This is a genomic window from Mycetocola manganoxydans, from assembly GCF_003667545.1.
GTDB lineage: Bacteria > Actinomycetota > Actinomycetes > Actinomycetales > Microbacteriaceae > Mycetocola_A > Mycetocola_A manganoxydans.
In genome coordinates this window covers 1-56,797 of record NZ_RCUV01000018.1, presented here as the reverse complement: position 1 = coordinate 56,797, position 56,797 = coordinate 1, and the positions used below count along the sequence as shown (strand labels likewise).

Genomic DNA, 56,797 nt, shown 5'->3' with positions numbered 1-56,797 from the left:
TCAACCCCGGCCGTTTCTACAACCCAGACGACCTCGCTCCGTACGCGCTCACCCTCGACAAGTTCGATGTGACGTACGAGAAGGAGAACCTCGACGCGTACGGCCAGCCGATCGACTTCACGGCGAACGTCACCACCCGGCTGCCGAACGGCGACACCGAGGAACGCGCCGTCAAGGTCAACGATCCGCTCCGCTTCGAGGGGACGGACGTCTACCTGCTCGGCAACGGGTACGCCCCCAAAATCACCGTGCGGGACCCGGATGGCACCATCGTGTGGACGGACTCGGTGCCCTTCCTTCCCCAGGACGGCAACCTCACCTCGCTCGGAGTGATCAAGGTTCCAGACGGCCTCGAGGAACAGCTCGGCATGATCGGGTTCCTGTACCCGACCGCTTACGAACTCGAGACCGGTGCGTACACCTCCACGTATCCCGACCTCGTCTTCCCCGTCCTCACCCTCAACGTGTACTCCGGCGACCTCGGTATCAACGACGGTGCGCCAAAGTCGGTGTACTCGCTCGACATCGACGACATGACACAGCTCACCGGAGGCAAGACCGGCGTCGACTCGATCGAGCTCATGCCGGGACAGAGCCAGGATCTTCCCGGTGGCCGCGGCACGATCACCTTCGAGAACGCGAATCCGGATGCCGCGGCGCCCGCTGAGGATGCCGTCACGACCGCCGACTTCGCGGGTTCCGTCGCGCGCTTTGCTTCGTTCGACGTACACCGCGACCCGACCCAGGGCTGGGTGCTCACCTTCGCCATCCTCATCCTCGGTGGACTGCTGACCTCACTGTTCGTTCCCCGCCGCCGGGTGTGGATCAAGGCGACAGACAATGCCGACGGCACGGTCCGGGTCGAATACGCCGGGCTCGCCCGTGGTGAAGACCCCGGACTCGGTGAAGCCGTGGATGCCCTCGCCTACCGGCACGGGACAGCTCTCGGCCTGCCCCGATGAGTACCTCGTTGGGCTACAGCGCACGCGCGTTCGGCTTCGACCTTGCGGCCACCCTGCTGTTCGTGATCGTCGGCAGGGCAACCCACCAGGAGACCCCCGGCATCCTCGGGCTGCTCATCGCCTGGTGGCCGTTCGCTGCAGCGCTCACCGCCGCCTGGCTCGTCGTCGCGGTGCTTCGCCGTCCGGTGAGCGTCGGCCAGGGGGTCTGGATCTGGGTCGTGACCGTAACCGGCGGGATGCTGCTTCGCGCGGCATCCGGTCAGGGCACCGCCGTGCCGTTCATCATCGTCGCAACGCTGGTACTCGGCCTGCTGTTCGTGGGCTGGCGCGCGATCGACGCGCTCATCCGCCGCCGCCGTCGTTCGCTGGCGGCATCCGCAGAATCTCGCCGCACAACCGAGAGGTACCCTTAGATCGTGGATCTCAACCAACTGTCAGTGCTCTCCCTCTGGTCGGCAATGGCGATGTACGCGCTCGCCTTCATCGCGTTCTCGCTCGACCTCGCCCGTCGCTCAGCCGACGTCACGGCCGTGGCGGACGGGATGGCATCCGGGAACGCTGCGTCAGCTGCTGCCGGGGCCGTCGCCGCGCGAACCGGCGATTCATCCGTCGCCACGCTCACCAGGCCAGACGTCGACGCCCCGCAGGTCGAAGCCCGGCGCTCGCCCGTTCTGCGGGTCGCGCTCGCGCTGACGGTGCTTGCTTTCCTGTTGCACCTGACCTCCGTGATCACCCGCGGCGTCGCCGCCGAGCGGGTGCCGTGGGCGAACATGTACGAGTTCGGCCTGACCGGAACAGTCCTCATCACAGCCGTGTACCTCGTGGTGCTCCTGCGGATCGACCTGCGCTTTCTCGGTACGTTCATCACCGGGCTCGTTCTTGTTCTGCTCGGGATCGCCGCCGTCAACTTCTACGTCGAGGTCGTGCCGCTTCCGCCGGCGTTGCAGTCTGCCTGGCTGATCATCCACGTGTTCGTCGCGTCTGCAGCGACCGCGTTCTTCGCCCTCGGTTTCGCGCTGTCCGTTCTCCAGCTCGTTCAGCACCGTCGCCAGAGTGGCGGGGCCGACCTGAAGACGCTCAAACTCAAGTTCCTCGCCACGCTGCCGACGGCGCAGCGGCTCGAGAACCTTGCCTACCGCACCAACATCGTCGGCTTCATCCTGTGGACGTTCACCCTCATCGCCGGTGCGATCTGGGCCGAGCGCGCGTGGGGCCGGTATTGGGGCTGGGACACCAAAGAGGTGTGGACCTTCATCATCTGGGTGATCTACGCCGGGTACATCCACGCGCGGGCCACTCGCGGCTGGCGTGGCTCACGGTCCGCCTGGCTCGCGATCATCGGATTCGCCGCGGTGATGTTCAACTTCTCGGTCGTGAACCTCTTCTTCAAGGGCCTGCACGCGTACTCGGGCCTCTAGCCCTCCCAGGTCCGCGATTTGCCCGGTTTCGCGGGTGCACGGCGCTCCGCACCCACGAAAGTGGGCAACTCGCGATCAGAGGAGCGCGTAGCAGCGCTTCAGGCGGTCCAGCCACCAGTCGCGACGCTCAGCGGATGCCGCGTAGCCGTCCAGCAGGCGCGGCGACGGGATGACCCGCCGCACATCGATCGACCCGTTCACCGCGTGCAGCGGATCGTCCGTGACATCCGCCGACAGGAGTGACGCGGTGCCCAGCCCGCAGTCGTAGTCGAGCTCGGGGACGGCGGCAGCGAGCCACGCCCCCATCGACAGGCCGACGGAGGTGTCGAGCGCACTCGACACGACGGCGGGAAGCCCGGCCTCGGCGATCACGTCGAGCGCTCGACGGATGCCCCCGAGCGGCTGAGCCTTGAGCACGAGGATGTCTGCCGCCCCGCTCCGCGCGACCGCGATCGGGTCGTCCTCCTTGCGGACGCTCTCGTCCGCGGCGATGGGAACGCCCATGTACTTGGTCCTGCGCCGGATCTCCACGAGCTCGGGCACGGTCTCGCACGGCTGCTCGACGTACTCGAGGTCGAACTCGGCGAGGGCGTGGATGGCGTGCTCGGCCTCGTCCACGTTCCAGCCGCCGTTGGCGTCGACGCGGATCCGGCCTTCAGGGCCCATCAGATCTCGAACACGCCGGACCCGTGAGATGTCCTCGACGAGGGTCTGCCCGCGTTCCGCGACCTTGATCTTGGCCGTACGGCATCCGTCGAATCTCTTGAGGATGCCGGCGACCCGGTCCACGTGCACGGCAGGAACCGTCGCATTGACCGGGATGCTCCTGCGGAGCACCGCAGGAACCTCACCCCACGCGAACTCGACAGCAGCCCGCAACCAGGTCGCACTTTCGGCGTCGTCGTACTCGAGGAACGGGGAGAACTCGGCCCAGCCGTTCTCGCCCTCGAGGAGGAGCGCCTCGCGTTCGTCGATACCGCGGAACCGCGTCGCGAGCGGCAACGTCACGACTCGTGCCGACGCGATCAGCTCAGCGAGGTCCGGCAGGGGCCGGGCGAACGACGGTGTCTCAGGCATGATCCCATTCTGCCGTGTCGTGCTCGCTCAACAGGTGACGACCGGCGAAACGCCGCGTTTACGCCTGTCGGCCGCTCCATCCGTGCGCATTCGCCTGTTGAGCGGACAACAACAACCAGGAGCGGACGGGTGCGCACGGCGCTCTAGGCTGGATTCATGACGGTGTCTGAGATTTTCGACGAAAGCCAGTGGGCAGAGGTCGCCGGTTTCGGCGCGCTGACCGACATCACGTACCACCACGACCTCACGGGGAGGATCGCGCGGGTTGCCTTCAACCGGCCCGAGGTCCGCAACGCGTTCCGCCCGCACACCGTCGACGAGCTTTACCGCGCCCTCGAGGACGCCCGTACGAACCAGCGGATCGGTGTCGTGCTGCTCACCGGCAACGGCCCAAGCCCGAAGGACGGCGGCTGGGCGTTCTGCTCCGGCGGCGACCAGCGCATCCGCGGACGCGACGGGTACCAGTACTCCGAAAGCGACTCGGCTTCGGGCGTCGACACCGCTCGGAGCGGACGTCTCCACATCCTCGAGGTACAGCGACTCATTCGCTTCATGCCCAAGGTCGTCATCGCGGTCGTCCCTGGCTGGGCGGCTGGCGGCGGCCACTCCCTGCACGTGGTCTGCGACCTCACGATCGCGAGCGAGGAACACGGCAGATTCAAACAGACGGATGCCGACGTCGGCTCCTTCGACGCCGGTTACGGCAGCGCGTACTTTGCCCGCCAGATCGGGCAGAAATTCGCCCGTGAGGTCTTCTTCCTTGCCGAGGAATACTCCGCCAGGCGCGCATACGAGATGGGCGCCGTCAACGCCGTCGTCCCGCATGCCGAACTCGAGTCGACGGCACTGGACTGGGCCCGCACCATCCTCACCAAGTCCCCGACGGCCATCCGGATGCTGAAGTACGCCTTCAATGCCGTCGACGACGGGCTCATGGGCCAGCAGGTCTTCGCCGGCGAGGCCACCCGACTGGCATACGGAACCGATGAGGCCGTCGAAGGTCGGGACTCGTTCCTGGAGAAACGGGAGCCCGACTGGTCGCCGTACCCGTGGCAGTTCTGAGCCGAACGCCTTCGCGGGACGCACACTGCCCTCACGCGTCGGTTTGAGAGCAGTTTGCGTCTCTCGAACGCGCGATCTCGGCGGTTGGGGGGCACGGCAGGAAAGCCGGCCGTGCCTACACTGAGTTCATGACGCGGATGCTCGTTCGGGTGCCGGCGACCAGGCCCCTCGATCTCATGGTGGAGCTGCGCCGGGCGCTCGACCGTTCGGGGCCGGCGATCACTCCCGTCGACAGCGAGTCGGACAGCATCCCAGAGGTCGCCGGTGCTGGGGAAACCGTCGCGCAGCCCGTCTGTGTCGTTCTCGAGACCTCCGGTTCCACCGGCATCCCGAAGCGGGTCGCTCTCAGTTGTGACGCGCTTCTCGCGAGCGCGTCCGCGAGTGCGACGGCCCTCGAGGGGCAGGGTCAGTGGCTGCTCGCCCTACCCGCCCACTACGTTGCCGGGCTTCAAGTACTCACCCGGTCGATCGCTGCAGGCACGGTTCCCGTCGTCCTTCCGCCCGGCCGGTTCGATCCTGCCGTCTTCGCCGAGGCATCCCGCTCCCTCAGCGGTGAGCAGCACTACACGTCGCTCGTGCCGCTCCAACTGGCCCGGCTGCTCGAGTCGAGGGCCGGCGTGATGGCGCTGCGCCGCTTCGACGGCATCCTCGTCGGTGGCCAGGCCACACCGCCGCAACTGCTGCAGCGAACCGAGCAGCTCGGACTCCCCGTCTTCCGCACGTACGGGTCGAGCGAAACGTCGGGCGGATGCGTCTACAACGGAATTCCGCTGCCCGGCGTCCACGTGCGAATCGTCGAGGGGCAGATCGAACTCGCCGGCCCGATGCTCGCCGAGGGGTACCTCGGTGACGATGAACTCACCGCTCGCACGTTCACCGTCGCCGACGGGCTGCGCTGGTATCGCACGGGCGATCTCGGCGAGTTCGACAACGGCGTACTGCGCGTGCACGGCCGCGCCGACAACGTCATCATTTCCGGAGGCGTCAACGTCTCGCTGGACCGGGTCGAGCGTGTGGTCCGCGGCCTGCCCGACCTGACGGAGTCCGTTGTCGTCGGCACTCAGCACCCGGAGTGGGGGCAGGTGCCCGTCGTCGTGACGAGCGCGCGGTATGCGTCTCTGACCGAGATAGCGGATGCTGTCGCCGCGTCCCTCGGGAAACCGGCACGTCCGGCGCACATCATCCGGCTCGATGAGCTCCCGCTCCTGCCGTCTGGCAAGCCGGATCGCCTCGCGATCGTGGCGATCGTCGCGGTTCAGCTGACGGGCGACGGCGAAGATTCCGCGCTGGACTCCGTGTGAAATTTAAGCCGAGGGCATACGAAGACGGCCGGGGCAAGCGCCCCGGCCGTCTTCCGTATACGCGAATCAGGCGTCGACGGACTTTTGCCCTTCCTTCACGGTGAGGCTCTCCTGCTCGTTGCCTGACGCGACCTCGATCTTGCGCGGTTTCGCTCGCTCGCTGACCGGGATCGTGACGCTGAGAACGCCGTTCGTGTAGTTCGCGGCAATCTTCTCGACGTCGATTCCCTGGCCGAGGTTCAGCTGACGGAGGAAGGAACCGGCCTGGCGCTCACGGGCGATCCACTTGGCTCCCTCAGCTGCCCCGAGGGTGCGCTCCGCGCGGATCGTCAGGAGCTGCCCATCCACGTCGATGTCGACGGACCCCGGGTCGATGCCGGGAAGATCTGCCGCGAGAACGTAGTGGTCGCCTTCGCGGTACAGGTCCATCGGCATCACGCGCGGACCCTGACGTGCTCCGAGCAGAGTGTCTGTCATACGGTCGAGTTCGCGGAACGGGTCGAAGTTCAGTGCCATGTGATGTGTCCTCTCTGTTCGTGGCTTCTGTGTTGGGGTTTATGGAGTTGAGCCGATGTGACTCAACTTCTGAAAAAATGGTAAGAAATCACGACGAAATTGTCCAGTCCAGTTCTGTTTGCTCTGAGAGAACAGCCGCTCCCGCCAGCGAAGGTAAGCTTCTCGCGGAACAGAGGGAGGTTGCCCGGTGGCAGCTAAGCAGCAAAGACTCACGCCCCCACAGTCGCCGAGCGGCGCACGACCGAAGGGCCGCGGGAGAAGCGGAAACCCCGCGGCGAAGCGTTACGAACAGGTGCGTCCAGCGACGTTCGGTGACTGGATCGCAGGGGCCCGCGTCTTCACGCTCTCGATGTCGATCTCGCCGGTTCTCGTGGGAACCGGCGCGGCGGCTGTCGCCAACGACCCGGGCGAGTTCCACTGGGTGCGCGCGCTGCTCTGCCTCGTCATCGCGGTCAGCCTGCAGATCGGCGTGAACTACGCGAACGACTATTCCGATGGCATCCGTGGCACAGACGAGCACCGCGTCGGCCCGTTCCGGCTCGTCGGCAGCGGCAAGGCCCGCCCGAAAACGGTGCTCATCGTCGCCCTGTCCTTCTTCGGCATTGCCGCCGTTGCGGGCCTGATCCTCACGATCATCACCGCCCAGTGGTGGCTCCTCGCCGTCGGCGCCGTCGCGATCCTCGCGGCGTGGTTCTACACCGGTGGCCGGCGACCGTACGGCTACAACGCCCTCGGTGAAGTGTTCGTGTTCGTGTTTTTCGGGCTCGTCGCCACTCTCGGCACGGCGTTCGTCCAGTCCTTCACGCTCAACCAGGAAGCCTGGCTCGGTGCGATCGGTGTCGGCCTCATCTCGGTTGCGACGCTCGTGGTCAACAACATCCGCGACATCGCGCAGGACAAGGCCGCCGGCAAGAGGACCCTCACGGTTCTGCTCGGCCCGACGCCGAGCAAGGTGTTCTACATCGTGTGCCTGCTCGCACCGTTCGGCATCGCGGTCTGGCTCGCGGTCTTCTATCCGATCGCGTGGTTCGCCCTCTTCGGCCTGCTCGCAGCGCTTCCCGCCGCGCTCATCGTCGCGACCGCCCGCACCGCGAGAGAGTTCGTCCTCGCGCTCAAGCTGTCTGGCCTCGTCCAGCTCCTCTTCGGAGTCGCGCTGCTCTGGGCCTTCTGGAAGTAGGTCAGCGCCCGCCGGCGGTGTTTCCGGATGCGGCGGCATCCGTCGCGCCATCCGTCACGGAATCCTCTGCGGCCGCGTCCGTGTGCGTCTCCTTCGACCCGTGGCGGGCGTTGTAGAGGTCGCGCGCGACCGCCTCGCGCGGGCCGCGCAGGAAGATGTACGAAACGCTGAGGCCGATGAGGGCCGCGATCACCGTTGCGATCCACGGCTCGATTCCGACCAGGAGAAGCAGGGTCAGCGGAACCGCAAACGTGAGCAGGCGGAGCACGGTGTAGTACACGACGGGAGGGATGCGTTTCACGTCTCCAGTGTAGGCATGCGCGCTGGGAGAGAGCCCGGTACTCCTTGGTCAACGAGGGGCAAGTTCCCAGAACTCCGAGCTACGATGGGCACATGCGTTGGTGGATCATTCTGATAGTCGGTCTCGTTGTTGCGACGATCTATTCGGTGATCGATTGCGCCCTGATTCCCGCGAACCGGGTTCGCGGATTGAAGAAGCCGGCATGGATCCTCATCATCCTTCTCCTCCCGGTTCTCGGCGTCATCCTGTGGTTCGCAATCGGTCGCGCACGAGCGGACCAGGTTGCCAAGCCACGCCTCGCTCCAGACGACGATCCCGCCTTCATCGGAACTCTCGGTCGTGACCACGACCAGGACGAACGCATTCGCCGTCTTGAAGAAGAACTCGCGGCGCTCGATTCAGACGCACCGGATCCTGACGTGACCGGCAAGGCGACTCCCACCCCAGACGACAACCCTGACGGCTCGGCCGGGCACTCGCCCGACGACACGGGCAGAACGGATGCCTGACGCCGGTCCGGCAACCACCTTTTCGGTAGCGCTCCTCGAGGAGTTCGTGCGCCTCGGGGTCCAGGACGTCGTCGTCTGCCCCGGGTCGCGATCGCAAGCGCTCGCCCTCGGAGCAGCTGCACTCGAACGCGCAGGGTCCCTCCGGTTGCACGTGCGGATCGATGAGCGCGTCGCCGGTTTCCTGGCGCTCGGACTCGCCGTCGAAAGCGGCGTTCCCGCAGCGGTCATCGTGACGAGCGGAACCGCGGTCGCGAACCTGCACCCGGCAGCGCTCGAAGCCCACCATTCCGGCGTGCCACTGCTTCTGCTCACCGCTGATCGCCCGGATGAGCTTCGCGGCATCCGTTCCAACCAGACCACTCATCAGTCCGGGATCTTCGGGGTGGCGACGAGACTCACGCGCGACGTTCCCGCGCCGATGGGAACCGGCGACGATGCGGCATCCGCTCGTGAGCTCGCGCACGCGGCGATCGACGCCGCAATCGGGATCGGTCCAGCAGGACCGGGTCCGGTCCACCTCAACCTCTCGATGCGCGAACCGCTCTCCACGCCGCTCGCCGCGCTGGACCCGGTCGAACCCGGCGCGCGGCCGGAAGCGGGTCGTGCCCGCATCACCCGGCCTGGCATGCTGCTCGAGCGAGGCAAACGGACCGTCGTGATCGCCGGGCACGGAGCAGGACCGGCCGCCGAATCGCTCGCACACGCGGGTGGCTGGCCGCTGCTCGCCGAAGTCTCGAGCGGTGCCCGTTTCGGACGGAACCTCGTGGTCGCGTACCGCGAATTGCTCACCGACCCGGAGTTCGGCGGCCGGGTAGAGCGTGCCGTCGTGTTCGGTCACCCGACGCTCAGTCGCCAGGTTCCAGCGCTGCTCGCCCGCGACGGCGTCGAAGTCATCGTCGTCGCGCCCGCCGGCGACGAGGTCTACAACCCCGGACGGCGTGCACGCCACATCGTCGGCGCGGTGAACGTCGTCGACGGCAGCGTGGATCGGTCCTGGATCAGCTCGTGGGTGCAGGAGTCTCGGCGGATCTCCGACGAGAAATCGCAGGATGTCGCCCCCGATCTCGAAGCGGCGTCCTCACACGACCCCGCGACCCGGCTGGGCTACGTCAAGGGGGAGTTCCAGGCGATCCGCGCCCGCGTCGACCGCCGGATGCTCGCCCTCGCGGTGTGGGGTGCCACCTGGCCGCACGACCGGCTAGTGCTCGGTGCGTCCCGGCTCATCCGTGACGTCGACGAGGCTGTGCCGGGCAAGAAAATCCGGGTGCACTCGAACCGCGGCCTCGCCGGCATCGACGGCACGGTGTCGACAGCGCTCGGCATCGCCCTGGCGAGCCAGGTCGACGGGGCAGGGATCACGCGCGTGCTGCTCGGCGACCTCACCCTCCTCCACGACATCGGAGCGCTGCTCGGCGGAATGGGGGAGGCGGTCCCGCGGATCCAGGTCATCGTCGGCAACGACGGTGGAGGCACGATCTTCGACGGCCTCGAGGTTGCCGAGTCCACCGAGGGCGCCGATTTCGACCGGGTGCTCTACACCCCGCAGCGGGTGGATCTCGCCGCCCTTGCCGCAGCGTACGGCTGGACGTACGTGAAGGCGACAACCCGTGGAGAGCTGGATCAGGCGCTCACCGCGCCCGTGGCATCCGGGGTGCTCATCGAGGTTCCACTCGCCCGCTGACCGCCCGTCGCCGATGCGCAAGCTCTTGAGGAGCGGTCGTATCGCGACCACACTGTGCAGATGAGCTCATCGTCGAAGCCCCCATCCGCCTGGACCACCGAACCGCTGACCACCCTCCGAGCCGATCCCGGCTTCGTGCTCGCCGCCCTCGACCCGGATTCGACCCCGGGATTCGAGGGAGGCAAAGCGGAGGGCAAGGCAGAACTGGTGCGCGCTGCTGAGGCCCTCGGCGAGGTGCAGGAACGTCTCTTCGCGGCGTCGAAGGGCGGGGCGACGGATGCCGTCCTCCTCGTCCTGCAGGCGATGGACACCGCCGGGAAGGGCGGCATCGTCCGCCATGTCGTCGGCTCGGTGGACCCGCAGGGCGTTGCGCTCGCCGCGTTCAAGTCGCCGACCGAGGAGGAGCTGTCGCACGACTTCCTCTGGCGGATCGCGAAGAAGGTCCCTGGGCCGGGCCTGATCGGGGTGTTCGACCGGTCGCACTACGAGGACGTCCTGATCGCACGGGTGCGGTCTCTTGCCGATGACACGGAGATCGAACGCCGATTCGACGCGATCGTCGAGTTCGAGGCGGAGCTCGCGGCCCGTGGCATCCGCGTGGTCAAGGTAATGCTGCACATCAGCTCCGACGAGCAGAAGGCCAGACTGGCTGAGCGGCTCGATCGCCCCGACAAGTACTGGAAGTTCAACCCGGGCGACATCGACGAACGTCAGCACTGGCCCGCGTACCAGGAGGCGTATCAGAAGGTCTTCGAGCGCACGTCGAGTGAGGCGGCTCCGTGGCACGTGGTTCCCGCGAACAAGAAGTGGTACGCGCGAATCGCCGTCCAGCGGCTCCTGCTCGACGCGCTCACCGCGATCGATCCGCAGTGGCCGGCCGCCGACTTCGATGTCGAGGAACAGAAGAAGCGGCTCGCCGCGACCTGAGGGGTGCCGGGCGGCGGCGGCGCGGTTCGGTGGTCGCTAACGCACGCTGACGGGCCGAAAACGGTGCGTTGGTGACAACGGAACGCGCCGGTGCGGATGCCACGGGTTCATCGGTCCGGAATGTCAGGTTTCCGGCGCGAAAGTGAGCATTCGGGACGGATGAACCCGCCGTGCCCCACCGGCGGCGCGGTTCGGCGGCTCAGCCGAAAGCGTCGACGATCGGGCGGAACTTCATCCGTGTTTCGGCGAGTTCCTTCTCCGGAACGGACTCGGCGACGATCCCACCACCGGCATACGCGGTGACCGTGCCATCCTGATCGACCTGGGCGCAGCGGAGCGCGATCGCCCATTCGCCGTCGCCGTCGGCGCCCACCCAGCCGACCGGTCCGGCGTATCGGCCCCGGTCGAACGGTTCGAGTTCCGCGATCAGGGCGACGGCTGCGGGAGTCGGCGACCCGGCAACGGCAGCCGTCGGATGCAACGCGTCGATGAGGTCGAGCGAGGTGGCGTTGTCGGTGAGCGTGCCCTCCACGTCGGTGGCGAGGTGCCACAGGTTGGGCAGCTTGAGCGTGAACGGGATTTCGCTCGTGAGCACATGGGAGGTGTGCGGCCGCAGCGACGCGAGCACGCTCTGCACGGCGAACTGATGCTCGTCCTGATCCTTTGCGCTCGTCGCGAGGTTGACAGCCGCGTCCTGATCGGAGGCGGCATCCGCACCCCGCGAGGCCGTTCCGGCGAGCACCCGGGCGGTCACCGAGCCGTCCTGAACGCTGACGAGGGTTTCCGGGCTGGAGCCGAGAAGCCCGTCGACGGCGAAGGTCCAGCAGTCCGGATAGCCGACGGCGAGATCCGACACGATGCGGCGGAGGTCAGCGTCCGCGGGGAGATGACCGATGAGATCACGAGACAACACCACCTTGCTGAGATCGCCGGCCAGGATGCGATCGACAGCATCGGCGACGTGCGCCTGGAATCCTGCGGGGGACTCCGCGCCGGGCGTGAGGGTGAGCCGATACGTGGGCCCGAAGGCGGTCGCGAGCGGGTCGGGTGCATCCGATGCCGTGGCATCCAGCCGGATGCGGGTGATCCACGAGGTCCCGTCGCGGCGGCCCAGGATGATCTGCGGCACGAGGAGCACACTGGTCTGGGCGGAGGAATCGTCGAACGCGAACGTGCCGAACGCGACAAGGCCGGTCCCCGGCATCCGGAGAGGGTCTTCGACCGTCGCCGCTGCGGCGATGTCACGCCAGACGACGGCGGCTTCGCGCATGCGGTCAGGTCCCGAGAATTCGAGACGGAGGGCCTCGCCAATCCCGGCCAGGCCGCAGCCTTTCCGCAGCCACAACAGCGGGCGCTGCGGGTCGACGAGTGTGAGGAGTGAGCGGGTGTCGTCGACCTGTTGGGTTTCGACGACGAGTCGCTCGGTAGCGGTGGGAAGTGTGCCGGGTGAAGTCACCCGTCCAGCGTACGCCCGCTCTCTGCGGTTCAGCCGAGGGGCACAGCCCGGACGTACACTGGGGGAATGAACAAGGCAGATCTCTCCAAACAGCCGTCGCAGGTCTCCGCCATGTTCGACCAGGTCTCGACCCACTACGACCGCACCAACACCGTCATGAGCGTCGGCAACGACATGCTCTGGCGGGTCGCGACGACCAAGGCGATCGACCCTCACCCCGGCGACCGCATCCTCGACCTCGCCGCAGGCACCGGCACGTCGAGCGCATCGATCGCAAAGTCCGGCGCCACCGTCATCGCTGCCGATTTCTCGCCCGGCATGATCGAGGTCGGCCGCGAAAAGTACGGTCGCGTGCGCAACATGCAATTCGTCGAAGCGGATGCCACGGATCTCCCGTTCTCCGACAACGAATTCGACGCGACCACGATCTCGTTCGGGCTTCGCAACGTCGTCGAACCGAAGAAGGCGATCGCTGAGATGTTCCGGGTGACGAAGCCGGGCGGGCGCATCGTGATCTGCGAGTTCTCCACCCCGCCGAACCCGGTGATGAAGGGGCTCTACGACTTCTACCTGCAGCGCATCACCCCGCTCCTGGTGAAGGTGTCGAGCTCGAACCCCGACGCTTACGACTACCTCAACGAGTCGATTCAGGCATGGCCGGCACAGGCTGAGTTGGCCTCATGGCTGCGCGGCGCCGGCTGGACCGAAGTGAAGTACAAGAACCTCACCGGCGGCATCGTCGCGCTTCACCGGGGTACGAAGCCCCGCGTCTGAAGCGCTGTCGCGGCTGGACGTCTCTGTCAGGCTCGGTCAGTCTCTGTCGAGCTCGGTCAGTCCCGGTCGGAATCCTCGTGTGAGGCGTACCGATCGAGCAGTTCTCTGGCGTGTTCGCCTGACTCACCCTCTTCGTCGAGTGCTGCCCGCATCTGCTCCAGTTTCTCCCTGCCCGCGGGGAATGGTGGCAGAAGGGGGATCGACGCATCCGTCATGACCTCGAGAACATGTGGCCGGTCCGACTCGAAGGCACGCGACCACGCGTTCTCGAGTTCGTCTGGGTCATCGACGCGCTCACCGTTCAGGCCGAGAAGTTCGGCATACTCTGCGGCAGGGAACCTCGGCAGGTCCTGACTCTCGTCGAATCGGGGTCCGCCCTCCATCTCCCGCTGCTCCCAGCTGACCTCGGCGAGGTCACCGTTGTTCAGCACGCAGACGATGAAGCGGGGATCCTCCCACTCGGTCCACAGCCGGCTGACAGTGATCAACTCGGTCACCCCGCTCATCTGGAACCCACCGTCGCCGGAGAGCACAACCATCGGCCGGTCAGGTGCGGCCAGCTTGCCGGCGATCCCGTACGGGACCCCGCACCCCATGGAGGCGAGGGTTCCCGAAACCTGGGCGACGACTCCCCTCGGCAGGCGGAGTTGCCTGCCGTACCAGTAGACGACGCTGCCGACATCGAGCGCGAGCAATGCGTCGTTCGGGAGTATCGGGCCGAGCTCGGCGAGAACGCGTTCCGGGTTGACGGGAGTCGCCGGTACGCTCGCCCGCTGGCGAGCGATTCTCTGCCAGCGGCCCACCGATTTCTCGACGGCATCCCGCCACTCGCCCGACCTCGGATGCTTCTCCCGGAGTTCTGCGATGCGGGGGAGCAGCGCGCCGAGCGTCATCGCGGCATCCCCGACGAGACCCACCTCGACCGGGTACCGGTTGCCGACGACTTCCCCGTCGATATCGATCTGAACCGCCCGCGCCTGTCCTGGAGCCGGGTAGAACTCCGTCCACGGGTCGTTCGACCCCACGATGAGCAGCGTGTCGCAGTGATCGAAAAGGTAGGCACTCGACGTCGTGCCCAGATGCCCCATGGTTCCGACAGCGTTGGTAAGGGACTCGTCGACGAACGGTTTGCCGAGCAGGCTCGTCGCGATTCCCGCACCCAGAGCATCCGCGATGGCGACGACTTCGTCCTGTGCGCTCATCGCGCCCTGTCCGACGAGAAGCGCCACCCGCTCGCCGGCTGCGAGCACCTCGGCGGCCGCTGTGAGGTCGTCGACGTGCGGCAGAACGCGGGGAGCCCGATACTCCGAGGCGGTGCGCAGGATCCCGTGCTCGTGCTCCAACTCCGGAGCGGTCTCTTTCTGGATGTCATGGGGCACGATGACGACGGCGGGCGCCCGGTTGGCGAGCGCGGACCGGAAGGCGCGGTCGATCACCATGGGTATCTGCTCGGCGCTCGCGACGCTCTGAACGAAACTCGCGACGTCGGAGAACAGGACGGGGAGGTTGATCTCCTGCATGTAACCGGAGCCGAGCACACTCGTTGCCTGCTGCCCGACGATCGCGACCACCGGAACGTTGTCGAGCTTTGCGTCGTAGAGCCCGTTCAGGAGGTGCACCGCCCCCGGGCCTTGCGTCGACGTGACGACACCGACCTCACCGGTGTACTTCGCGTGGCCCACGGCCATGAACGCGGCCCACTCCTCGTGCCTGGCCTGGATGAACCTCGGCTGATTGCCCGCTCGCTGCAGTGCCTCCATGAGTCCGTTGATGCCGTCGCCGCTGTAACCGAAGATGCGGTCGACGCCCCACGCGCCGAGCCGCTCAACGAGGACATCTGAAACGTTGCGTTCCGCCATGAGTTCGTCCCTTTCGCCGGATGCTGCCCCGATTACAGGCTCGACGGTGAGAGATCGATCCGCCAGCCGTTGTTCCTGCGCCGCATCCGTGCCACTATCCGCTGTGACTCAGCCACCGGCATCCGCGCATTCCTGCTCCCGCAGCAGGGCACGAGGGCATTCCGGTGGCAGACTGAAGTGCGGCAAAGGAGGTGCGCGATGGAACTGATCCCGATGACCCCGGTGAATCGCCGGGATGATCTGCGCGCCGACTGCTCCCGCTGCGTCGGGCTGTGCTGTGTGGCGCTGGCTTTCGCGCGCTCCGCTGACTTCGCCTTTACGAAGGACGCGGGTGATCCCTGCGTCAACCTCGACGACGACTATCGGTGCGTCATCCACCCCGAGCTGCGCCAGCGCGGGTTCAAGGGGTGCACCGTCTTCGACTGCTTCGGCGCCGGCCAGAAGGTGACACAACACACTTTCGGCGGGGCGAGCTGGCGCGACGACCCGGAGGTGCGGGCGAGGATGTTCGCCACCTTTCCCCTCGTCCGCCAGCTCCAGGAACTCCTGGTGTACCTCGACGACGCGTCATCCAGGGCGGAGGCGGCCCCGGTTCGCAAGGAACTGGAGCAGGCGTACGCCGACATCGACGCGCTGACCGAAGCATCCCCCGAGGACATCGCTGCAGCAGACATCGACGGACTCCGGCGGGCACTGGGGCCACTGCTCTCTCACGTCAGTGAACTCGTGCGTGACGGCGTCCAGCTGTCGGCGGATGCACGTGCCCGGCGACCGGGAGCGGAACTGTTCGGGGCACACCTGGCCGGGCAGGACCTGCGCGGCGCGAATCTCCGCGGCGCGTGGCTCATCGGCGCGGACCTTCGCTCGGTGGACCTGTCGCACGCGGACGTGCTCGGGGCCGACTTCCGTGATGCCGAACTCGGCGGGGCGAACCTCTCCGAGACCATGTTCCTGACGCAGTTTCAGGTCAATGCTGCGCAGGGGGATGCCATGACGCTGCTCCCCGAATCGGTGTCGCGACCGTCGCACTGGCGTCGCTGACGGATGATGCCGCGCGGCATCCGTCCACGTTTTCACCCGTCGCGGTCGGCTTCACCCGCTACGCCGGATGAATCCGACCGGAGTGGGTGAAAACGCGACGCCGCCACGAACCGGTTCACTCGCCCAGCATCGAGCCGCTGCGGAGTTCGAGGATCTCCTGGTAGTGGGGATTCTGCATCACGCCGAGGATGTTCCCGAACGGGTCGACGACCGATGCCGTGACGAAGCCGGCCTCCCGCGGGGTGATCGGCTCGTGTTCCCGTGCGCCGAGTGCGAGCAGCTTCGCAACAGTTTCCTCGACGTCGTCGACGTGCCAGAACAGGACAGCACCGGCCGGATCGGTCACGGCCGCATGCGGTGAGTAGCGGCGGTCGATGATGCCGAGCTCGTGCTCGTAGTCGCCGATGCGGTACTCGATGTACGCCGCAGGCCCGGTCTCGGGACGGACGAAATAGGGCTGAATGCCGAGGAGCTTCGAGTACCACTCCCGCGCTGCATCGATGTCGTCCGTGAAGAAACTCACGGTGGCCATGCCTCTCAAGATCATCTTCGCTCCCGGGTTCTTGTTTTCGGCCCAACGAAGATCCATGATCCGCCGCTTGACGGCATCCGTCAACGAGTACCGGGCCACCCCGACTGAGGGCATTGACAGTCAAAAGAGCGCGGCAATAGCTTTCAGGCATGACATTCCAGTCGACGGACGCTCCGCGTCCTGCCGCGCCAGGCGGCGCAGGCAAAGGTCTCGCGGCGGGCACTCTCGGCCTCTGGGGCTCGGTGGTCATCGGGCTCGCGTCGACCGCTCCGGTCTACTCGCTCGTTGCGACGCTCGGTTTCGTCGTGCTCGCGGTCGGAGCGCAGGCGCCGATCGCGTTCATCGTCGCGTTCATCCCGATGCTCTTCATCGCCTTCGCCTACCGTGAGCTCAACCGTGCCGTGCCGGACTGCGGCACCACATTCACCTGGGGAACCAAGGCATTCGGTCCCTTCGTCGGGTGGATGGGCGGCTGGGGTGTCGCCGTCGCCGGCATGGTCGTCCTCGCCAATCTCGCCCAGATCGGCGGCCAGTACCTGTGGCTTCTCGTCGGTGACGGATCGCTCGCATCGAACGTCCCCCTCGTCACCGTCACCGGAGTGCTTTTCATCGCCCTCATGACCTGGGTCAGCTACCGCGGAGTCGAGTTCGGTGAGCGGATGCAGAACATCCTCCTCGCCGTTCAGTACATCGCCCTCGCCCTGTTCGTCGTCGTCGCGTTCGTCCACGTCGCAAACGGCACGGCGCCGAACGCCACCCCGGTCTCGCTCGACTGGTTCAACCCGCTCGCCTTCACCGACTACTCGGGCTTCATCGAAGCGGTGCTCCTCGCCCTGTTCATCTACTGGGGCTGGGACACCTGCCTCGCTCTCAACGAGGAAACGAGGGACCCGAAACGCATCCCGGGACTCGCCGCCCTCGTCACCACGGTGATCCTTCTCGTCACCTACGTGGGCGTTGCGGTCGCCGCGATGTCGTACGCGGGACTCGGAACGGATGGTGCGGGGCTCGGCAACGAGGACAATGCGAACGACGTCTTCCTCGCCCTGAAAGACCTCATCCTCGGCCCGTGGGCCTGGATCCTCGTGGTCGCGGTCCTCGTCTCAGCGGTGTCGTCGACCCAGACGACGATTCTTCCCACCGCACGAGGAACCCTCTCGATGGCGGCGTACAAGGCCCTTCCCCGCCGGTTCGCCACCGTGCACCCGAGGTATCACACCCCGTCGTTCTCGACACTCGTCATGGGAATCGTCGCCATCGTCTACTACGTCGGAATGACGTTCATCTCGGAGAACATCCTCGCCGACTCGATTCTTTCCCTCGGTCTCGCGATCGCTTTCTACTACGGCATCACGGGCTTCGCGTGCGTCTGGTACTTCCGGAAAGACCTCTTCAACTCGGCGCGGGACTTCTTCTTCAAAGGGCTCTTTCCGCTCCTCGGCGGGCTGATGCTCGGATACGCGTTCATCCAGTCCTGCATCGACATGTACGACGTCGACTACGGCTACACGGTGCTCTTCGGCATCGGCGGAACCTTCGTCGTCGGTGTCGGAGCTCTCGCGTTCGGCGTCGTCCTCATGCTGATCTGGTGGACACGCCCAGGCTCGAAGCCGTTCTTCCGAGGCGAGAGCCTCAACCGCGATACCGACGTGCTCGTACCGGAGACCCCCGAAACCTTCGGCCGCTCGGTCGACGGCGGACTGACCTAAGGAACCCATGCGCATTCTGATTCTCGGCAGCGGGGGAGTCGGCTCAGCCGCCGTCCGTATCGCCGTCCGACGCGACTTCTTCGATGCCCTCGTCCTCGCCGACTATGACGCGGCCAGGCCCCAGGCGCTCGTCGACGACATCGCAGACGATCGCCTGGTCGCCGCCCAGGTCGACGCCTCTGACAGCGACGCCGTTGCGGATCTCATCCGCGAGCACGAGATCACCCACGTGCTCAACGCCGTCGACCCGCGTTTCGTTCTGCCGATCTTCGACGGCTGCTTCGCCGCGGGGGCCGTCTATCTCGACATGGCAATGAGCCTGTCGCGCCCCCACCCCGAAAAACCCCATGAACTCCCGGGTGTGAAGCTCGGCGATGAACAGTTCGCCCAGGCCGAGAAATGGGCGGATGCCGGTCGGCTCGCCCTCGTCGGGATCGGCGTCGAGCCCGGGCTCTCCGACGTGTTCGCGCGGTACGCCGAAGACGAACTGTTCTCGGAGATCGACGAGCTCGGCGTCCGCGACGGCGCCAACCTCACCGTGGACGGGTACGACTTCGCCCCGTCGTTCTCGATCTGGACGACGATCGAGGAGTGCCTCAACCCGCCGGTGATCTTTGAGAAGGACCGCGGCTGGTACACGACGCCCCCATTCAGCGAACCGGAGGTCTTCGACTTTCCCGAAGGCATCGGACCGGTTGAATGCGTCAACGTCGAACACGAAGAGGTCCTGCTCATGCCGCGGTGGACCAAAGCGAAGCGGGTCACCTTCAAGTACGGGCTCGGTGACGAGTTCATCAACGTCCTCAAGGTGCTCCACACCCTCGGGCTCGACAAGACCGAGCCGCTCACAGTGAAGGGCGTCCAGGTCGCCCCTCGCGACGTCGTCGCTGCAGGCCTCCCGGACCCGGCGACCCTCGGCTCCCGCATGCACGGAAAGACCTGCGCCGGGGTGTGGGTCCGAGGCACCGGCAAAGACGGCAAGGCCCGCTCCACCTACCTCTATCACGTGGCAGACAACGAACAGACGATGGCGGAGTACGGCTCGCAGGCAGTGGTCTGGCAGACCGCGCTCAACCCGGTGATCGCGCTCGAACTGCTCGCGACCGGCGTGTGGACAGGCTCAGGTGTGCTCGGACCCGAGGCGTTCGACGCCCGCCCGTTCCTCGATCTGCTGGCGGCGGATGCTCCGCGCGGCTACGGTTCCCCCTGGGGCATCGAGGAGAAATAATCTCTCAGCCGGGCACGGGTAGGCTAGACACGTGAATCCGAGTGCCACGCGGCGTGCCACGAGTTTGTCCAGCCACCTGGGCTCAACCGACCGCATCTTCGCCTCACCCAAAACCAGGCAATTGCTCGCCGCCGTCGATGACGGCCTCGAGCAGATCGAGCGCGGCCTCGACTCGGAGCTGATGTTCGCGGACACCATCGCCGATGCCTCCACCCGGTACCTCCTCGAGGCCGGCGGCAAGCGCGTGCGGCCGATGCTCATCCTGCTCACCGCCCAGCTCGGCGGCGGGAACACCGTCGACGTGATCACAGCAGCCGAAGCGATCGAGATCACCCACCTCGCCTCCCTGTACCACGACGACGTCATGGACGACGCTGACCGCAGGCGCGGTGTGCCGAGCGCGCACGCCGTCTTCGGCAACTCCGTCGCCATCCTCACCGGTGACCTCCTGTTCGCCCGCGCCAGCCAGCTCATGGCCGGTCTCGGCGAGCGCGCGATCCGCCTGCAGGCGAACACGTTCGAGCGTCTCGTCCTCGGCCAGCTCCACGAGACCGTTGGCCCCAAGGACGGCGAGAACGAAGAGGCGCACTACCTCCAGGTGCTCGCAGACAAGACCGGTTCGCTCATCGCCGCTGCCGCGCAGGCCGGAGTCATCTTCTCCGGCGCGGACGAATCGTACGAAGCCGCCGTCGTCGAGTACGGCGAGAAGATCGGTGTCGCGTTCCAGCTCATCGACGACGTCATCGACCTGTCGCCGCAGCCGGAAGAAACCGGAAAGGTGCCTGGCACCGACCTCCGCGCCGGTGTCGCGACCCTCCCGCTCATCCACCTCCGTGTTCTCGCCGAGACCGATGACGAGGCCGCCGCGCTCCTGGCCCGCATCGAGGCCGAAGCGGCCGGCGGAACCGATGGTGAGGCATCCGTCGATTTCACCGCGGCGATCACAGAACTTCGACAGCACCCAGTGACCACCCGTACCCTCGCCGAAGCTCACCGGTGGGCAGAAGACGCCGTCACGGCTCTCGAGCCGCTGCCGGATGGCCCCGTGAAGCAGGCATTGACACGATTCGCGGAGACGATCGTCGACCGCAGCAAGTAAGGAACCAGACGCAGATGACCAAACTGAGAGTCGCGATTGTCGGCGCCGGACCCGCAGGAATCTACGCAGCGGACATTCTCCTCAAAGCGGAGCGCAAGTTCGAGGTGTCGATCGACCTGTTCGACCGCCTTCCAGCGCCGTACGGACTCGTGCGGTACGGGGTCGCTCCTGACCACCCGCGGATCAAGGGCATCATCAACGCGCTCCGCGAGGTGCTCGACCGCGGCGACATCCGGGTCTTCGGCAACGTGAACTTCGGGACGGACCTCACCCTCGACGACCTCAAGCGGCACTACCACGCCGTCATCTTTGCGACCGGTGCCGTCCGCGACGCTCCCCTCAACATCCCCGGTGTCGAACTCGATGGCTCCTACGGTGCCGCTGATTTCGTGAGCTGGTTCGACGGCCACCCCGATGTTCCGCGCGAGTGGCCGCTCGAGGCCCAGTCCGTCGCCGTCATCGGCAACGGCAACGTCGCGCTGGACGTGTCCCGCATGCTCGCCAAGCACGCGGACGACCTGCTCTCGACCGAGATTCCCGAGAACGTCTACGAGGGCCTCAAGGCATCCCCGGTCACCGACGTCCACGTGTTCGGGCGCCGGGGCCCCGCCCAGGTCAAGTTCACCCCACTCGAATTGCGTGAGCTCGGCGAACTCAACGACGTCGACATGGTGCTCTACGACGAGGACTTCGACTACGACGACGCGTCGAAAACCGCGATCGCGAGCAACAAGCAGGTGATGGTGATCGACAAGATCCTGCAGAAATGGCGCGAACGCCCCGCAGGCACTGCCTCCCGCCGTCTCCACCTGCACTTCTACGCGAAGCCACTCGAGGTCGTCGGCGACGAGAACGGCCGCGTCGCCGCCTTCCGTTACGAGCGCACCAGACCGGATGCCGAGGGTGGCGTCGTCGGGACCGGCGAGATCCGCGAGGTCCCGGTTCAGGCGCTTTACCGGGCCGTCGGATATTTCGGGTCGCCGCTCGAGGGCATCCCGTTCGACAAGAAGCACGGTGTCATCCCGAACCGCGAGGGTGTCGCCCTGAAAAAGGGCAGCAACGATGTTGTCCCCGGTGTCTACGCCACCGGCTGGATCAAGCGCGGCCCCGTTGGTCTGATCGGTCACACCAAGTCGGATGCCATGGAGACGATCCGTCACGTCATCAACGGTGAGGGCAGCTGGTGGGCCCCTGAATCACCGTCCGAGGAATCGGTCGTGGAACTCCTCGACTCGCGCGGTGTGAGGTACACGGATGTCGACGGGTGGCACAATCTCGACCAGCACGAGATCGCGCTCGGCGCACCACACGGGCGGGCTCGCGTGAAGGTCGTCCCACGGGAAGACATGGTTGCCATCTCGCGCAACGAGACAGCGACGGTCTAGGGGAGCTCTCCCCATGGGTCGAGGCAGTCCCCGCCCGATAGGGTGGGGACCATGTCGAACCCAGCGAATTCCCAGACCCCGTATGGCCAGCCGGCGGGAGCCCCTGCGGGCTACCCGCAGCAGTCGCACCGACTTCCGCTCGACAAGTCCGTGCTCCGGCAGGTGATGTTCGGCGGCGCCGTTGTCGTCGGCTACGCCGTGATCTCGAGCGTTCTCGCGATCATCAGCAGGTCCGTCTACGGATTCCGCGCCGAGGTTCTGCTCGGTACGTTCTGGAGCGTCTTCATCGCCCTCGTCTTCGTCGCCGGTGCAGCCGTGAGTGCTCTCTACATCGCCTCGCTCGCGAAGGCAGTGTCCGCCGTCGACCTGCTCAGGAAACTCGCCATCGCCGCAGCCGTCGGTGCTGCCGCGCTTCTCGTGATCAACTTCATCTGGTCGGTCGTCACCGGAGGCGAATACCTCGTCCAGTCGATCGTGAGCTCCGGTATCGTCGGGTCGATCTCGACCGGTTTGATCTACGGCAGCCTCTTCGCCCTCGGTATCCTCATCGCCCGGTTGCTCCCACCCCGGCAGCCCGCACCGCAGGGCGCCGGCCAGCAGCCCTACGGTCAGCCGGCTCCACACAGCGCCCAGCCCCAGGGATATCCGCAGCAGCAGCAGCAGCCGCATGCGCAGCAGCCGCAGGCACCCCATGCTCCCCAGGGCTACGCACCGCAGAACCCCGGGCAGCAGCAACCTCCCTTCCCGCCCCAGGCGTAACCTCCGGTGGCCACCGTCCCGGAGGAGCTACGCGGGCGGTGGGTCCCCGACATCCTGGGATCCCCGTTCGAGTCGCTGACCCTGCCGTTGACAGCGGACTGGCAGGGCGACGTCGTCGCAACGCTCGTGCGGCGGCGTCCCACGCGATTCGCCGGCCTGCGAACGGCCTTCGGCGACGCCGCCGGGTGGGATGTGCTGTACGTCCACGGCTGGTCGGACTACTTCTTCCAGACCGAGTTGGCCGAGTTCTGGGAGGGGCGAGGAGCCCGCTTCTTCGCTCTCGACCTGCGAAAATACGGGCGCAGCCTGCGCGCGGATCAGACACCCGGCTACGCGGCGAGCCTCGACGTGTACGACGAAGATCTCGAGGCAGCGCTCACCGTGATGGGCCACGGAGCGGACAGTGAGAACCGGTCACGACGGCTGCTCCTCATGGGGCACTCGACCGGCGCACTCACCCTCAGCCTGTGGGCGGATCGGCACCCGGGCCGCGCAGACGCCCTCGTGCTCAACAGCCCGTGGCTCGAGTTCCAGGCGGGTGCCATCGCGCGACGTGCGATCGCGCCGCTTGCCAACATCGGTGCCAGGATCGACCCCGGCGGTCAGCTTCCGAACGTCGACCTCGGCTTCTACAGTCGTGCGGTGTCGAAGGCGATGGACGGTGAGTGGGAGTACAACACCGACTGGCGACCTGCCCGCGGGTTCCCGGCGCACCCGGCCTGGCTCGCCGCCGTTCTCGCGGGGCATGCGCGCGTCGACGAGGGGCTCTCAATCACCGCCCCGGTGCTGAGCCTGGTGTCGGCGCGCTCGACCCTGTCGGCGACGTGGTCACCCGCGATGCTGTCGAGCGACATCGTCCTCGTCGTCGACGACATCGCCGAGCACTCGCTCAAACTCGCACCGACGGTCACGGTCGCGCGCATCGACGGGGCACTGCACGACGTGCTCCTCTCCCGGCCCGCCGTGCGGGCGACCGCGTACGCCGAGATCGCGCGCTGGGCGTCCGCGTACCTCGACTGACGGCATCCATCGGGCGGTGCCCCGCTTCGATCGGGCCACGAGGGTCGTCCGTCGTCGGTATTGGTCGCCCTTTCGGCCCGATCGGATGCCTGAACCGCCTCTCGGGACCGATCGACGTGATGGTCAGCCGAGGCCAAGCGCCAGCCACAGGTTGGTCCGCGCCTCGACCGTCGTGAGCGGGGTCGCCGTCAACTTCTCGACGACCGAGATGCGGTTGCGGAGCGTGTGCCGATGGATGCCGAGGGCTCGAGCGGCCGGGTCCCACTGGCCATGGTGCTCGAGCCACACGCCGGTGTCACCGATGAGGTCAGTGCCGTTGGCGGCGTCATACTCACGCACCGGTCTGAGCAGCGTCCGCGCGATCTCCGCGGCGTCGGCGTGGGGCAGAAGAGCGGCGATGCCGCGCTCGGCGACCTCCGAGAAGATGACGACGGATGCCGCGTCACCAGTCCCCGTTGCGGCTCGGGTCGCCCGCGCGAGCGCCTGTGCGGCCTGGTTCGCTCCCGTCGCGGTTTCGCTCCACCTCAGCGGCTCGGAGATGCCAACGGGGAGGGACGAGACGTGACCGAGTTCGCCGGCGAGTTGCACGGCATCCGCTGCCGAAACGGCGACGATCACGCGGCCGTCACTCGCTGCGAAGAACAGGGTTCCCGAAAACTCTGCGTCGCGCGCCTCGAGCTCGCTGACGAGTGCGTCGCGCACTCCCGCCGCAGGAGTGAGCGCGAGAAAACTCACCGGTTCGGCGGGGAGCGCACCGCCCATCTGGCGGACGATCCGGCCGACGAGCGCGACGTTGCCCTCGAGCAGGGTCTGGAACAACCCGCTGCGCAGGCGCGCCCGCGCCCGCGTGAGCTCCCGGTTCTGCTCGAGAGCAAGACCGGTCAGCGCGACGACACTCGTGACGACGGTCTGATCGGCGGAGTCCAGCACTCCGTCACCGGCTACCACGAGAACACCGCGCAAGGCGCCGCGGCGTCCGAGCGTCTGCAGGGCGACGCGACCGGTTCCCACCGCCATGGTCGAACTCGAGCGCTGGCCGCGGCCGATCAGCCGTTCCGCCTCCTGGAGTACCCGGGATCTTGCGGTCTCGTCCGCCAGATCTGGAACCGCGGATGCTTCGTCGAAGCTCAGCGCAAACGTCCCGCGGGTATCGACGAGGGCCACGAAGCGACGCATCTGTCGCGAGAGTTCCTTGAGGATCGCGGCGAGAGCATCCGGCCGGAGCGCCGCGAACGAAATAGCCCGCTGGGCGTTGAGCGCCCAGGTGTCGCGCGCGTGCGCCGCCGCTGCCAGCAGGTCCGCGCTTTCGCGGATGACGGCGATGAACGGCACGCGGTACGGCACTTCGAAGAGCGGAAGCCCCGCACGCTCGCACGCGGCGGCGAGCTCGGGCGGTGTTCCTTCACGGATGACTTCGGTACCGAAGCCCACGCCGACGATGCCGTGTCCGACGAGGCGGTCGACGTAGGCGTCGACGTCGACCCCGGCCGCCGAATCCGCACCGAATTGCGTTCCCGTCGTGAGCACGACCTGCCCGGCGTCGAGGAACGGTGTCGGGTCAGGCAGATCGGAGCTGTGAATCCACGAGATCGGTGCTGTCAGTCGTGCGGAGCCGCCGCCGGCCAGGAGCCGGAGGTCGAGCGCGCGGGTGTCGAGCAGCCGGGAGACGGTTGGGTGCATGCGCCCACCGTACGCGCTTTGACAGACTGGCGAAAGAACTGAATCGGCGTGGACAATTCGTCAGGTTACGGTTCCGGTGAGTTGCTCCTAGTGTGGCAAGCACAGCCCCAAAGGAGAACGCACCGATGCCCACCACCCTGACGACAGCAACCGGAGGGCCGGCCCTCGCCCAGGAACGCCGGATCGTGACAGCGATTCCCGGACCGCGTTCCGAGGAATTGATGGCGCGCAAGACGCGAGCCGTGGCATCCGCTGTCGGAACCACCATGCCGGTCTTTGCCGAGGCAGCCGGCGGCGGTGTCGTTGTTGACGTCGACGGCAACTCGTTCATCGACCTGGGTTCTGGGATCGCCGTGACGGGTGTCGGCAACAGCGCCCCTCGCGTCGTCGAGGCCGTGCAGGCCCAGGTCGCCGCGTTCACCCACACCTGCTTCATGATCACGCCGTACGACTCGTACGTCGAGGTCGCCGAAGCGCTCAACCGGCTCACCCCTGGCGACCACGAGAAGCGCAGCGCCCTGTTCAACTCGGGCGCCGAGGCCGTCGAAAACGCCATCAAGGTCGCCCGTAGCTACACGGGCAAGTCTGCCGTCGTCGCGTTCGACCACGCCTACCACGGCCGCACCAACCTCACCATGGCGCTCACCGCCAAGTCGATGCCGTACAAGAGCGGCTTCGGTCCATTCGCGGCCGAAATCTACCGCGCTCCGATGTCGTACCCGTTCCGCGACGGGCTGAGTGGAGCCGAGGCGGCCAAGCGCGCGATCTCGATGATGGAGAAGCAGATCGGCGCCGCGAACCTCGCCGCGATCATCCTCGAACCGATCCAGGGCGAGGGCGGCTTCATCGTTCCCGCTGAAGGATTCCTCCCCGCGCTCGTCGAGTGGGCCCGCGCCAACGACGTGGTCTTCATCGCCGATGAAGTCCAGACCGGGTTCGCCCGCACCGGCGACATGTTCGCGAGCGAGCACGAGGGAATCGTGCCCGACATCGTCGTCACCGCCAAGGGGATCGCCGGTGGGTTGCCGCTCTCGGCCATCACCGGGCGCGCCGAGATCCTCGACGCCACGCACGCCGGTGGCCTCGGCGGAACCTACGGCGGCAACCCGCTCGCGTGTGCCGCAGCACTCGCTGCGATCGAGACCTACGACGAGGACGACCTTGCCGGAGCGGCACGCCGCATCGGCGACACCATCCAGGCGCGGTTCGCCGAGGCGCAGAGGACCGATCCCCGCATCGGAGACGTCCGTGGCCGCGGTGCCATGATCGCCGTCGAGTTCGTCGACCCGGAAACGAACGAACCGGATGCCGCGCTCACCGGTCGGATCGCGAAGGCGTGTCACGCAGAAGGCGTCATCGTTTTGACCTGCGGAACGTACGGAAACGTCATCCGCTTCCTTCCGCCCCTGTCCATCCCGGAACACCTGCTCACCGAGGGCATCGACATCGTCCTGACCGCATTGGAGAACGCATGACTACCGAGAAGGAACTGATCCAGAAAGTCCCCACCGGGCTCTTCATCGGCGGCGAATGGCGCCAGACCGACAAGCGGATCGACGTGACCGACCCGTCGACTGGTGCCGTCCTGACCTCGATCGCAGACGCATCCGCCGACGACGCCACCGCCGCGCTCGACGCGGCCGTGGCCGTTCAGGACGAGTGGGCGGCGACCGCACCTCGCACCCGCTCGAACATCCTCCGCACGGCGTTCGACCTCATGCAGGAGCGCCGTGACGAATTCGCGCTGCTGATGACGCTCGAAATGGGTAAGCCGCTCAGCGAGTCGAACGGCGAAGTGACCTACGGCGGCGAGTTCCTCCGCTGGTTCAGCGAGGAAGCGGTGCGGATCACCGGCCGTTACGGTGTGAACCCCGAGGGCACCGGCCGCATGACGGTGTCGCAGCACCCGGTCGGACCGTGCTACCTCATCACCCCATGGAACTTCCCGCTCGCGATGGCAACGCGCAAGATCGCGCCGGCGCTCGCGGCCGGCTGCACCGTCGTCATCAAGCCAGCGTCGCTCACACCGCTGACCACCCTCTACTTCGCGAAATTGCTCGAAGACGCCGGCCTTCCCGCCGGTGTGGTGAACGTCATCACGACCTCGTCGTCGGGTGCCGTCACCGAACCGCTTCTCAACGACTCGCGCCTGCGCAAGCTGAGCTTCACCGGATCGACCCCGGTCGGCCAGAAGCTCATCGAGCAGTCGGCGAAGAACGTGCTGCGCACATCGATGGAGCTCGGCGGCAACGCGCCGTTCGTGGTCTTCGAAGACGCGGACCTCGACGCCGCCGTCGACGGCGCGATCGCGGCGAAGTTCCGCAACGTCGGCCAGGCCTGCACAGCGGCGAACCGCTTCATCGTGCACTCGTCCGTCGCGGAGGAGTTCGCCCGCCGGGTGACAGAGCGCGTGAAGGCCTTCGGTCTCGGTCGCGGCACCGAAGATGGCGTCACCATCGGCCCGCTCATCGATGACCGGGCTGTCACCAAGGCGACCGAACTCGTCGACGACGCCGTGTCGAAGGGTGCGACGCTGCTCACCGGCGGCTCCGCCGTGGATCGCGACGGCAGCTTCTACGAACCGACCGTCCTCACCGATGTGAAGAAAGGCTCGAACATCCTCCGTGAGGAGATCTTCGGCCCGGTGCTCGCGATCGTTCCGTTCGACGACGAAGCGGATGCCGTAAGGCTCGCCAACGACACCGAGTACGGTCTCGTGAGCTACGTTTTCACGCAAGACATCGCCCGCGGGCAGCGGATGATCGACAAACTGCAGACCGGAATGATGGGGCTCAATGTGGGCGTCATCTCGAACGCCGCCGCCCCGTTCGGTGGGGTCAAACAATCCGGGATCGGCCGGGAGGGCGGATTCGAAGGAATCCACGAGTACCTCTCGACCAAATACACCATGACCCCGGCCTCCTGAGTTTCGATTCCTCGCAGAAAAGGACAGAACAATGACGTTGACCACCCTCAGCACCCTCCAGAACTACATCGGCGGACAGTTCGTCGACGCCTCACCCGGTGAGACCCTCGACGTCGTCAACCCGGGATCGGGCGAGGTGGTCGCCAGGTCGCCGATCTCGACGGCCGACGATGTGAACGCGGCGTTCGAGGCGGCGAAGGCAGCGTTCCGCACGTGGAAGCGCACGACTCCCGGGCAGCGTCAGCGCATGCTCCTCGAGCTGGCGGACGCGATGGAGACGAACGCCGATGAGCTCGTCGAGGCTCAGCACCGCAACACCGGCCAGCCACGTGAGACGATCCGGGTCGAAGAAGTGATGACCGGCGCCGACCACCTCCGGTTCTTCGCCGGCGCTGCCCGCGTGCTCGAGGGCAAGAGCGCGGGGGAGTACCTCGAAGACCACACCTCGTGGGTCCGCAGGGAACCCATCGGCGTCGTCGCACAGGTGACCCCGTGGAACTACCCGCTCATGATGGCGATCTGGAAGATCGCCCCGGCCCTCGCCGCCGGCAACACCGTCGTGCTCAAGCCGAGCGACACCACGCCGGAGTCCACCCTCGTCCTCGCCCGGCTCAGCCAGGGCATCCTCCCCGACGGCGTGCTCAACGTCGTCCTCGGCAACGGGTCGACCGGCCAGGCGATGACCGAACACCCGGTACCGGGTCTCGTCTCGATCACCGGTTCCGTGCGCGCCGGAATGGCGGTCGCGGCATCCGCTGCGAAGAACCTGCACCGCGCTCACCTCGAGCTCGGCGGAAAGGCCCCCGCCATCGTCTTCGCCGACGCCGACGTCGAGGCGACGGCCGAGGGGATCGCGGGAGCGGGATACTTCAACGCGGGCCAGGACTGCACGGCCGTCACCCGCGTGCTCGTGCACGAGTCGATCCACGACAAGTTCGTCGACGCGCTCGTCGCGGCTGCTGAGGCGACCAGGACGGGCGATGCCGAGGACCCCGACGCATATTACGGCCCACTCAACAACGCCTCGCATTTCGAGAAGGTGTCGAGCGTCATCGACGCGCTGCCCGATCACGCGAAGGTCGTCACCGGTGGACACCGGATCGGCGAGAAGGGCTTCTATTTCGCCCCGACCGTCATCACCGGTGTGAACCAGGTGGACGCCTGTGTGCAGGAGGAAACCTTCGGCCCGGTCCTCACCGTGCAGACGTTCTCGACCGAAGAAGAAGCGATCGAACTCGCGAACGATGTGCAGTACGCGCTCGCCTCGAGCGTCTGGACTTCCGACCACGGCACGGCGCTCCGGGTCTCCCGCGACCTCGATTTCGGTGCGGTGTGGATCAACACCCACATCCTGCTTGCCGCCGAGATGCCGCACGGCGGATTCAAGATGTCCGGCTACGGCAAGGACCTCTCGTCGTATGGGCTCGAGGACTACACCCGCATCAAGCACGTGATGAGCGCACTGTGAGCGCTGCCTTCCGAATCGAGGAGAACCCCGTGACCGAACTTCAACGTGACGTCGTCATCATCGGCGCGGGAGCATCCGGTCTCACCGCCGCGACGGCCCTGCGCAAGGCAGGACTCAGCGTCGCTGTGCTCGAAGCGCGCGACCGGGTCGGTGGCCGTTTGTGGACAAACGACATCGAGGGTGCGATGCTCGAGATCGGTGGCCAGTGGGTGTCCCCGGATCAGGATGCGCTCATCGAGACGCTCGCGGAACTCGGTCTCGAGACCTACTCGCGCTACCGCGAGGGCGACAGCGTGTACATCAACGCCATCGGAGAACTGACCCGGTTCACCGGTGAACTGTTCCCCGTGAAGGCGTCGACGCAGCGCGAGATGGAACGCCTCATCGCCGTGCTCGATGCCCTCGTCGCCGAGATCGGTCCGAAAGAGCCGTGGGCTCACCCGATGGCTGACGAGCTCGACTCCGTGACCTGGCTTCGGTGGCTCGAGAGCCAGACCGACGACATCGAAGCCCGAGACAACATCGCGCTTTTCATCGCCGAGGCCATGATCACCAAGCCGGCCCACTCCTTCAGTGCGCTGCAGGCGATCCTGATGGCAGCATCCGCGGGGAGCTTCTCGAACCTCGTCGACGCCGACTTCATCCTCGACAAGCGGGTCATCGGTGGGCTGCAGCAGGTTCCGCTGCTGCTCGCCGAGAAGCTGGGGGAGGACGTGTTCCTGGGCCAGCCGGTTCGTCGCCTGGAATGGAGCGACAGCGGGGTCACGGCATCCGCTGACGGAATGACGGTGCACGCCCGCCACGCGATCGTCGCCGTCCCGCCCAACCTGTACTCTCGCATCGACTTCCAGCCGCCGTTGCCGCGCCGCCAGCAGCAGATGCACCAGCACATGTCGCTCGGTTTCGTGATCAAGGTGCACGCGGTCTACGAGACCCCGTTCTGGCGAGACGCCGGCCTCTCGGGCACGTCGTTCAGCCCGTACGAGATCGTGCACGAGGCGTACGACAACACCAACCACGAGGACCCGCGTGGCACCCTCGTCGGTTTTGTGAGCGACACGAAGGCCGATGCGATGTTCGCCCTGTCGCCCGAGGAACGTCGCGAGGCGATTCTCACGTCGCTGTCGCACTACTTCGGCGAGCAGGCTCTGCACCCGGTCGTGTACTACGAGAGCGACTGGGCCTCGGAGGAATGGACGCGCGGTGCGTACGCCGCGAGCTTCGACATGGGCGGACTCGCCCGGTACGGCGCTGAACAGCGCACACCGGTCGGGCCGATCCACTGGTCCTGCAGCGACCTCGCCGCCGAGGGATACCAGCACGTCGATGGCGCCATCCGTGTCGGCCGTGAGACCGCCGCGATGATCCTCGCCAAACACGACGCCTGACCCCAACCCGCCCCCAACCCGCCCCCAACCCGAACCGTCGCCCGACTCGAAGGAGAGCACCGCCTATGCGTTACATCGTTGGTTACACCGACACCCCCGCCGGCGCGGATGCGCTCGCGCTGGGGGTCAGGCTCGCTCGGTCGATGGGGGCGAGTCTCGACATCGTCACCGTCCTCAGGAGTGAAGCACGCCCCACGCTCGTTCCCTCGGACGCGGGTTACGAGCGGTTCCTGCACGAGACGGCGCAAGGCTGGTTGCGGGATGCCGCGGCGGTCGTCCCGCGGGACGTCTCGTCTGAGGGACACATCGTCTACGCGGAGTCGTTCGCCCGCGGACTGCTCGACGTCAGCCGCGATCTCGAGGGCTCGATGATCGTCGTCGGAGCGGCCCGCGGTGGCCTGCTCGGCCGGGCAACCATCGGCAGTGTCGCGAGTGCGCTCCTCCACTCCGCCGTCGTGCCCGTCGCCCTGGCCCCCGGCGGCTCAGGCTCGACGATCGGTCTCAACGACATCACCCGGGTCAGTTGCGCCATCGGCACCCGCGCCGGTGCGAGCGAGTTGCTGGATGCCGCGGTGCTGATCGCGCGCCAGGCTCACGTTCCTCTCCGGCTCCTGTCCCTCGTCACCCTCGACATGGATGACATGTCGACGCCACCTGAGGTCGCGGAACGCGCGGCGACGCACGCGGAACAGGTGCTCGCCTACGCCGCCGACCACCTGCCGAAAGACATCGACGTCGCCGTGCTGACGGCATCCGGAAATCGCGTCGAAGACGCCGTCACCTCGATCGACTGGGAGCCGGAAGAGGTCCTCTTCGTCGGCTCGAGTCGCCTCGCCAAACCCCGCCACATCTTCCTGGGCACGACAGCGGCAAAGATGCTGCGCGAACTGCCCGTCCCGATGATCGTCGTCCCGCGGGACTCCGTTCTGACCCTTGAGGACTGACATCATGAGCACAACGAAATCCGACCGCGGGCTCTCGAAGAAGGGCCTCAGCGCCGGCTCGGTGGGCCTGATCGGCGCCATCGTCATCGGGATCTCCTGCATCGCACCCGCGTACACGATGACGGCGGCACTCGGCCCGACCGTCTCCGAGGTCGGCCTGCAGGTGCCTGCCATCATCCTCGTCGGGTTCATCCCGATGCTCCTCGTCGCCTTCGGCTACCGCGAACTCAACCGCGCGATGCCCGACAGCGGGACCTCGTTCACCTGGGCGACGCGCGCGTTCGGACCGTGGATCGGCTGGATGGCCGGCTGGGGACTCATCGCAGCGACGATTCTCGTGCTCTCGAACCTCGCCGGTATCGCGGTCGACTTCTTCTACCTGATGCTCGCGCAGATCGTGAACAACCCCGACATCGCGAACCTGGCACTGAACCCGGTGATCAACGTCGTCACTTGCCTTGCTTTCATGCTCGGAGCCACGGCCATCTCGTATCGCGACATGCAGACGACCCAGAAGGTCCAGTACGTGCTCGTCGGGTTCCAGGTGATCGTGCTGTTGCTCTTCGGAATCGTCGCCTTCGTGCACGTCGCCAACGGCACGGCATTCGACGCGGTTCCGATCAGCCTCGACTGGTTCAACCCGTTCGCCGTCGAGTCGTTCTCCTCCTTCGCCGCCGGCCTCTCGCTGTCGATCTTCATCTTCTGGGGCTGGGATGTCACGCTCACGATGAACGAGGAAACCAAGGGATCACGGTCCACCCCCGGTCGCGCCGCCACCCTCACCGTGCTCATCATCGTGGTGCTGTACCTGCTCATCGCCACTGCGTCGATCAGCTTCGCCGGCACCGGCGAGGGAGAGTTCGGACTCGGCAACGAGGACATCCAGGGCAACGTGTTCTTCGCCCTCGCCGGACCGGTGCTCGGACCGCTCGCGATCCTCGTGTCGATCGCCGTGCTCTCGAGCTCCGCGGCGTCGCTGCAGTCGACCTTCGTGTCGCCCGCCCGCACCCTCCTCGCGATGGGGCACTACGGCGCCCTGCCGAAGAAGTTCGCGACGGTCAGCCCGCGGTTCCTCACCCCGGGTTACGCGACGATCGTGTCGAGCGTCGTGGCATCCACGTTCTACGCGGTCATGCGGTTCATCTCCGAAGACGTGCTCTGGGACACCATTACGGCGCTCGGCATGATGATCTGCTTCTACTACGGCATCACCGCGTTTGCGACGGTCTGGTACTTCCGGAGGCAGCTCTTCGCCTCGGTGCGGAACTTCTTCTTCCAGCTGCTGTTCCCGCTCGTCGGCGGCATCATCCTCGCCGTGCTGTTCTTCACGACGATCACCGACAGCATGGACCCCGACTACGGTTCGGGATCGAACATCGCCGGCATCGGCCTCGTCTTCATCCTCGGCATGGTCGTCATCGTCTCGGGCATCGTCATCATGATCATCCAGGCGATCCGCCGACCGGCCTTCTTCCGCGGCCAGACCCTCGAGCGCGGAGTCTCCGACGGTAAGGAAGACGAGGCGCTCGACGAGCTGCCGGTGTGACCTGAGCTCACGAGTCGCCCACTCTCACGGGTGTGCCGGCGCGCACACCCGCGAGAGTGGGCAACTCACGAGTTCCTGCTGTTTACCTCGCTCTGGTTGAGTGGGAGCCGTGACACAACATCCCTCACTCTCCCGGCGGCTGAGACTCGGCGACGCCGTCGTCATCGGCCTCGGCTCGATGATCGGCGCCGGGGTCTTCGCGGCGTTCGCTCCCGCGGCTGCCGCAGCCGGCTGGGGACTGCTCGTCGGCCTCGTTCTCGCGGCGATCATCGCGTACTGCAACGCGACAGCGTCGGCCCAGCTCGCCGCCCAGTACCCGTCGTCCGGCGGCACCTACCTGTACGGGCGCGAGCGACTCGGCGAGTGGTGGGGGTTCGCGGCCGGGTGGAGCTTCGTGATCGGCAAGACCGCGAGCTGCGCCGCCATGGCCCTCACATTCGCCGCATACGCCGCACCGGCCGGCTGGGAGAAACCCGTCGCCGCACTCGCCGTTGCCGCCCTCGTCGCCGTCAATTACGTCGGTGTGACCAGGACCGCTTCCCTCACCCGGATGCTCGTCGTCGCCTCGCTGCTCGTTCTCGCGGTCGTCGTCGCTGCCGGGCTGTCTGCTCCTCCGGGGTCTGACCTGCCGGTGTCGGCTGGCGCGACCGCAGGCTCGCTGGCGGCCGGCTCCGGTCTGCTCGACGCCGGTCTCTACGGCATCCTGCAGTCCGCCGGCCTGTTGTTCTTCGCGTTCGCCGGGTACGCCCGCATCGCCACCATGGGGGAGGAGGTACGTGACCCGGCGCGGACCATCCCCCGCGCCATCCTCACCGCCCTCGGGATCGTCGTCGGTATCTACGTCGTCGTCGCCGTCGTCTCGCTGCGCACGATCGGGCCCCAGCGGCTTGCGGTTTCGGCAGCACCCCTCGTCGACGTCGCAACGGCGGGAGGCTGGGACTGGACCGCGCCGGTGGTCCAGGTGGGAGCGGCGGCGGCGTCGCTCGGTGCGTTGCTCGCCCTCATCGCGGGCATCGGGAGGACGAGCCTCGCCATGGCGCGGGAAGGCGACCTTCCGCGCCCGCTCGCGGCGGTGCATCCGCGTTACCGGGTGCCGCACCGCGCCGAACTCCTGCTCGGCGCGGTCGTCATCAGCGTCGTGCTCGTCGCCGACCTCCGCGGGGCCATCGCCTTCTCGTCGTTCGGGGTGTTGCTGTATTACTTCGTCGCCAACCTCGCCGCGTTCGGCCAGGATCGGTCGGTGCGGCGCTTTCCGCGGTGGCTCCAGGTGCTCGGCATGGCGGGATGTCTTCTCCTCGTCGCGACCCTCCCTCCGCTCGGCATCGCGGCGGGCATCGCTGTGCTCGCCGTCGGCCTCGGGGGCCGCCTGCTCGTCCGCCGCGGATCCACATGATCGAGTTGCCCGCTCTCGCGGGTGTTGGCGCGCGAACACCCGCGAGAGTGGGCAACTCGCGGCCGGGCTACCGGCGGTAGGACGCGACCGTCGCGTCGAGCGCTGTGTTCCAGTCCGTGGCGCGCACACCGAGCTGACGTTCGGTTTCTCCTGCATCCGAGAGAAACGGCATCCGGAACTGGTAGCTCGAGGCCGCAACCTCGCGCATCATCGGGCTGGCGAGTCCGATTCCCCTGATGAGCCAGGACGGCAGGGCCGAGACCGAGCCCCAAACGCCGAAGCGGTCGTTCACCTGCCGGCAGATCTGGGTGCGGCTGAGGTCGGTGGCGGCAGGCACGTGCCAGATCCGGCCCCAGTCCCCGGTGTATTCGGCCGCGGCGACGAGCGTGCTCGCGAGGTCGGGAAGGTACGCCCAGCTGTGGGGCAGCGCGGGATCCCCGATCGCCGCCGAGCGTTTGCCCGCGAGTATCGGCTCGAAGAACCGGGTGCCGAGGTGCGCGTCCGCGCCCGCTCCCGGGCCGAAGTAGTCGCTCGCCCGCACCTCGACGGCGCGCACCTCACCGCGCTCGGTCGCCCGGCGCAGTGTCGACCACAGGTCGCGCCGCACCTCGCCCTTCGAGTCGGCGGGATGCTCCGGTGAGCGTTCCGTCATCGGCATCGTCGCTTTTCCGTACGAGTAGAGGTTCCCGACCATCACGATGTCCGCGTGCGTCGCACGGGCGGCCCGCACGACGGCGTCGATGATCGGCGGCCACTCGGTGCGCCACCGGGCATAAGGCGGATTGGTGCACACGACGATCGTCGAGTGACCGTCGGCGGCGCGAGTCAGCGCATCGGCGTCCGAGGCGTCGACGCGCACCGTGGCGGCGCCCGAAACTGCGGTCCCCGACCGGGTGCCCATGGAAACATCGGTCCCGCGATCGAGAAACGCCGCGGTGGCGGTCGACCCCACCGGGCCGGCACCGAGAACAAGAACACTCATCCGGACTCCAACCGTTAGCGCTTCTGCGCGAAGCCTAGCGGCGTAAGGGAGCTACCGGTATGTTCGCGAGATCAGCGGAAGTTGATGAACTGCAGGTCGAGGTCGAGATCTTTGCCCTTGAGCAGCGCGATGACCGACTGCAGATCGTCCCGGCTCTTGGACTGCACGCGCAGCTCGTCGCCCTGGATCTGGCTCTTGACGCCCTTGGGACCCTCGTCGCGGATGATCTTGTTGATCTTCTTCGCGTTCTCCTGGGAGATCCCGTCCTTGAGCTCCGCTTCGATGCGGTATTCCTTACCGCTCGCGTACGGCTCACCGGCGTCGAGGCTCTTCAGGGAGATGCCGCGCTTGATGAGCTTCGACTGGAAGACGTCGAGGATCGCCTTGACGCGCTCCTCACTGTTCGCCTTCATGAGGATCTTGTCGCCGGACTCCGCGATGGATGCTCCGGTGCCCTTGAAGTCGTAGCGCTGTTCGATCTCCTTGTGCGCCTGGTGGATAGCGTTGTCCGCCTCCATCTTGTCGACCTTTGAAACCACGTCAAACGATGAATCAGCCATGGCTCCAGCCTAGAGCTTTCCGCGGCGGAAGGGGCGGGTGGTGAGCTTCACTCAGGCGGGCGCGACGTCGACGACCGCACGATCAGTTCGTATGGCAGTGGCACGTCTGCGCTCGATGGTTCCCCGTGAGCCGGTTCGAGCAGGTGCATGAGAGCTTCGACGGCGTGCTCTCCCTGCCGGATCGGGAACTGGGCGACCGTCGTCAGCCCGAAGAACGACGCGAGCTGGTGGTCGTCGATCCCGACGACCGACAGGTCCCCCGGCACGGAGAGTCCGAGATCGCGAGCGGCGAGGATGCTGCCGATCGCCATCTCGTCGGACGCGGCGACGATCGCCGTTGGCCGGTTGTGCGGGCTCCCGAGCAATTGTTTTGTGGCGTCGTAGCCGCCGGGCAGGGTGAAATCCGCGGGACGGTAGAGAGCGGGATCGACCGGTGCGCCGGCATCCCGCAGTGCGTCCTCGTAGCCCGTGCGACGATGACTCGGCAGGTGGAAGTCGAGGTCGAACTCCTTGCCTCCGCCGATGTGGGCGATACGAGTGTGGCCGAGTGCGATGAGGTGCTCGGTGGCGAGCCGGGTGACGGCCACGTCGTCCATGGTGAGGCTGAGGACCCCCGGGATCGGTCCACCGACACCGATGAGCGGTTTGCCCATCGCGTGCAGGCTCGACACTTCGGCCTCGGTCAGTTCGAGGCCGATGGCGATGACGGCATCCACGCGCTGGCGCAGGAGGAAGTGGTCGAAGACGCTCTTGCGTGCTTCGCCGCCCCCGGTGAGGTTGTACAGGGTGAGGTCGTATCCCTGGCGGAGGAGCGCGCTCTCCGCTCCCTCGATCACCGATGAGAAGAACCAGTGGTTGAGGAACGGTACGACGACACCGACGTTCCTGGTGCGGCCGGAGGCGAGGCTCGATGCGTTCGACGAGACGACGTAGTCGAGTGCAGCGGCGGCGGCGGTGACCTTCTCCCTGGTCGCCTCGGACACGTATCCACGGCCGCTCAATGCCCGCGATACCGTCGCCGTCGAGACGCCCGCGCGACGTGCAACCTCTTCGATGCCCGCCATGGGACCCTTCCGACCTGCCAGTGAGTGCTCGAGTCAGCTTAGCGACGGCGCCGGGCTCCGAAGGCACAGATGCCAGGGACTCGAGTGCGGTGGCGCCGGAGCATCCCGATGTGGGACCCTCGGTACCGGACGAGAGGGGCAGGCATGCACAGGGAAGACGAACGGGTTGTCGTGATCGGTGACGCCCTCATCGATGAATTGCGGGATGCCGGTGGGAGCCGCGAGTTCGTCGGCGGCGCCGCGCTCAACGTGGCTGTCGGGCTGTCTCGGCTCGGCGTTCCGACCACGCTCCTCGCCATGGTCGGCGACGACGCCGATGGTGAGCGGATCCGCGAATTCCTCGACCAGTACGGCGTTGAGCTCATTGCAACGCCGTCGCTCCTCGGCTCTTCGCGCGCGACGAGCGACCGCAGTGAGGGCGAACCGACCTACAGCTTCAACCAGGCCGCGAGGCAGCGCAGGATCGGGTTCGGCGATGAGGAACGGCTCGCGATCGCCGACGCCAGGCTCGTCGTCGTCAGTTGCTTCCCTTTCGACGATGACGAGCAGTCAGCAGCCCTCGAAGATGCGGTGGCGAACCCGTCGCGGCGACTCGTGATCGACCCGAACCCGCGCGCGGGGATGCTCCACGACGCCGCCCAGTTCGTCTCCAACTTCGAGCGCCTCGCGTCGGCCTCGCTCCTCTGCAAGGTCGGCGATGAGGACGCCGAACTGCTGTACGGCGTCGAGCTGGGTACCCTCGTCGACCGGTTGAGGCAGGCCGGCACCGCGAACGTCCTGGCGACGGCCGGCCGGGGCGGAGCATCCGTCGTCACCCCGACCGGAGTGGTGACGCGGCCGATCGCGGATCTGCCCGGGCCGGTCATCGACACGATGGGAGCGGGGGATGCCACGCTCGCGGCGGCCGTTCGCACGCTCGTTCTCGAGGGGGTTCCCGCCGGCGACGCTGAGTGGGGGCGGCTTATCGACGATGCGATGCTCATCGCCGCCCACACCTGCCGGTCGGAGGGGGCGCTCCTGCAACTGCCCCCGGTGGCCTGAGCCCGCCGATTCGCTGAAATCGACCGCCACAGAGTACTATTTTCACGCGCCTTCGGTTGTCTGTACAAGTCGGTCGGGAGCGTCTGGCGAGTTACCCAAGCGGCCAAAGGGATCTGACTGTAAATCAGACTGCTCAGCATTCGGGGGTTCGAATCCCTCACTCGCCACAGATGTGATGAGTCGCGACAGAGGAGACATCTGAGTCGCGACAGATGTTACAGATAAAGCCCCGGCCACGGCCGGGGTTTTTCCGTTGGTCGCCGGCCGCTCGCCCCGAACGCTCGAGGTCTCAGGCGGCAGCCTTCTCCAGACCCCCTGCGCTCGAGCGGCGTTAACGACAACAGGGTGCCCCGCCGAAGCGAGACACCCTGTCGGATCAAACGGAACTACGCGGCGACGAGGGCGCCTTCGCGAACAGCCTCGAGGGCCTTGGCCCACGGAACGAGCTGGTCGAGAACCGGGGCAACGGTCGCGGCGGACAGCTCGGTCGGAGCGAAGGTGCTGAAGTTCTCGAAGTCGGTGAACAGGCTGAACATGCCGGTCTTCTGCACGTGCGCGATCTGCAGCTCGGACAGAACGCCGCGGAGGTGCTCGGCGGCACGGACGCCCATGGCGGAACCGTAGCTGACGATACCGGCGGCCTTGTTGTTGAACTCGGCGTTCAGGTACGACAGTGCATTGGTGAGTGCGGGAATGACCGTGTGGTTGTACTCACCGGTGATGAAGACGTAGCCGTCGAATTCGGCGATCTTTTCCGACCAGACCTTGGTGTGGTCGTTCGTGTAGTTCTGGTACGCGGCGGGGTACGCCTCGTCAAGCAGCGGCAGGTTGAAGTCCGCAATGTCGACCAGTTCGAATTCTGCATCGGAGCGCAGCTGCGCCTGAGCGAGAACCCACTCGGCAACGCCGCGGTTGATGCGGCCTGGACGGGTGCTTCCGGTGACAATGGCGATCTTAGTCATGAAGACCTTTCCTGTAGTTGATGTGTCAATTAGTCTGTCAGTATGAAGTCTGACCGAGTTTGATTGTCATGTCAACTAATCGGGGAAGGAGCGCAGCATGAGTGGAGACGACTCCCAGCAAGCGCGCTGGCTCGATGACAGGGAAAAACACGTCTGGCTGACCCTTCGGGAGTTCATCTGGGGATTCCCGGCGGCGCTCGACCGGCAGGCTCAGCGCGACTCCGCCCTGTCGATCGCCGAGTATTCCGTGCTTGCGGCGCTCTCCGAGGCGCAGGAACACCGGATGCGAGCCGGTGATCTGGCTTCAGAGCTCGGCTGGCAACGCAGTCGGCTCTCCCACCTCGTCGGCCGGATGGAGGCGAAGGGCCTCGTCGAACGTGCGATCTCCTGCGACGACGGCCGGGGACAAGACGTCGCTCTGACGGATGCCGGCTGGTCGGCGATTCGCGCGGCGGCACCCGGACACGTCACCTTCGTCCGCGAAGCCGTGTTCGACCCGTTGACTCCCGCGGAGCAGGACGCCCTCGAATCAGCGCTCACGCGGATTCGCACGCGGATCGCCGATGACGGACTCTGGGCCGCATCCAAGGCACCAGAGTCGTGTCCGCCGGACGTCGACCCGGAGTGCGAAACCGGCGGGTGATGGCAGTGGTCTACCGTTGAAGCCATGACACGCGAGTTGCAGGGCCTGGCCACCGAGATCGCCGAGAAAGCCGCGGAGCTGATTCTCCGGAGGCGCACCGAAGGCGTGACCGTCTCGGCCACGAAGTCCTCGGCAGAGGATGTCGTCACGCTCGCCGACCACGAATCGGAGAAGTTGATCCGCAGCCTCATCGCGGACGCCAGGCCGGACGACGGCTTCCTCGGCGAGGAGTCCGCGGCCTCGACGAGCACGAGCGGGCTGACCTGGATCGTCGACCCGATCGACGGAACGGTCAACTACCTCTACAACATCCCGAACTACGCCGTCAGCATCGCCGTCGTCGAGGGCGAGCCGGACCCCCACAGCTGGAAGGCGCTCGCCGCGACGGTCGTGAACCCGGCAGCAGGTGAGACGTTCTCCGCTGCGCTCGGCGAGGGTGCGACGCTCAACGGCTCCGCGATCCGCGCGAACACCGGAGTGCCGGCGCCGCTCGCACTCCTCGGGACCGGGTTCGCCTACAACGCCGAACGGCGTATCTGGCAGGCGGGCATCGTGCAGCACCTCATCGGCGACGTCCGTGACATCCGCCGCATGGGGTCAGCGGAACTCGACCTGTGCTCCGTCGCGTGCGGGCGGCTCGACGGATATTACGAGCGAGGGCTGAACCCGTGGGACCACGCTGCCGGTGCTCTCATCGCACAGGAGGCGGGTGCCCGCGTCGCGGGACTGCACGGCGCTGCCGCGAGCAGCGACTTCACCCTGGCCGCCGATCCCGATCTGTTCGACGTGTTGCACGACCTGCTTCTCGACGCCGGCGCCGAGGCATCCATCCTGGGTTGATGCTCGCTGCCTCATCCGGGTGATTCGCGCAAGGCCCCACGGAAAATCGGTCAGGATTCGCGTCTGCTTCTACAGTTGCAGCCGGAGGAAACACCATGACCGCAGCAACCAGCCCACAGACCCCGACGACGGACGACGGGCCGCCGACCAAACTGAATCGCAGAATCACCGGCCCCCTGCTCTTCCTCTTCATCCTCGGTGATGTGCTCGGGGCGGGCATCTACGCCCTCATGGGTGTGCTGTCGGAAAACGTCGGTGGCGCGCTCTGGGCGCCACTCGTGCTTGCGCTCCTGCTCGCTCTTCTCACCGCCGGTTCCTACGCGGAACTCGTCACCAAGTACCCGAAGGCCGGAGGCGCCGCGGTGTTCGCCGAGCGGGCGTTCAAGGTGCCGATCGTGTCGTTCCTCGTCGGTTTCAGCATGCTCGCTGCCGGTGTCACGAGCGCTGCCGGCCTCTCTCTCGCGTTCTCGGGCGAATATCTCACAACGTTCATCGACGTGCCGCCGATCCCCGCGGCGATCGTGTTCCTCGCGCTCATCGCCTGCCTGAACGCTCGCGGCATCAGCGAGTCGATGAAGAGCAACGTCGTGATGACGATCATCGAGCTCACGGGCCTCGTCATCGTGATTGTCGTCGTCGCCATCATGCTGGGCAACGGCGGAGGCGACGTCTCCCGCGTCGGTCAGTTCCCGGAGGGCTCCGTGCCCGCCGTCGCCACGCTCGGTGCCGCGATCGTCGCGTACTACTCCTTCGTCGGGTTTGAGACCTCCGCGAACGTTGCGGAGGAGATCCGCAACCCGAGCAAGGTCTATCCCCTCGCGCTGTTCGGTTCGCTCGCGACGGCGGGTGTCGTCTATATCCTCGTCGGGCTGGCGAGCGCCATCGCCCTGCCGGCGTCGGAACTGAGCGAATCGACAGGTCCATTGCTGGCGGTCGTCGCGGCATCCGGTGTCGGAATTCCTGAGTGGCTGTTCAGCCTCATCGCTCTCGTCGCTGTTGCGAACGGTGCGCTGCTCACCATGATCATGTCGAGCCGGCTCGCTTACGGGATGTCGGAGCACGGTCTGCTCCCAAGCCCGCTCAGCCGGGTGCTGCCGAAGCGCAGGACGCCGTGGGTCGCGATCGTTGCCACCACCGTCGTCGCGATGCTGCTGACGCTCATCGGAGATCTCGGAACGCTCGCCGAAACCGTCGTTCTCCTCTTGCTGTTCGTGTTCATCTCGACGAACATCTCGGTGCTCGTGCTGCGCAAGGACAAGGTGGAGCACGAACACTTCCGGGTGTGGACGATCATCCCGATCCTCGGGGTTGGATCATGCATCCTGCTGCTCACCCAGCAGGAGCCACTCGTGTGGCTGTTCGGCGGCATCCTGCTCGCTGTCGGAGCCGTGCTCTACTACATCGCCCGACTGGTGCACAGCAAGACAGCGTCCTGACTCAGGTCACCTCACGCGTTGAGAGCCGTTGCCGCGGTGAGTCCCTCGAGGAGCGGAGTCGTCGGGCGGCCGATCAGGCGCGAGAGTTCGCCGGTTGTCGAGCCGAGCAGCCCATCCCGGGTGTTCTGATCCAGGGCGACGAGGAAGCCCGTCGTTCCCTCGTCGACGCCTGCTGCGAGCAGGGCGGTGCGGTGCTCGTCTGGCGACACCGATGAGAACACCACGTCGCGCCCGGTGACCGTGCTGAGAGCGGCCGCCATCTCGGTTCCGTCCCACGCGGCATCCCCGGAGAGTTCGTAGACGCGCCCGTCGTGACCGTCGGTCGTCAGCACGACCGCCGCCGCCTCGGCGTAATCCGTCCGTGACGCACTCGCGATTCTGCCGTCACCGCTGCTTGCCAGGTACACGCCGGTCGCCCGCGCCTGCTCGATGGTGGCGGCGTAGTTCTCGGTGTACCAGCCGTTGCGAAGGATGGTGAAGCGGATGCCGGAGTCCCGGATGAGCTGCTCGGTCACCTTGTGGTCCGGCGCGAGGATGAGCGCGGAGGTGTCAGCCTGCGGTGCACTCGTGTAGACGATGCGGGAGATGCCCGCCTTTTTGGCCGCTTCGATCACGTTGGTGTGCTGCTCGACGCGTCGCCCAACCTCGTTGCCGGAGACGAGCATGAGGGTGTCGGCGCCGGCGAACGCGGCGTCGAGGGTGCCCGGATCGGAGTAGTCGACGGACGCGGTGCGAACGCCGGACTTCGCAAGCTCGGCAAGCCTGTCGCGGTTGCGGCCGACCCCGACGATCGCGGCAGGGCTGACGCCACGGTTGAGCAGGTGGTCGATGATGTGGCGGCCGAGGGCTCCGGTTGTGCCGGTGACGACGATGGTCATGGTGGTCCTTTCGCCGGCCCGCTCGGGCCGTCTCCGGGGGGAACACCGTTTCAGGTCCAGTTCTTCCCGGGTGCCCAAAACTCGCGACGGATGAACGGATGAACGGATGAACGGATGCCGTTGGCGCACGCGAAAGGGCGGGGAGCCGAAGCTCCCCGCCCTTCCGACACCCCGGTGTTACGGGGTGCGGACCCAGATGGTCGAGTCCGGTCCGATGGATGCTCCGTCGAACTCCGCAGATGCGAGCAGAACCTCGGCGGAGGCGAAGGCTTCCGGCAGTGCGACGGCGGTGTCTCCCGTGTTCGCGATCACGGTGACGTTTCCGTTGCTGAAGGCCGCGACGGCATCCGGGAGCCCGTCGACCCACGAGAGGGTGCCGAGCCCGAGCGTGTGCTCGCGGCGCAGACGCAGTGCTTCGCGGTACAGCTCGAGGGTCGAGCCCTCGACGCCGGCCTGCGAGTCGCGGGCGTACCGGTCCCAGTCGGACGGCTGGGGCAGCCAGGCCGCGCCCGTGTCGTTGAAGCCGTAGGCGGGAGCGCCCGCTTCCCACGGAATCGGCACGCGGCATCCGTCACGACCATACTTCTCACGGTTCGTGCGGAACCAGGTGGGGTCCTGGCGCGAATCGTCTGGCAGGTCGATGACCTCGGGAAGGCCGAGCTCCTCACCCTGGTAGAGGTAGGCGCCGCCGGGCAGGGCGAGCATGAGCGCAGACGCCGCGCGGGCGCGACGCAGGCCGACCTCGCGGATCGGCTGGCCCGGGCTCTTCGGCCCGATGCCGTGACCCTGCGGGTTCTCGGCGGTCAGTGCCAGTCGCGAGGCGTGGCGCACGACGTCGTGGTTGGAGAGAACCCAGGTGCTCGGTGCACCGACAGCGCCGAACGCCTCGATGGACTCGTCGATGACAGTGCGGAGAGCGGATGCCTCCCACGGCGTCTCGAGGTACGGGAAGTTGAACGCCTGCTGCATCTCGTCCGGGCGGACCCATTTCGCCATCTTCGACAGCGGGTAGACCCAGGCCTCGGCGCAGAGGACTCGGTCGCCCTCGTACTCCTCGAGCACGAGGTGCCAGTCGCGGTAGATCTCGTGAACACCCTCCTGGCCCCAGTAGGGTGCGCCCTCGTCTTCCTCGGTCGCGATGTCGTCGATTCCCGGCTCGAGTCCGAGCGGCGTGTTGCCGCCCATGCTGCCGCCTTCGGCGGGAGGGGTGTAGTCGGGCAGGCCGTCAGCCTTGATCATGCCGTGGGCGACGTCGACCCGGAATCCGTCGACACCACGGTCGAGCCAGAACCGGAGCACGCCGCGGAACATCTCGCGAACCTCTTCATTGGTCCAGTCGAAGTCGGGCTGGCTGGAGTCGAAGATGTGCAGGTACCACTGGCCGGCGGTGCCGTCCGGGTTCGTTGTGCGGGTCCAGGCTGGCCCGCCGAAGACGCTCTCCCAGTTGTTCGGCGGGGTGTCGCCGTTCTCACCCTTGCCATCGCGGAACATGTAGCGCGCGCGCTCGGGTGAGCCGGGCCCCGCCGCGAGTGCGGCCTGGAACCACGGGTGAGCATCGGAAGAGTGATTCGGAACGAGGTCGATGATGACGCGGATGCCGCTGTCGTGCGCTTTCGAGGTCATCGCGTCGAAGTCGGAGAGGGTTCCGAAGATGGGGTCGACGTCGCAGTAGTCGGCGACGTCGTAGCCGGCATCCTTCTGGGGGCTCGTCATGAATGGCGAGAGCCAGATCGCGTCGATGCCGAGCGACTTCAGCGAGTCGAGCCGCGACGTGATGCCGGGCAGATCGCCGAGGCCGTCGCCGTTGGCGTCAGCGAAGGACCGGGGATAGATCTGGTAGATGGCGGCTGAACGCCACCACTCTGTGCTGTTGCGCGAATTCATGCCGCCACTCTAAGCCATCCCCTCGCCAATGTGTAAGCGCTTGCTTACGGGCGTCATATCACGAGGTCACGATCAGGCATCCAAATACTCGCTTCAGGTTGTACTTTCCACACCGAGCAGGTATATCTGGAAACGCTTGCAGTACGCAGGCCCGAGAGAACGGTCTTTCACTGACGAGGAGTTCCCCGAAGGGGAACCGGGAACAGCCCCGGAATCCGCGGAGGCAATGGGGCCGGTATCCACTCGACACATTCGATGAAAGGCACACACCAATGAGGGTGAAAAACTCTTCACTTCTGAAGGCAGGCGCGCTCGCTGCCGTCGCGACGCTGGCGCTCGCCGGCTGCGCAGGGGGAGGCGACGCTGCGAGCGACGACTCCAAGTCCGACGCGACACTCACGGTTTGGGTCGACGCCGACCGCGCCCCTGTGCTCAAGGACGCAGCAGCGGACTTCACCGCGGAGTCCGGCGTCAAGGTCAAGCTCGTCCAGAAGGACTTCGCCAAGATCCAGGACGAGTTCATCGCCCAGGTCCCGTCGGGCAAGGGACCCGACATCACCATCGGTGCGCACGACTGGCTGGGCAACTTCGTCACCAACGGTGTCGCGCAGCCGATCGAACTCGGCGACAAGGCCGCTGACTTCGAAGACGTCGCGATCCAGGCGATGAGCTACGAGGGCAAGACCTACGGTCTGCCGTATGCGATCGAGAACATCGCTCTCCTCCGCAACACCGCTCTCGCTCCCGAAGCCCCGACCGACTACAACGACATGGTCGCTGACGGCACCGCCGCCGGCACCGAGTTCCCGTTCCTCGTCCAGGTCGGACCCGAGAGCGACCCGTACCACCTGTACCCGTTCCAGACCTCGTTCGGCGCCCCAGTCTTCGGCACCAACGACGACGGAAGCTACAACCCGGAGGACCTCCAGATCGGAGCGAACACCGAGTTCGCCACCTGGCTCGGTGAGCAGGGTGCAGCGGGACTGCTGAACACCACGGTCACCGGTGACATCGCCAAGGAGAAGTTCAACTCCGGCGCGAGCCCGTACTTCCTCACCGGTCCGTGGAACGTCGGCGACGCTCAGGAAGCCGGCATCGACGTAGCCGTCGACCCGATCCCGTCCGCCGGTGGAGAGGTCGCCCAGCCGTTCGTCGGTGTCCAGGGCTTCTTCGTCTCGGCCAAGAGCAAGAACACCCTCGCCGCCAACGAGTTCCTCACGAACTTCATCGGCACCGAAGAGGTCCAGACGGCGCTCTTCGAAAAGGGACAGCGTCCCCCGGCCCTCTCTGCCGCATTCGAGAAGGCCGCGTCAGACCCCATCGTCGCCGCATTCGGTGAAGTGGGCGCCAACGGTGTGCCGCAGCCGTCCATCCCACAGATGGGCAAGGTCTGGCAGTTCTGGGGCGTCACCGAAGCCGCGATCATCGACGGCGGAGACCCCGTCTCCCTCTGGGAGAAGATGACCGCAGACATCCAGGCTGCGATCGCAGAATAATCCTGAGACGCCGGCCGGGAAGCATCCGCTCCCGGCCGGCATTCTCTGCCCGTCGACCTCGCGAGGCCGGCGGCACGAACACTGAGGCGACAATGAGTACAGGCACGCAGCCCACCGGCACTTCTCCCAAAGTCGCCGAATCGAAGCGATCGAAGCGCGCTGGGCGCATCGCTGACCACGCCTCAGGCGGCGTCGTCGCGCTTCTGGTCAAGATCGGACTGCTCGCGGTCGTCGACGCGATCGCGGTCTACGCTCTCTTCATCCTGTTCCTCAAGCAGGACTGGGTGATCTTCGCGATCGTCGTCGTTTTCACCGCCGCGATCAACATCATCTACTTCTCCAAGCGGATGCTGCCGGCCAAGTACCTGGCGCCGGGTCTCGTCTTCCTTCTCATCTTCCAGGTCTTCGTGATCGGCTACACCGCCTACATCTCGGTCACCAACTACGGCACCGGCCACAACAGCACCAAGGACGACGCGGTCACCTCGCTGATCCAGTCCGCCCAATACCGGGTCCCCGATTCAGCCACCTACGACCTGGCGATCGTGGAGCAGCTCGGCACCTTCAACTTCCTCGTCACCGACCCGGACGGTGACGTCCTCCTCGGCAACACGGACACCCCGCTCGACGAGGTCTCCGGCGCTGACATGTCCGGTGGCAAAGCTGTCGGCCTCGCCGGATACAACACCCTCAACTTCGCTGACATCATCAGCAACCAGGACCAGATCGCGGCGATGACCGTGCAGGTCTCCGACGACCCGAACGACGGCGCTCTTCGCACCCCGGACGGATCGAGCGCGTACCTCTATCTCTCCACCCTGAGCTTCGACGAAGCCGCGGATACGATGACGAACACCGAGACCGGTGTCGTCTACGCGGACACCGGAAACGGCGCGTTCACATCGGCCGACGGTGAAGAGCTCCTCCCGGGCTGGAGTGTCGTCGTCGGTGCGGATAACTACACCAAGGCGTTCACCGACGAGAGCATCCGCGGGCCTCTGCTCAGCGTCACCCTCTGGACCTTCGCCTTTGCCCTCCTGAGCGTCGCGACGACGTTCGTCCTCGGCTTGTTCCTCGCCATCGTCTTCAACGACATGCGGATGCGGGGACGCAAGTTCTATCGCGTGCTCATGATCCTTCCCTACGCCTTCCCCGGATTCCTCGGGGCGCTGGTCTGGGCAGGGATGCTCAACCAGGACTTCGGGTTCGTGAACCTGACCCTGTTCGGCGGGGCAGACATCCCCTGGCTGACCAATGAATGGCTGGCGAAGGGCAGCATCCTCTTCGTCAACCTCTGGCTCGGGTTCCCGTACATGTTCCTCGTCTGTACCGGTGCGCTCCAGTCGATCCCTGACGAGCTCCAGGAGGCAGCCAGGATGGACGGCGCCAACCCGTGGCAGGTGTTCAGGCGGATCAAGTTCCCGCTCCTCCTCGTCTCGATCGCTCCGCTGTTGATCGCGTCGTTCGCCTTCAACTTCAACAACTTCAACCTGATCTACATGCTCACCAACGGTGGGCCGCGAGACGCGTCAGCGAGCATCAACGTCGGAGGTTCCGACATTCTGATCTCGATGGTCTACAAGGTCGCCTTCGTCGGTGCGAACCGTGACTACGGGCTCGCGAGCGCGTTCTCGATCATCATCTTCCTCATCGTTGCGATCATCGCCGTGGTGAGCTTCCGGCAGACCAAGGCCCTGGAGGATCTCAACTAATGGTTACCACGGCACCCGTCCTCCCCCGGGAGAAATCCTCGATTCCAGCCACCAGCGGGAAGCGGCCTTTCTCGTTCAGGCGCTGGTTCGCAGCGACCGGCTGGAGGCACCTCGTCGGCATCGCGATGATCGTCTTCTCGGTCTTCCCGCTGTTGTACGTCCTCTCGGCGTCACTGAACCCGAATGGCACGCTGCTGCAGTCGAACGGGCTGTTCTCGGCCATCGGATTCGACAACTACGCGACACTCTTCAACTCACCCCAGCAGCCGTACGCGGCGTGGTTCATGAACACTCTCGTGATCGGCATCACGACGTCGATCGGGACCGTCTTCCTCGGAGCCCTCGCCGCGTATTGCTTCAGCCGGATGCGATTCACCGGCAGGCGCATCGGGTTGCTGTCGCTTCTGATCGTTCAGATCTTCCCGCAGCTGCTCGCCGTCGTCGCGATCTTCCTCCTGCTGACCACCCTCGGCGACATCTTCCCGGTCCTGGGCCTCGACAACCAGATCGCCCTCATCATGGTCTACCTCGGTGGGGCACTCGGGGTGAACACGTACCTGATGTACGGGTTCTTCAATACGGTTCCGTCGTCACTCGACGAGGCCGCAAAGCTTGATGGAGCCGGGCACGCTCGGATCTTCTTCACCATCATCCTGCGCCTCGTTGCCCCCATCCTCGCGGTTGTAGGACTGCTGAGTTTCATCGCGACGACGAACGACTTCGTCATCTCGAGCGTCGTGCTCGTGACACCCGAGAAGCAGACGCTCGCCGTCGGCCTCTACCAGTTCGTCTCCCAGGAGTTCACGAGCAACTGGGGCGTCTTCGCCGCCGGAGCGGTGCTCGCCGCGCTCCCGGTGATGGCGTTGTTCCTGTACCTGCAGAAGTACATCGTGAGCGGGCTCACCGCCGGAGCGGTCAAGTAACGCTGCCCTGAGCGGGGACCGGCGGCGAAGGGGCTAACCCCTGCCGTTGCCGTTCCCGTTGTTCTTCTTGGGATTGTCGCGCTTGTCCTTGTCTTTCCCGTTCCCGTTTCCGTTTCCGTTTCCGTTCCCGCTCCCGTTCCCGTTCTCACCGTCGTCGTCCCCCTCGTCGTCGTCAGTGACGGGTGGGGCCGGGGTGACTGGTTCTGGTTCTGGTTCTGGTTCTGGTTCTGGTTCTGGTTCCGGCACGGCGGCATCGAGGGCGGCCTGGACGTCCGAGCGCACGGTCACGAGCGCCGCTTCGATGCGCTGGTGGCGTGGGAACGAGACGGTGCCGTCCTGAGCGGCGGCATCGAGTTCCGTTTCGAGAACGGCGAGGGCCTCCATCGCCGCAGTGTGGTCGCCATTCGCCACCGAGGTCGTGATCGATAGCACCCGCGACTGGAGTTGTTCCGCCGTTTCGGTACTCAGATCGGGGGAGCTTGCCTGGCATCCGGACAGCGCGAGAGCGAGGACGACGCCGGCTGCGGCTGCTCGAGCGGAGGTTTTCACGGTTCCACGCTTTCCTGAAGATCCTCGAGATGCTCGCCGATCGTGCCTGGCACCGCTGGATACTCGATCGGGGTGGTCTGGTCGTTCGCGTTGTTCAACGCCGGAATTCCGAAAGCGGCAGCGGCGATGAGAAGGAGTGTGACGACGATGCTCACGATGAGAGCGGTGCGGCGCCGGCGAGGTGTGGCCCCCAGAGCGTCCGGGATGGGCGGTGGACCCTGTTCGAGGACAGCCGTGATGTCGGGTGCCGGCGCGGCAGGCGACGCTTCGGTGTTCGAGTGCTGCGCCTCCGCCTCCGTCGGTGCTGACGTTGGCGCGGTCATCGCGGCCGTGGCATCCGTCTCGGCATCGGCGCTCCTGCGGAACCCGTGGATCGGGGCGATTCCCCGCAGGGCCAACGCGACTTCGTGCGCGGTCGGGCGGTCGCTCGGGTTCCGTACCGTCATCGCGGCGATCGTCTCGGCGAGGATCGGATCGAGTCCCTCGGGGATCTGGGGGTCACGGGTGATGGGAGCGAACGCCACCTCCTTGCCTGACCCACTGAACGCACGCTGACCGGTGACGCACTCGAGCAGGACGAGTCCGAGAGAGTAGACGTCGGTGGGCGGTCCTACGTCGTCGCCACGGGCCTGCTCCGGGCTGAGGTAGCCGGCCGATCCGACCGTGAACGATGTCGCCGTCAGCCTGCTGTCGTCGACGAGTCGGGCGATACCGAAATCACTGAGCTTGGGGTGCGGGCGGGTATCCGTGCCATTCGTGTGGGCGAGCAGGATGTTGGCCGGTTTGATGTCGCGATGGACGACCCCGTTGCTGTGAATGAAGTGCAGCGAGTCGGCGAGGTCCGCGCCGATGGCCCGGATGTCTTCGCTGCGCAGTTCCTTCTCATCGATGGCGTTCCGGAGGTCCGAGCCCCGAATCAATTCCATCACCAGGTACGACCGCGGGTTGAGCGGGTCGGATTCGTCGGTGCCCGCGTCGAACAGGGCGACGAGACCGGGATGCGTCAGAGTCGCGAGAAGGGAGATTTCACTCGCCTGGCGGCGGAGTTCCGTGGGGCCGGTAGCGGCGGCGCGGAAGATTTTGATGGCGACATCCCGACGGAGCGCCTCATCGTGGGCTCGATAAACACTCGCCATGCCTCCGGATCCGATCAGGCGAACGAGCCGGTATCGGTTACTGAGCACAAGGTCGAGAGTCGGGGTGTTCGGCTTCTCAGTCATGGGATCGTCCTGGCCCAATGCTACGGCGAGCGTGCGGTCAGGGCTAAGCGGTCGGGGAACGCTCCGGAGTGATGCTATTCTCTACTGGTGCCATTTTGTGTGGTCACGCTCCGGTAGCTCAGTGGTAGAGCACTTCCTTGGTAAGGAAGAGGTCGTCGGTTCAAACCCGACTCGGGGCTCGTTACTTTCTCGGTAAGCCCGGGCGAAGTTTCGCGGCAGGGTAGCTCAGTTGGTGAGAGCGCACGACTCATAATCGTGAGGTCGCGGGTTCGAATCCCGCTCCTGCTACGGGGAAAGGCTCTCAAAGCCTCTTCCCATGTAGCCCCAAGGTCTCGCCACCTTGGGGCTTTTCACATTGTTCACGTCGCCTACGCAGCCTCGAGGGGTCGAGCGCAAGCCCGGTCAACCATCAGGCGACGGGGACGTAAAATCGAGGGGCGCGATTTTCGGCGCCGATTTCACACGTCGACAGGGAGTTCCCATTGGATGGAAACGCAACGACCACGCATCGCAACGTCGCGCTGCTGTCTGTCGCGACCACCCTCGCCTCCCGCATCACCACCTCGGAGGAGATCGACTCCCGGCTGGACCCGGTTCTGAAGCGGCTCAAGCTTCCCACCGGACTGCTCCAGCGCGTCGCCGGCGTGCACGAACGCCGCAACTGGGACGAGACCGAGTCGTTCGACCGTGCTGCGGTTGACGCCGGGAACCGGGCCCTCGCCTCCGCCGGAGTTTCGGCGGACCGGATCGGGCTCCTCATCAACACGTCCGTAACCCGCAAGCACCTCGAGCCCTCGGTCGCGGTGAAGCTGCACCACGGTCTCGGGCTGCCGTCGTCCGCGATCAACTTCGACATCGCCAACGCATGCCTCGGGTTCGTCAACGGGATGAGCCTCGCCGCGCAGCTGATCGACTCCGGGCAGATCGAATACGCGATGATCATCGACGGCGAAGACGCCGATGACATCCAGAACAACACCATCGAACGCCTCGGCCGGGAAGGAATCGGCCGCAAGGACTTCATGAGCGAGTTCGCGAGCCTCACCCTCGGTTCGGGGGCCGCCGCCGCCGTTCTCGGCCGGGCAGACACGAACCCGGGTGGACACCGCATCCTCGGCGGCGTCACCCGCGCTGCGACCCAGTTCAACGAACTCTGCGTCGGCAGCGTCGACGGCATGTTCACCGATGCCAAGGCCCTGCTCAAGGGCGGGATGCAACTCGTCGTCTCTGCCTGGAAAGAAGCACGCCGCGACTGGACCTGGTCGAACATGGACCGCTACATCATGCACCAGGTCTCCGACGTGCACACGAACGCCATCATCAAAGCAGTCGGGATCGACCGCGATCGCGTCCCGCTCACCTACCCGAAGCTCGGAAACGTCGGCCCCGCGTCCATCCCGATAACCCTCGATCGGGAGACCGCGAGCCTCCGTCCCGGGGACCGGGTTCTTCTCATGGGTGTCGGGTCCGGCCTGAACACCGCCATGATGGAAATCGCCTGGTGACTGGGCGGCTGCCCGCCGTCGGCGGCACCCTCGCTCCGGCGACGCTTCCCCCCGCCGGTCTCGACGGACTCGATCCTTCCTTCTCGCGCGTCGTGCGCGTGACCGAGCGTGGAGCATCCGTCGATCGGGGCTGGCACCTTCTCGACAATGCCGACCGGCTCGCCGAGCTCGGCGTCGAGCCGGTCGGGACGATCCTGTGCGTGCACGGAAATCCGACCTGGTCGTACCTGTGGCGCCGACTCGTCGATGCCGCGACGGATGCTGCAGCGTCTGGCGGCGACGCGTGGCGCGTGATCGCCGTCGACCAGCTCGACATGGGCTTCTCGGAGCGCACGGGTACCCGGCGCCCGCTCGCGCGGCGTGTCCAGGACCTCGGTGACCTCACGAACGCGCTCGGCCTGATTGGACCGGTACTCACGCTCGGGCACGACTGGGGCGGTGTCGTCTCGCTCGGCTGGGCGGTCGACCACCCGGAACTGCTCACCGGCGTGCTGCTGCTGAACACCGCGGTGCACCAGCCCGAGAACAAGCCGATTCCTGCGCCGCTGCGGCTCGCGCTACAGCCCGGCATTCTCGGCCGGGGAACCGTGCTCACGCCGGCGTTCCTCGAAACGACCCTGTCTCTCGCACACCCGCCGCTGCGGTCAGCGGTGAAGGACGGCTACCGTGCGCCATATCGGGGTGCCGAGCGTCGCGGGGGGATCGGTGGATTCGTTGCCGACATCCCCGTCGATGCCGATCACGAGAGCTGGGACGAGCTCGAGCGCATCGCCGACGGCGTCTCGAAACTTCGCGTGCCCGCACTGATGCTCTGGGGTCCGCGCGACCCGATCTTCAGCGACCGCTACCTCGACGACCTGATCGACCGGATGCCACACGCCGACGTTCACCGCTTCGAAGGTGCCGGGCACCTGCTCGCTGAGGACGTGGACTACGCGTCAGCCGTCCTCACCTGGCTGGGCGATCGCATCCGCACCGCAGAAGAGCTGCCGGCCGCTCCCGTCGAGGAGGAACGCGCCCCTCTCTGGCACTACCTCGACGAACTGCAGGGCAGCGACGACGCCGCTGTGATCGACATGGTCCCGCCAAGCGGTGACGCTCCCCGTGTCGTGTCGTGGAAGCTCCTGTCGAAGCGCGTGCGTCAGCTCGCCTCGGGGCTCGGCGCTGCCGGCGTGAAGAAGGGCGACCGGGTGTCGCTCCTCATCCCGCCGAGTGCCGACCTCGTCGCCGTCCTCTACGCGTGCCTGCGCATCGGTGCCATCGTCGTCGTCGCGGACGCCGGTCTCGGACTCGGCGGGCTGACCCGCGCGGTCCGTGGAGCCTGCCCGGATCATGTCATCGGTGCGACGCCGGGCCTCAGCGCAGCGCGAGCGCTCGGCTGGCCGGGTCAGAAGATCTCGACAACGACCTACCCGGCGCCGCTGCGGCGTGCGCTCGGCGTCTCGCACTCGCTCGCGGAACTCGTCGCCCTCGGCGCGGATGAACGGATGCCTGAACCCCCGGCCGCCGTAGACACCGCAGCGATCCTCTTCACATCCGGATCGACCGGCCCGGCGAAGGGTGTCGTCTACACGCACGGGCAGCTCTCCGCCGTACGCGACGCGCTCGCCGCCCAATACGGTGTCGGCGTCGGAACCGGACTCGTCGCCGGATTCGCCCCGTTCGCGCTCCTCGGTCCCGCCCTCGGCGCCCGCTCCGTCACGCCGGACATGGACGTGACAGCACCGAAGACGCTCACGGCGACCGCCGTTGCCGCCGCGGTGAAGGCCGTCGACGCGACCGTCGTGTTCCTGTCGCCGGCCGCCGTCGCGAACGTCGTGGCGACATCCGCAGCCCTGACTGACGACGACCGCAGCGCTCTTGACGGCGTGGAACAGTTCCTCTCGGCCGGTGCTCCCGTTTCGGAGCCGCTTCTCGCGGCAATCTCCGCACTCATGCCGTCGGCAACGGCACACACGCCATACGGCATGACCGAGGGGCTGCTGATGACCGACATCACGCTCGACGGCATCCGCGACGCTGCGACGCAGGACGGCGCTGGCGGCGTCTGTGTCGGCACACCGTCAGGCCCGACGCGCGTGCGTATTTCCCCGCTCGACGACAACGGGCACGCGACAGGGGAACTGACGGATGCGGCATCCGTCACCGGGGAGATCCTCGTTTCTGCGCCGCACGTCGAAGACCACTACGACCGGCTGTGGCTGACCCACCGGGCCAGTCGACTCGGCGGTATCCCGGGGGAGCGCTGGCACCGCACCGGGGACGTCGGACACCTCGACGAAGTCGGGCGACTGTGGGTCGAGGGGCGGATGCCACATGTGCTCGTTACGGCGGACGGCGTCGTCACCCCGGTTCAGCCGGAGTTGCAGGCCCAGTCGGTGTTCGAGGTCGCCCGTGCGGCGATCGTCGGTGTCGGACCACGCGGTTTGCAGCAGGTCGTCGCCGTCGTCGAGACGACGAACCCCGCCCGGCGGGTCTCGCTTGCAAGTCCTGAGCTCGCCGAGGCGATTCGCGACGCGGTGGACGTGCCGCTTGCTGCCGTTCTCGTCGTGCCCCGCTTACCCACAGACATCCGGCACAATTCGAAGATCAACCGGTCGGCGCTTTCGACCTGGGCGGACGGCATCCTCTCCGGCGGGCGGATGGTCGCCCCGTGAGAGTGCTCGTCACCGGCGCCAGCGGTTTGCTCGGGAGGGCTGTCGCGGCTGAGCTGATTGCAGCGGGCCATGAGGTGCGGTGTTTCCAGCGCCGCCCGTCCGGCGTTTCGGGTGCGACGGATGCGCTCGGCTCGATCACAGACGCGGATGCCGTCGCAAGCGCCGTCGACGGATGCGACGCGATCGTACACCTCGCCGCGAAGGTCTCGCTCGCCGGGGACCCCGCAGACTTCGACCGCGTCAACGTGGGCGGTACCCGGACCCTGCTCGATGCCGCGCGAACTGCCGGGATCGAACGCTTTGTGTACGTGTCGTCGCCGTCTGTCGCCCACTCGGGCTCGTCGATCGTCGGTGACGACGCGCTGCCCGCCGACCCGGCGCACGCTCGCGGGGACTATGCGCGCACGAAGGCTGAGGCGGAGTTGCTTGCGCTCGCCGCAGACTCGCCCTCGCTCCGCGTGGTCGCGGTTCGGCCGCACCTGGTCTGGGGACCCGGCGATACGCAACTCGTCGAACGCGTGGTCGAGCGGGCCAGGCACGGGCGGCTCCCACTCCTCGACTCAGGTGCCGCGCTCATCGACACGATCTACATCGACAACGCCGCGTCAGCGATCGCGGCGGCACTCGCCAGGGTCGACGAGGTGCACGGTCGGGCGTATGTGCTCACCAACGGTGAACCGCGTCCGGTGGCCGAACTGCTCGCAGGGATTTGCGCTGCCGCAGGCGTGAGTTCCCCGGGGTGGCGCGTGCCGGCATCCGTCGCCCGTGCCGCCGGGTCGCTCATCGAAGCGGTCTGGCGCATCAAGCCCGGCGTCGACGAGCCGCCGATGACGCGATTCCTGGCCGAGCAGCTCTCGACGGCGCACTGGTTCGACCAGCGCCGCACGCGCGCCGACCTCGAGTGGACGCCTGCGGTGTCGCTCGACGAGGGCTTCCGGCGCCTGGGCGAGCACTATGCGGCCGAGCGCCGCGGAACGGTGGGGCGTCCGTTCCCGTACCGCCGCTGAGGTGGGTCGGGGCGTCGGGGCGTCGGTGCGTCGGCGACTCGTCCGGTGCGACGAAAGGCCAGAATCTGCTGTACATCGCTTTTGCGGAGCGCAGAGTGTGGCGACTCGAGCTTGCGTGCAGCGACGCGCGGTGTCTAGAGCATGAGTGTGAGGTTCGGCGGGAGTTGATCGGTCCCAAAGGGTCGTTCGGCCGATCGATCGGTCCCAAAGGGTGCTCCGCGTTGGGGCGAATTCTAGGTAGTCACGCAACACCGGTGTTTGTGTGTGGGTTTAAGAGTAGTTTGTCGAGTCGTTCGGCGG

Annotated in this window: 49 protein-coding genes and 3 tRNA genes (1 of these 52 cut by a window edge); 37 read left to right on the top strand and 15 right to left on the bottom strand. The window is 66.6% G+C overall.

Annotated features, from left to right (window positions below; genetic code table 11):
- The 3 genes in view from resB to ccsB are tightly spaced (at most 45 nt apart) and all read left to right on the top strand, a layout consistent with a single transcriptional unit that may run on beyond the window.
- Positions 1-962: the 3' portion of a cytochrome c biogenesis protein ResB gene (gene resB, locus D9V29_RS12830; protein ID WP_121673722.1), read on the top strand. 721 nt of this gene lie to the left of the window's left edge; only the last 962 of its 1,683 coding nucleotides appear in the window; the start codon falls outside the window, past its left edge; the stop codon is at positions 960-962.
- Positions 959-1,375, top strand: coding sequence for a DUF3054 domain-containing protein (locus D9V29_RS12825; protein WP_121673721.1), 417 nt, complete (start codon positions 959-961; stop codon positions 1,373-1,375). Before resB ends, D9V29_RS12825 begins: the two co-directional genes overlap by 4 nt.
- A 45-nt stretch (positions 1,376-1,420) precedes the next feature.
- Positions 1,421-2,380 (top strand): c-type cytochrome biogenesis protein CcsB, encoded by a 960-nt coding sequence (gene ccsB, locus D9V29_RS12820; RefSeq protein WP_183085015.1) that lies wholly within the window; start codon positions 1,421-1,423, stop codon positions 2,378-2,380.
- Between the two features lie 75 nt (positions 2,381-2,455).
- On the opposite strand, the gene D9V29_RS12815 is transcribed toward ccsB, so the two are convergent.
- Entirely contained in the window at positions 2,456-3,457 is a 1,002-nt protein-coding gene (locus D9V29_RS12815) for an o-succinylbenzoate synthase (protein WP_121673719.1), read from the bottom strand.
- A 156-nt stretch (positions 3,458-3,613) separates the two neighbouring features.
- Here D9V29_RS12815 and D9V29_RS12810 point away from each other — a divergent pair, with 156 nt between their 5' ends.
- Entirely contained in the window at positions 3,614-4,519 is a 906-nt protein-coding gene (locus D9V29_RS12810; RefSeq protein WP_121673718.1) for a 1,4-dihydroxy-2-naphthoyl-CoA synthase, read from the top strand.
- 128 nt (positions 4,520-4,647) lie between these two features.
- Positions 4,648-5,820, top strand: a complete 1,173-nt coding sequence (locus D9V29_RS12805) for an AMP-binding protein (protein WP_220699958.1) — start codon at positions 4,648-4,650, stop codon at positions 5,818-5,820.
- Between the two features lie 66 nt (positions 5,821-5,886).
- Here D9V29_RS12805 and D9V29_RS12800 read toward each other — a convergent pair whose 3' ends face one another.
- The gene (locus tag D9V29_RS12800; RefSeq protein WP_121673717.1) at positions 5,887-6,336 is read right to left on the bottom strand and encodes an Hsp20/alpha crystallin family protein; all 450 of its coding nucleotides are present in this window, start codon (positions 6,334-6,336) and stop codon (positions 5,887-5,889) included.
- Between the two features lie 187 nt (positions 6,337-6,523).
- On the opposite strand from D9V29_RS12800, the gene D9V29_RS12795 reads away from it, so the two are divergent.
- Complete coding sequence (locus D9V29_RS12795) at positions 6,524-7,513, top strand: 1,4-dihydroxy-2-naphthoate polyprenyltransferase (RefSeq protein WP_229790563.1); 990 nt, start codon at positions 6,524-6,526, stop codon at positions 7,511-7,513.
- Position 7,514: 1 nt separating this feature from the next.
- Here D9V29_RS12795 and D9V29_RS12790 read toward each other — a convergent pair whose 3' ends face one another.
- Positions 7,515-7,814, bottom strand: coding sequence for a DUF4229 domain-containing protein (locus D9V29_RS12790; RefSeq protein WP_229790562.1), 300 nt, complete (start codon positions 7,812-7,814; stop codon positions 7,515-7,517).
- Positions 7,815-7,906: 92 nt separating this feature from the next.
- Between D9V29_RS12790 and D9V29_RS12785 the strand changes: the two genes are divergently transcribed.
- The 3 genes from D9V29_RS12785 to D9V29_RS12775 are packed head-to-tail and all read left to right on the top strand — an operon-like array spanning position 7,907 to position 10,931.
- Positions 7,907-8,323 carry a PLD nuclease N-terminal domain-containing protein gene (locus tag D9V29_RS12785; protein WP_121673715.1) on the top strand — a complete coding sequence of 139 codons (417 nt, stop codon included), beginning with the start codon at positions 7,907-7,909 and terminating at the stop codon, positions 8,321-8,323.
- Positions 8,316-10,004: a 2-succinyl-5-enolpyruvyl-6-hydroxy-3-cyclohexene-1-carboxylic-acid synthase gene (menD, locus tag D9V29_RS12780; protein ID WP_121673714.1), complete on the top strand. Its 1,689-nt coding sequence runs from the start codon at positions 8,316-8,318 to the stop codon at positions 10,002-10,004. The genes D9V29_RS12785 and menD overlap by 8 nt, the downstream gene beginning before the upstream one ends.
- Positions 10,005-10,064: 60 nt before the next feature.
- Positions 10,065-10,931, top strand: a complete 867-nt coding sequence (locus tag D9V29_RS12775) for a PPK2 family polyphosphate kinase (RefSeq protein WP_121673713.1) — start codon at positions 10,065-10,067, stop codon at positions 10,929-10,931.
- Between the two features lie 199 nt (positions 10,932-11,130).
- Here D9V29_RS12775 and D9V29_RS12770 read toward each other — a convergent pair whose 3' ends face one another.
- Positions 11,131-12,387: an isochorismate synthase gene (locus tag D9V29_RS12770; RefSeq protein ID WP_121673712.1), complete on the bottom strand. Its 1,257-nt coding sequence runs from the start codon at positions 12,385-12,387 to the stop codon at positions 11,131-11,133.
- A gap of 66 nt (positions 12,388-12,453) precedes the next feature.
- Between D9V29_RS12770 and D9V29_RS12765 the strand changes: the two genes are divergently transcribed.
- A complete protein-coding gene (locus D9V29_RS12765) occupies positions 12,454-13,161 on the top strand; it encodes a demethylmenaquinone methyltransferase (protein ID WP_121673711.1) in 708 nt (235 codons plus the stop codon).
- A 56-nt stretch (positions 13,162-13,217) separates the two neighbouring features.
- Here D9V29_RS12765 and D9V29_RS12760 read toward each other — a convergent pair whose 3' ends face one another.
- Positions 13,218-15,020, bottom strand: coding sequence for a thiamine pyrophosphate-requiring protein (locus tag D9V29_RS12760; RefSeq protein ID WP_121673710.1), 1,803 nt, complete (start codon positions 15,018-15,020; stop codon positions 13,218-13,220).
- A 198-nt stretch (positions 15,021-15,218) separates the two neighbouring features.
- On the opposite strand from D9V29_RS12760, the gene D9V29_RS12755 reads away from it, so the two are divergent.
- Positions 15,219-16,061, top strand: coding sequence for a pentapeptide repeat-containing protein (locus D9V29_RS12755; protein WP_229790561.1), 843 nt, complete (start codon positions 15,219-15,221; stop codon positions 16,059-16,061).
- A 115-nt stretch (positions 16,062-16,176) separates the two neighbouring features.
- Here the strand turns inward: D9V29_RS12755 and D9V29_RS12750 are convergent, their stop codons facing one another.
- Complete coding sequence (locus D9V29_RS12750) at positions 16,177-16,593, bottom strand: VOC family protein (protein WP_259462905.1); 417 nt, start codon at positions 16,591-16,593, stop codon at positions 16,177-16,179.
- A gap of 149 nt (positions 16,594-16,742) precedes the next feature.
- Between D9V29_RS12750 and D9V29_RS12745 the strand changes: the two genes are divergently transcribed.
- The 6 genes from D9V29_RS12745 to D9V29_RS12720 are packed head-to-tail and all read left to right on the top strand — an operon-like array spanning position 16,743 to position 23,793.
- On the top strand, positions 16,743-18,302 hold the full coding sequence (locus tag D9V29_RS12745) for an APC family permease (protein ID WP_121673709.1): 1,560 nt from the start codon (positions 16,743-16,745) through the stop codon (positions 18,300-18,302).
- A 7-nt stretch (positions 18,303-18,309) separates the two neighbouring features.
- Positions 18,310-19,530 (top strand): saccharopine dehydrogenase family protein, encoded by a 1,221-nt coding sequence (locus tag D9V29_RS12740; RefSeq protein ID WP_121673708.1) that lies wholly within the window; start codon positions 18,310-18,312, stop codon positions 19,528-19,530.
- A 31-nt stretch (positions 19,531-19,561) separates the two neighbouring features.
- Positions 19,562-20,629 carry a polyprenyl synthetase family protein gene (locus D9V29_RS12735; RefSeq protein WP_121673707.1) on the top strand — a complete coding sequence of 356 codons (1,068 nt, stop codon included), beginning with the start codon at positions 19,562-19,564 and terminating at the stop codon, positions 20,627-20,629.
- A gap of 14 nt (positions 20,630-20,643) precedes the next feature.
- A complete protein-coding gene (locus tag D9V29_RS12730) occupies positions 20,644-22,014 on the top strand; it encodes an FAD-dependent oxidoreductase (RefSeq protein ID WP_121673706.1) in 1,371 nt (456 codons plus the stop codon).
- A 51-nt stretch (positions 22,015-22,065) separates the two neighbouring features.
- On the top strand, positions 22,066-22,773 hold the full coding sequence (locus D9V29_RS12725; protein WP_121673705.1) for a hypothetical protein: 708 nt from the start codon (positions 22,066-22,068) through the stop codon (positions 22,771-22,773).
- Positions 22,774-22,779: 6 nt separating this feature from the next.
- Positions 22,780-23,793, top strand: a complete 1,014-nt coding sequence (locus D9V29_RS12720) for an alpha/beta hydrolase (RefSeq protein WP_121673704.1) — start codon at positions 22,780-22,782, stop codon at positions 23,791-23,793.
- Positions 23,794-23,916: 123 nt separating this feature from the next.
- On the opposite strand, the gene D9V29_RS12715 is transcribed toward D9V29_RS12720, so the two are convergent.
- Complete coding sequence (locus D9V29_RS12715; RefSeq protein WP_121673703.1) at positions 23,917-25,473, bottom strand: PucR family transcriptional regulator; 1,557 nt, start codon at positions 25,471-25,473, stop codon at positions 23,917-23,919.
- 125 nt (positions 25,474-25,598) lie between these two features.
- On the opposite strand from D9V29_RS12715, the gene gabT reads away from it, so the two are divergent.
- The 7 genes from gabT (at position 25,599) to D9V29_RS12680 (ending at position 35,138) form a co-directional block, all read left to right on the top strand.
- Positions 25,599-26,948: a 4-aminobutyrate--2-oxoglutarate transaminase gene (gabT, locus tag D9V29_RS12710; protein WP_121673702.1), complete on the top strand. Its 1,350-nt coding sequence runs from the start codon at positions 25,599-25,601 to the stop codon at positions 26,946-26,948.
- Complete coding sequence (locus tag D9V29_RS12705; RefSeq protein WP_121673701.1) at positions 26,945-28,399, top strand: NAD-dependent succinate-semialdehyde dehydrogenase; 1,455 nt, start codon at positions 26,945-26,947, stop codon at positions 28,397-28,399. Before gabT ends, D9V29_RS12705 begins: the two co-directional genes overlap by 4 nt.
- A gap of 31 nt (positions 28,400-28,430) precedes the next feature.
- A complete protein-coding gene (locus D9V29_RS12700) occupies positions 28,431-29,867 on the top strand; it encodes a gamma-aminobutyraldehyde dehydrogenase (protein WP_121673700.1) in 1,437 nt (478 codons plus the stop codon).
- Between the two features lie 29 nt (positions 29,868-29,896).
- Positions 29,897-31,255: a flavin monoamine oxidase family protein gene (locus tag D9V29_RS12695; protein ID WP_183085013.1), complete on the top strand. Its 1,359-nt coding sequence runs from the start codon at positions 29,897-29,899 to the stop codon at positions 31,253-31,255.
- Between the two features lie 65 nt (positions 31,256-31,320).
- A complete protein-coding gene (locus D9V29_RS12690; protein WP_121673699.1) occupies positions 31,321-32,199 on the top strand; it encodes a universal stress protein in 879 nt (292 codons plus the stop codon).
- Between the two features lie 4 nt (positions 32,200-32,203).
- Positions 32,204-33,745: an APC family permease gene (locus tag D9V29_RS12685; RefSeq protein ID WP_121673698.1), complete on the top strand. Its 1,542-nt coding sequence runs from the start codon at positions 32,204-32,206 to the stop codon at positions 33,743-33,745.
- Positions 33,746-33,854: 109 nt separating this feature from the next.
- Positions 33,855-35,138 (top strand): APC family permease, encoded by a 1,284-nt coding sequence (locus tag D9V29_RS12680; RefSeq protein ID WP_121673750.1) that lies wholly within the window; start codon positions 33,855-33,857, stop codon positions 35,136-35,138.
- Positions 35,139-35,205: 67 nt separating this feature from the next.
- Here the strand turns inward: D9V29_RS12680 and D9V29_RS12675 are convergent, their stop codons facing one another.
- From D9V29_RS12675 to D9V29_RS12665, 3 genes are all read right to left on the bottom strand, one after another.
- Positions 35,206-36,120 (bottom strand): NAD-dependent epimerase/dehydratase family protein, encoded by a 915-nt coding sequence (locus D9V29_RS12675; protein WP_121673697.1) that lies wholly within the window; start codon positions 36,118-36,120, stop codon positions 35,206-35,208.
- Between the two features lie 71 nt (positions 36,121-36,191).
- Positions 36,192-36,680: a YajQ family cyclic di-GMP-binding protein gene (locus D9V29_RS12670; protein ID WP_121673696.1), complete on the bottom strand. Its 489-nt coding sequence runs from the start codon at positions 36,678-36,680 to the stop codon at positions 36,192-36,194.
- 47 nt (positions 36,681-36,727) lie between these two features.
- Complete coding sequence (locus D9V29_RS12665) at positions 36,728-37,744, bottom strand: LacI family DNA-binding transcriptional regulator (RefSeq protein ID WP_121673695.1); 1,017 nt, start codon at positions 37,742-37,744, stop codon at positions 36,728-36,730.
- Positions 37,745-37,888: 144 nt separating this feature from the next.
- Here D9V29_RS12665 and D9V29_RS12660 point away from each other — a divergent pair, with 144 nt between their 5' ends.
- Positions 37,889-38,785 (top strand): PfkB family carbohydrate kinase, encoded by an 897-nt coding sequence (locus tag D9V29_RS12660; RefSeq protein WP_121673694.1) that lies wholly within the window; start codon positions 37,889-37,891, stop codon positions 38,783-38,785.
- Between the two features lie 85 nt (positions 38,786-38,870).
- Positions 38,871-38,952, top strand: a tRNA-Tyr gene (locus tag D9V29_RS12655).
- A gap of 219 nt (positions 38,953-39,171) precedes the next feature.
- On the opposite strand, the gene D9V29_RS12650 is transcribed toward D9V29_RS12655, so the two are convergent.
- Positions 39,172-39,747, bottom strand: a complete 576-nt coding sequence (locus D9V29_RS12650; RefSeq protein WP_121673693.1) for an NADPH-dependent FMN reductase — start codon at positions 39,745-39,747, stop codon at positions 39,172-39,174.
- 97 nt (positions 39,748-39,844) lie between these two features.
- On the opposite strand from D9V29_RS12650, the gene D9V29_RS12645 reads away from it, so the two are divergent.
- From D9V29_RS12645 to D9V29_RS12635, 3 genes are all read left to right on the top strand, one after another.
- Positions 39,845-40,390, top strand: coding sequence for a MarR family winged helix-turn-helix transcriptional regulator (locus tag D9V29_RS12645; RefSeq protein ID WP_121673692.1), 546 nt, complete (start codon positions 39,845-39,847; stop codon positions 40,388-40,390).
- A gap of 24 nt (positions 40,391-40,414) precedes the next feature.
- The gene (locus D9V29_RS12640) at positions 40,415-41,230 is read left to right on the top strand and encodes an inositol monophosphatase family protein (RefSeq protein WP_121673691.1); all 816 of its coding nucleotides are present in this window, start codon (positions 40,415-40,417) and stop codon (positions 41,228-41,230) included.
- Positions 41,231-41,325: 95 nt separating this feature from the next.
- On the top strand, positions 41,326-42,666 hold the full coding sequence (locus D9V29_RS12635; protein ID WP_121673690.1) for an APC family permease: 1,341 nt from the start codon (positions 41,326-41,328) through the stop codon (positions 42,664-42,666).
- Positions 42,667-42,677: 11 nt separating this feature from the next.
- Here D9V29_RS12635 and D9V29_RS12630 read toward each other — a convergent pair whose 3' ends face one another.
- Together D9V29_RS12630 and D9V29_RS12625 are read right to left on the bottom strand one after the other, a co-directional pair.
- A complete protein-coding gene (locus D9V29_RS12630; RefSeq protein WP_121673689.1) occupies positions 42,678-43,544 on the bottom strand; it encodes an SDR family oxidoreductase in 867 nt (288 codons plus the stop codon).
- A gap of 177 nt (positions 43,545-43,721) precedes the next feature.
- Positions 43,722-45,428, bottom strand: coding sequence for a glycoside hydrolase family 13 protein (locus D9V29_RS12625; RefSeq protein WP_121673688.1), 1,707 nt, complete (start codon positions 45,426-45,428; stop codon positions 43,722-43,724).
- A gap of 272 nt (positions 45,429-45,700) precedes the next feature.
- Between D9V29_RS12625 and D9V29_RS12620 the strand changes: the two genes are divergently transcribed.
- The 3 genes from D9V29_RS12620 (at position 45,701) to D9V29_RS12610 (ending at position 49,559) form a co-directional block, all read left to right on the top strand.
- Complete coding sequence (locus D9V29_RS12620) at positions 45,701-46,924, top strand: sugar ABC transporter substrate-binding protein (RefSeq protein ID WP_121673687.1); 1,224 nt, start codon at positions 45,701-45,703, stop codon at positions 46,922-46,924.
- A gap of 92 nt (positions 46,925-47,016) precedes the next feature.
- The gene (locus tag D9V29_RS12615; RefSeq protein ID WP_121673686.1) at positions 47,017-48,636 is read left to right on the top strand and encodes an ABC transporter permease subunit; all 1,620 of its coding nucleotides are present in this window, start codon (positions 47,017-47,019) and stop codon (positions 48,634-48,636) included.
- Positions 48,636-49,559 carry a sugar ABC transporter permease gene (locus D9V29_RS12610; protein WP_121673685.1) on the top strand — a complete coding sequence of 308 codons (924 nt, stop codon included), beginning with the start codon at positions 48,636-48,638 and terminating at the stop codon, positions 49,557-49,559. The genes D9V29_RS12615 and D9V29_RS12610 overlap by 1 nt, the downstream gene beginning before the upstream one ends.
- A 33-nt stretch (positions 49,560-49,592) precedes the next feature.
- Here the strand turns inward: D9V29_RS12610 and D9V29_RS14985 are convergent, their stop codons facing one another.
- Positions 49,593-50,108 (bottom strand): mucin-associated surface protein, encoded by a 516-nt coding sequence (locus D9V29_RS14985; RefSeq protein WP_183085012.1) that lies wholly within the window; start codon positions 50,106-50,108, stop codon positions 49,593-49,595.
- On the bottom strand, positions 50,105-51,328 hold the full coding sequence (locus D9V29_RS12600) for a serine/threonine-protein kinase (protein ID WP_121673683.1): 1,224 nt from the start codon (positions 51,326-51,328) through the stop codon (positions 50,105-50,107). The genes D9V29_RS14985 and D9V29_RS12600 overlap by 4 nt, the downstream gene beginning before the upstream one ends.
- Before the next feature lie 107 nt (positions 51,329-51,435).
- On the opposite strand from D9V29_RS12600, the gene D9V29_RS12595 reads away from it, so the two are divergent.
- The 5 genes from D9V29_RS12595 (at position 51,436) to D9V29_RS12575 (ending at position 56,497) form a co-directional block, all read left to right on the top strand.
- A tRNA-Thr gene (locus D9V29_RS12595) sits at positions 51,436-51,507 on the top strand.
- Between the two features lie 35 nt (positions 51,508-51,542).
- Positions 51,543-51,616 (top strand) — tRNA-Met (locus tag D9V29_RS12590).
- Positions 51,617-51,810: 194 nt separating this feature from the next.
- Complete coding sequence (locus D9V29_RS12585; protein ID WP_121673682.1) at positions 51,811-52,833, top strand: 3-oxoacyl-ACP synthase III; 1,023 nt, start codon at positions 51,811-51,813, stop codon at positions 52,831-52,833.
- Positions 52,830-55,490: an alpha/beta fold hydrolase gene (locus tag D9V29_RS12580; RefSeq protein WP_229790559.1), complete on the top strand. Its 2,661-nt coding sequence runs from the start codon at positions 52,830-52,832 to the stop codon at positions 55,488-55,490. Before D9V29_RS12585 ends, D9V29_RS12580 begins: the two co-directional genes overlap by 4 nt.
- Positions 55,487-56,497 (top strand): NAD-dependent epimerase/dehydratase family protein, encoded by a 1,011-nt coding sequence (locus tag D9V29_RS12575; protein WP_121673681.1) that lies wholly within the window; start codon positions 55,487-55,489, stop codon positions 56,495-56,497. Before D9V29_RS12580 ends, D9V29_RS12575 begins: the two co-directional genes overlap by 4 nt.
- Positions 56,498-56,797: the final 300 nt, after the last annotated feature.

Bases quoted from the DNA above. Each gene is read 5' to 3' on its own strand.
- D9V29_RS12825 (WP_121673721.1), top strand. From the start codon at position 959: ATGAGTACCTCGTTGGGCTACAGCGCACGCGCGTTCGGCTTCGACCTT.
- ccsB (WP_183085015.1), top strand. From the start codon at position 1,421: ATGGCGATGTACGCGCTCGCCTTCATCGCGTTCTCGCTCGACCTCGCC.
- D9V29_RS12815 (WP_121673719.1), bottom strand. From the start codon at position 3,457: ATGCCTGAGACACCGTCGTTCGCCCGGCCCCTGCCGGACCTCGCTGAG.
- D9V29_RS12810 (WP_121673718.1), top strand. From the start codon at position 3,614: ATGACGGTGTCTGAGATTTTCGACGAAAGCCAGTGGGCAGAGGTCGCC.
- D9V29_RS12805 (WP_220699958.1), top strand. From the start codon at position 4,648: ATGACGCGGATGCTCGTTCGGGTGCCGGCGACCAGGCCCCTCGATCTC.
- D9V29_RS12800 (WP_121673717.1), bottom strand. From the start codon at position 6,336: ATGGCACTGAACTTCGACCCGTTCCGCGAACTCGACCGTATGACAGAC.
- D9V29_RS12785 (WP_121673715.1), top strand. From the start codon at position 7,907: ATGCGTTGGTGGATCATTCTGATAGTCGGTCTCGTTGTTGCGACGATC.
- menD (WP_121673714.1), top strand. From the start codon at position 8,316: ATGCCTGACGCCGGTCCGGCAACCACCTTTTCGGTAGCGCTCCTCGAG.
- D9V29_RS12775 (WP_121673713.1), top strand. From the start codon at position 10,065: ATGAGCTCATCGTCGAAGCCCCCATCCGCCTGGACCACCGAACCGCTG.
- D9V29_RS12765 (WP_121673711.1), top strand. From the start codon at position 12,454: ATGAACAAGGCAGATCTCTCCAAACAGCCGTCGCAGGTCTCCGCCATG.
- D9V29_RS12760 (WP_121673710.1), bottom strand. From the start codon at position 15,020: ATGGCGGAACGCAACGTTTCAGATGTCCTCGTTGAGCGGCTCGGCGCG.
- D9V29_RS12755 (WP_229790561.1), top strand. From the start codon at position 15,219: ATGGAACTGATCCCGATGACCCCGGTGAATCGCCGGGATGATCTGCGC.
- D9V29_RS12750 (WP_259462905.1), bottom strand. From the start codon at position 16,593: ATGGCCACCGTGAGTTTCTTCACGGACGACATCGATGCAGCGCGGGAG.
- D9V29_RS12745 (WP_121673709.1), top strand. From the start codon at position 16,743: ATGACATTCCAGTCGACGGACGCTCCGCGTCCTGCCGCGCCAGGCGGC.
- D9V29_RS12740 (WP_121673708.1), top strand. From the start codon at position 18,310: ATGCGCATTCTGATTCTCGGCAGCGGGGGAGTCGGCTCAGCCGCCGTC.
- D9V29_RS12730 (WP_121673706.1), top strand. From the start codon at position 20,644: ATGACCAAACTGAGAGTCGCGATTGTCGGCGCCGGACCCGCAGGAATC.
- D9V29_RS12725 (WP_121673705.1), top strand. From the start codon at position 22,066: ATGTCGAACCCAGCGAATTCCCAGACCCCGTATGGCCAGCCGGCGGGA.
- D9V29_RS12715 (WP_121673703.1), bottom strand. From the start codon at position 25,473: ATGCACCCAACCGTCTCCCGGCTGCTCGACACCCGCGCGCTCGACCTC.
- gabT (WP_121673702.1), top strand. From the start codon at position 25,599: ATGCCCACCACCCTGACGACAGCAACCGGAGGGCCGGCCCTCGCCCAG.
- D9V29_RS12705 (WP_121673701.1), top strand. From the start codon at position 26,945: ATGACTACCGAGAAGGAACTGATCCAGAAAGTCCCCACCGGGCTCTTC.
- D9V29_RS12700 (WP_121673700.1), top strand. From the start codon at position 28,431: ATGACGTTGACCACCCTCAGCACCCTCCAGAACTACATCGGCGGACAG.
- D9V29_RS12690 (WP_121673699.1), top strand. From the start codon at position 31,321: ATGCGTTACATCGTTGGTTACACCGACACCCCCGCCGGCGCGGATGCG.
- D9V29_RS12685 (WP_121673698.1), top strand. From the start codon at position 32,204: ATGAGCACAACGAAATCCGACCGCGGGCTCTCGAAGAAGGGCCTCAGC.
- D9V29_RS12675 (WP_121673697.1), bottom strand. From the start codon at position 36,120: ATGAGTGTTCTTGTTCTCGGTGCCGGCCCGGTGGGGTCGACCGCCACC.
- D9V29_RS12670 (WP_121673696.1), bottom strand. From the start codon at position 36,680: ATGGCTGATTCATCGTTTGACGTGGTTTCAAAGGTCGACAAGATGGAG.
- D9V29_RS12665 (WP_121673695.1), bottom strand. From the start codon at position 37,744: ATGGCGGGCATCGAAGAGGTTGCACGTCGCGCGGGCGTCTCGACGGCG.
- D9V29_RS12660 (WP_121673694.1), top strand. From the start codon at position 37,889: ATGCACAGGGAAGACGAACGGGTTGTCGTGATCGGTGACGCCCTCATC.
- D9V29_RS12650 (WP_121673693.1), bottom strand. From the start codon at position 39,747: ATGACTAAGATCGCCATTGTCACCGGAAGCACCCGTCCAGGCCGCATC.
- D9V29_RS12645 (WP_121673692.1), top strand. From the start codon at position 39,845: ATGAGTGGAGACGACTCCCAGCAAGCGCGCTGGCTCGATGACAGGGAA.
- D9V29_RS12640 (WP_121673691.1), top strand. From the start codon at position 40,415: ATGACACGCGAGTTGCAGGGCCTGGCCACCGAGATCGCCGAGAAAGCC.
- D9V29_RS12635 (WP_121673690.1), top strand. From the start codon at position 41,326: ATGACCGCAGCAACCAGCCCACAGACCCCGACGACGGACGACGGGCCG.
- D9V29_RS12630 (WP_121673689.1), bottom strand. From the start codon at position 43,544: ATGACCATCGTCGTCACCGGCACAACCGGAGCCCTCGGCCGCCACATC.
- D9V29_RS12625 (WP_121673688.1), bottom strand. From the start codon at position 45,428: ATGAATTCGCGCAACAGCACAGAGTGGTGGCGTTCAGCCGCCATCTAC.
- D9V29_RS12620 (WP_121673687.1), top strand. From the start codon at position 45,701: ATGAGGGTGAAAAACTCTTCACTTCTGAAGGCAGGCGCGCTCGCTGCC.
- D9V29_RS12615 (WP_121673686.1), top strand. From the start codon at position 47,017: ATGAGTACAGGCACGCAGCCCACCGGCACTTCTCCCAAAGTCGCCGAA.
- D9V29_RS12610 (WP_121673685.1), top strand. From the start codon at position 48,636: ATGGTTACCACGGCACCCGTCCTCCCCCGGGAGAAATCCTCGATTCCA.
- D9V29_RS12600 (WP_121673683.1), bottom strand. From the start codon at position 51,328: ATGACTGAGAAGCCGAACACCCCGACTCTCGACCTTGTGCTCAGTAAC.